49 protein-coding genes and 1 tRNA gene (2 of these 50 cut by a window edge) are annotated in these 57,318 nt (G+C 70.1%); 16 read left to right on the top strand and 34 right to left on the bottom strand.

The window, feature by feature from the left end:
- Both C5E07_RS15940 and C5E07_RS15935 read right to left on the bottom strand, forming a co-directional pair.
- Positions 1-1,346: the 5' portion of an FAD-binding oxidoreductase gene (locus C5E07_RS15940; protein ID WP_104300520.1), read on the bottom strand. The gene continues 52 nt to the left of window position 1, outside the view; 1,346 of the gene's 1,398 nt are visible here — the first part of the coding sequence; its start codon is at positions 1,344-1,346; the stop codon falls past the left edge of the window.
- 505 nt (positions 1,347-1,851) lie between these two features.
- Entirely contained in the window at positions 1,852-6,306 is a 4,455-nt protein-coding gene (locus C5E07_RS15935) for a proline dehydrogenase family protein (RefSeq protein WP_104300518.1), read from the bottom strand.
- A gap of 199 nt (positions 6,307-6,505) precedes the next feature.
- On the opposite strand from C5E07_RS15935, the gene C5E07_RS15930 reads away from it, so the two are divergent.
- From C5E07_RS15930 to C5E07_RS15920, 3 genes are all read left to right on the top strand, one after another.
- Complete coding sequence (locus C5E07_RS15930) at positions 6,506-7,459, top strand: L-lactate dehydrogenase (protein WP_104244226.1); 954 nt, start codon at positions 6,506-6,508, stop codon at positions 7,457-7,459.
- 120 nt (positions 7,460-7,579) lie between these two features.
- Entirely contained in the window at positions 7,580-8,272 is a 693-nt protein-coding gene (locus tag C5E07_RS15925) for a YitT family protein (protein WP_104244224.1), read from the top strand.
- 196 nt (positions 8,273-8,468) lie between these two features.
- Complete coding sequence (locus C5E07_RS15920; RefSeq protein ID WP_104300516.1) at positions 8,469-10,049, top strand: amino acid permease; 1,581 nt, start codon at positions 8,469-8,471, stop codon at positions 10,047-10,049.
- Positions 10,050-11,080: 1,031 nt separating this feature from the next.
- Here C5E07_RS15920 and C5E07_RS15915 read toward each other — a convergent pair.
- Positions 11,081-12,040, bottom strand: a complete 960-nt coding sequence (locus tag C5E07_RS15915) for a carbohydrate kinase family protein (RefSeq protein ID WP_181058088.1) — start codon at positions 12,038-12,040, stop codon at positions 11,081-11,083.
- A gap of 68 nt (positions 12,041-12,108) precedes the next feature.
- On the opposite strand from C5E07_RS15915, the gene C5E07_RS15910 reads away from it, so the two are divergent.
- The gene (locus C5E07_RS15910; RefSeq protein WP_146080119.1) at positions 12,109-12,468 is read left to right on the top strand and encodes a hypothetical protein; all 360 of its coding nucleotides are present in this window, start codon (positions 12,109-12,111) and stop codon (positions 12,466-12,468) included.
- Between the two features lie 196 nt (positions 12,469-12,664).
- A complete protein-coding gene (locus C5E07_RS15905) occupies positions 12,665-13,849 on the top strand; it encodes an SLC13 family permease (protein WP_104300514.1) in 1,185 nt (394 codons plus the stop codon).
- A gap of 3 nt (positions 13,850-13,852) precedes the next feature.
- On the opposite strand, the gene C5E07_RS15900 is transcribed toward C5E07_RS15905, so the two are convergent.
- Both C5E07_RS15900 and C5E07_RS15895 read right to left on the bottom strand, forming a co-directional pair.
- Positions 13,853-14,083 (bottom strand): hypothetical protein, encoded by a 231-nt coding sequence (locus C5E07_RS15900; RefSeq protein ID WP_104300512.1) that lies wholly within the window; start codon positions 14,081-14,083, stop codon positions 13,853-13,855.
- 82 nt (positions 14,084-14,165) lie between these two features.
- Entirely contained in the window at positions 14,166-15,449 is a 1,284-nt protein-coding gene (locus C5E07_RS15895; RefSeq protein ID WP_258063990.1) for an acyltransferase, read from the bottom strand.
- 135 nt (positions 15,450-15,584) lie between these two features.
- Between C5E07_RS15895 and C5E07_RS15890 the strand changes: the two genes are divergently transcribed.
- Positions 15,585-16,574 carry a Gfo/Idh/MocA family protein gene (locus tag C5E07_RS15890; RefSeq protein WP_104300510.1) on the top strand — a complete coding sequence of 330 codons (990 nt, stop codon included), beginning with the start codon at positions 15,585-15,587 and terminating at the stop codon, positions 16,572-16,574.
- An 18-nt stretch (positions 16,575-16,592) separates the two neighbouring features.
- On the opposite strand, the gene C5E07_RS15885 is transcribed toward C5E07_RS15890, so the two are convergent.
- Genes C5E07_RS15885 through C5E07_RS15860 form a run of 6 tightly spaced genes read right to left on the bottom strand, consistent with a single transcriptional unit; the run spans position 16,593 to position 23,788 of the window.
- Positions 16,593-17,573 carry an ornithine cyclodeaminase family protein gene (locus C5E07_RS15885; RefSeq protein WP_104300508.1) on the bottom strand — a complete coding sequence of 327 codons (981 nt, stop codon included), beginning with the start codon at positions 17,571-17,573 and terminating at the stop codon, positions 16,593-16,595.
- Complete coding sequence (locus C5E07_RS15880) at positions 17,570-18,784, bottom strand: amidohydrolase family protein (RefSeq protein WP_258063989.1); 1,215 nt, start codon at positions 18,782-18,784, stop codon at positions 17,570-17,572. The genes C5E07_RS15885 and C5E07_RS15880 overlap by 4 nt, the downstream gene beginning before the upstream one ends.
- Positions 18,781-20,319, bottom strand: coding sequence for an ABC transporter substrate-binding protein (locus C5E07_RS15875; RefSeq protein WP_104300506.1), 1,539 nt, complete (start codon positions 20,317-20,319; stop codon positions 18,781-18,783). Before C5E07_RS15875 ends, C5E07_RS15880 begins: the two co-directional genes overlap by 4 nt.
- 30 nt (positions 20,320-20,349) lie before the next feature.
- Positions 20,350-21,978, bottom strand: a complete 1,629-nt coding sequence (locus C5E07_RS15870) for an ABC transporter ATP-binding protein (protein WP_104300504.1) — start codon at positions 21,976-21,978, stop codon at positions 20,350-20,352.
- The gene (locus C5E07_RS15865) at positions 21,975-22,874 is read right to left on the bottom strand and encodes an ABC transporter permease (RefSeq protein WP_104300502.1); all 900 of its coding nucleotides are present in this window, start codon (positions 22,872-22,874) and stop codon (positions 21,975-21,977) included. The genes C5E07_RS15870 and C5E07_RS15865 overlap by 4 nt, the downstream gene beginning before the upstream one ends.
- A complete protein-coding gene (locus tag C5E07_RS15860) occupies positions 22,871-23,788 on the bottom strand; it encodes an ABC transporter permease (RefSeq protein ID WP_146080117.1) in 918 nt (305 codons plus the stop codon). The genes C5E07_RS15865 and C5E07_RS15860 overlap by 4 nt, the downstream gene beginning before the upstream one ends.
- A gap of 177 nt (positions 23,789-23,965) precedes the next feature.
- Between C5E07_RS15860 and C5E07_RS15855 the strand changes: the two genes are divergently transcribed.
- Entirely contained in the window at positions 23,966-24,688 is a 723-nt protein-coding gene (locus C5E07_RS15855) for a GntR family transcriptional regulator (RefSeq protein WP_181058087.1), read from the top strand.
- Positions 24,689-24,850: 162 nt separating this feature from the next.
- On the opposite strand, the gene C5E07_RS15850 is transcribed toward C5E07_RS15855, so the two are convergent.
- Positions 24,851-24,935: transfer RNA gene (locus C5E07_RS15850), tRNA-Tyr, on the bottom strand.
- Between the two features lie 124 nt (positions 24,936-25,059).
- On the opposite strand from C5E07_RS15850, the gene C5E07_RS15845 reads away from it, so the two are divergent.
- Both C5E07_RS15845 and cls read left to right on the top strand, forming a co-directional pair.
- Entirely contained in the window at positions 25,060-25,548 is a 489-nt protein-coding gene (locus C5E07_RS15845; protein WP_104300664.1) for a YajQ family cyclic di-GMP-binding protein, read from the top strand.
- 62 nt (positions 25,549-25,610) lie between these two features.
- Positions 25,611-27,125, top strand: a complete 1,515-nt coding sequence (cls, locus tag C5E07_RS15840) for a cardiolipin synthase (RefSeq protein ID WP_104300661.1) — start codon at positions 25,611-25,613, stop codon at positions 27,123-27,125.
- Positions 27,126-27,386: 261 nt separating this feature from the next.
- Here cls and C5E07_RS15835 read toward each other — a convergent pair whose 3' ends face one another.
- The 3 genes from C5E07_RS15835 to C5E07_RS15825 all read right to left on the bottom strand — a co-directional run bounded on the left by C5E07_RS15835 (position 27,387) and on the right by C5E07_RS15825 (position 30,732).
- Complete coding sequence (locus C5E07_RS15835) at positions 27,387-28,751, bottom strand: FAD-dependent oxidoreductase (protein ID WP_104300495.1); 1,365 nt, start codon at positions 28,749-28,751, stop codon at positions 27,387-27,389.
- Positions 28,752-28,802: 51 nt separating this feature from the next.
- Positions 28,803-29,900, bottom strand: coding sequence for a polyprenyl synthetase family protein (locus tag C5E07_RS15830; protein WP_104243415.1), 1,098 nt, complete (start codon positions 29,898-29,900; stop codon positions 28,803-28,805).
- A 103-nt stretch (positions 29,901-30,003) separates the two neighbouring features.
- Positions 30,004-30,732: a class I SAM-dependent methyltransferase gene (locus tag C5E07_RS15825; protein ID WP_104243417.1), complete on the bottom strand. Its 729-nt coding sequence runs from the start codon at positions 30,730-30,732 to the stop codon at positions 30,004-30,006.
- A gap of 75 nt (positions 30,733-30,807) precedes the next feature.
- Here C5E07_RS15825 and C5E07_RS15820 point away from each other — a divergent pair, with 75 nt between their 5' ends.
- Positions 30,808-32,109 carry an isochorismate synthase gene (locus C5E07_RS15820; RefSeq protein ID WP_308471376.1) on the top strand — a complete coding sequence of 434 codons (1,302 nt, stop codon included), beginning with the start codon at positions 30,808-30,810 and terminating at the stop codon, positions 32,107-32,109.
- On the top strand, positions 32,106-32,639 hold the full coding sequence (locus C5E07_RS15815) for an ASCH domain-containing protein (RefSeq protein ID WP_258063988.1): 534 nt from the start codon (positions 32,106-32,108) through the stop codon (positions 32,637-32,639). The genes C5E07_RS15820 and C5E07_RS15815 overlap by 4 nt, the downstream gene beginning before the upstream one ends.
- A gap of 1 nt (position 32,640) precedes the next feature.
- Here the strand turns inward: C5E07_RS15815 and C5E07_RS15810 are convergent, their stop codons facing one another.
- A complete protein-coding gene (locus tag C5E07_RS15810; RefSeq protein WP_104300493.1) occupies positions 32,641-33,492 on the bottom strand; it encodes a PPK2 family polyphosphate kinase in 852 nt (283 codons plus the stop codon).
- Between the two features lie 95 nt (positions 33,493-33,587).
- Here C5E07_RS15810 and C5E07_RS15805 point away from each other — a divergent pair, with 95 nt between their 5' ends.
- Positions 33,588-33,797, top strand: coding sequence for an Rv0909 family putative TA system antitoxin (locus C5E07_RS15805; protein ID WP_104243421.1), 210 nt, complete (start codon positions 33,588-33,590; stop codon positions 33,795-33,797).
- A gap of 39 nt (positions 33,798-33,836) precedes the next feature.
- Here C5E07_RS15805 and C5E07_RS15800 read toward each other — a convergent pair whose 3' ends face one another.
- The 3 genes from C5E07_RS15800 to C5E07_RS15790 are packed head-to-tail and all read right to left on the bottom strand — an operon-like array spanning position 33,837 to position 36,793.
- Positions 33,837-34,322, bottom strand: coding sequence for an acyl-CoA thioesterase (locus C5E07_RS15800; RefSeq protein ID WP_104243423.1), 486 nt, complete (start codon positions 34,320-34,322; stop codon positions 33,837-33,839).
- Between the two features lie 58 nt (positions 34,323-34,380).
- A complete protein-coding gene (gene menD, locus C5E07_RS15795; RefSeq protein ID WP_308471375.1) occupies positions 34,381-36,231 on the bottom strand; it encodes a 2-succinyl-5-enolpyruvyl-6-hydroxy-3-cyclohexene-1-carboxylic-acid synthase in 1,851 nt (616 codons plus the stop codon).
- The gene (locus C5E07_RS15790) at positions 36,224-36,793 is read right to left on the bottom strand and encodes a PLDc N-terminal domain-containing protein (RefSeq protein ID WP_104243427.1); all 570 of its coding nucleotides are present in this window, start codon (positions 36,791-36,793) and stop codon (positions 36,224-36,226) included. The genes menD and C5E07_RS15790 overlap by 8 nt, the downstream gene beginning before the upstream one ends.
- 147 nt (positions 36,794-36,940) lie before the next feature.
- Here C5E07_RS15790 and C5E07_RS15785 point away from each other — a divergent pair, with 147 nt between their 5' ends.
- Positions 36,941-37,381 (top strand): DUF4229 domain-containing protein, encoded by a 441-nt coding sequence (locus C5E07_RS15785; protein WP_104300489.1) that lies wholly within the window; start codon positions 36,941-36,943, stop codon positions 37,379-37,381.
- On the opposite strand, the gene C5E07_RS15780 is transcribed toward C5E07_RS15785, so the two are convergent.
- The gene (locus C5E07_RS15780; RefSeq protein ID WP_104300487.1) at positions 37,378-38,358 is read right to left on the bottom strand and encodes a 1,4-dihydroxy-2-naphthoate polyprenyltransferase; all 981 of its coding nucleotides are present in this window, start codon (positions 38,356-38,358) and stop codon (positions 37,378-37,380) included. The genes C5E07_RS15785 and C5E07_RS15780 overlap by 4 nt on opposite strands.
- A gap of 156 nt (positions 38,359-38,514) precedes the next feature.
- On the opposite strand from C5E07_RS15780, the gene C5E07_RS15775 reads away from it, so the two are divergent.
- A complete protein-coding gene (locus C5E07_RS15775; RefSeq protein ID WP_104300484.1) occupies positions 38,515-39,759 on the top strand; it encodes an SGNH/GDSL hydrolase family protein in 1,245 nt (414 codons plus the stop codon).
- A 33-nt stretch (positions 39,760-39,792) separates the two neighbouring features.
- Here the strand turns inward: C5E07_RS15775 and C5E07_RS15770 are convergent, their stop codons facing one another.
- The 3 genes from C5E07_RS15770 to C5E07_RS15760 form a co-directional block, all read right to left on the bottom strand.
- A complete protein-coding gene (locus tag C5E07_RS15770) occupies positions 39,793-41,103 on the bottom strand; it encodes an AMP-binding protein (RefSeq protein WP_258063987.1) in 1,311 nt (436 codons plus the stop codon).
- Between the two features lie 42 nt (positions 41,104-41,145).
- On the bottom strand, positions 41,146-42,057 hold the full coding sequence (locus C5E07_RS15765; protein WP_104243435.1) for a 1,4-dihydroxy-2-naphthoyl-CoA synthase: 912 nt from the start codon (positions 42,055-42,057) through the stop codon (positions 41,146-41,148).
- 79 nt (positions 42,058-42,136) lie between these two features.
- Positions 42,137-42,679 (bottom strand): hypothetical protein, encoded by a 543-nt coding sequence (locus C5E07_RS15760; RefSeq protein ID WP_104300482.1) that lies wholly within the window; start codon positions 42,677-42,679, stop codon positions 42,137-42,139.
- Positions 42,680-42,786: 107 nt separating this feature from the next.
- Here C5E07_RS15760 and C5E07_RS15755 point away from each other — a divergent pair, with 107 nt between their 5' ends.
- Positions 42,787-43,800 (top strand): o-succinylbenzoate synthase, encoded by a 1,014-nt coding sequence (locus C5E07_RS15755; RefSeq protein ID WP_104243439.1) that lies wholly within the window; start codon positions 42,787-42,789, stop codon positions 43,798-43,800.
- Here C5E07_RS15755 and ccsB read toward each other — a convergent pair.
- From ccsB to C5E07_RS15730, 5 genes are read right to left on the bottom strand one after another with little or no spacing between them, the layout of a single operon-like run.
- Positions 43,785-44,876 (bottom strand): c-type cytochrome biogenesis protein CcsB, encoded by a 1,092-nt coding sequence (ccsB, locus tag C5E07_RS15750; protein ID WP_104300480.1) that lies wholly within the window; start codon positions 44,874-44,876, stop codon positions 43,785-43,787. The two genes, C5E07_RS15755 and ccsB, sit on opposite strands and share 16 nt — an antisense overlap.
- Complete coding sequence (locus tag C5E07_RS15745) at positions 44,873-46,684, bottom strand: cytochrome c biogenesis protein ResB (RefSeq protein ID WP_104300478.1); 1,812 nt, start codon at positions 46,682-46,684, stop codon at positions 44,873-44,875. The genes ccsB and C5E07_RS15745 overlap by 4 nt, the downstream gene beginning before the upstream one ends.
- Positions 46,668-47,522, bottom strand: a complete 855-nt coding sequence (locus tag C5E07_RS15740) for a cytochrome c biogenesis CcdA family protein (RefSeq protein ID WP_104300653.1) — start codon at positions 47,520-47,522, stop codon at positions 46,668-46,670. Before C5E07_RS15740 ends, C5E07_RS15745 begins: the two co-directional genes overlap by 17 nt.
- 53 nt (positions 47,523-47,575) lie before the next feature.
- Positions 47,576-48,214, bottom strand: a complete 639-nt coding sequence (locus C5E07_RS15735; RefSeq protein WP_258063382.1) for a TlpA disulfide reductase family protein — start codon at positions 48,212-48,214, stop codon at positions 47,576-47,578.
- Positions 48,211-48,858: a histidine phosphatase family protein gene (locus C5E07_RS15730; RefSeq protein ID WP_104243445.1), complete on the bottom strand. Its 648-nt coding sequence runs from the start codon at positions 48,856-48,858 to the stop codon at positions 48,211-48,213. Before C5E07_RS15730 ends, C5E07_RS15735 begins: the two co-directional genes overlap by 4 nt.
- Positions 48,859-48,975: 117 nt before the next feature.
- Here C5E07_RS15730 and aspS point away from each other — a divergent pair, with 117 nt between their 5' ends.
- Positions 48,976-50,286: an aspartate--tRNA(Asn) ligase gene (gene aspS, locus C5E07_RS15725; protein ID WP_104243447.1), complete on the top strand. Its 1,311-nt coding sequence runs from the start codon at positions 48,976-48,978 to the stop codon at positions 50,284-50,286.
- A 104-nt stretch (positions 50,287-50,390) separates the two neighbouring features.
- Here the strand turns inward: aspS and C5E07_RS15720 are convergent, their stop codons facing one another.
- The 6 genes from C5E07_RS15720 to C5E07_RS15690 form a co-directional block, all read right to left on the bottom strand.
- Positions 50,391-50,786, bottom strand: coding sequence for a type II toxin-antitoxin system HicB family antitoxin (locus C5E07_RS15720; RefSeq protein WP_104300476.1), 396 nt, complete (start codon positions 50,784-50,786; stop codon positions 50,391-50,393).
- Positions 50,787-51,055: 269 nt separating this feature from the next.
- On the bottom strand, positions 51,056-51,457 hold the full coding sequence (locus C5E07_RS15710) for a DUF4913 domain-containing protein (RefSeq protein ID WP_104300474.1): 402 nt from the start codon (positions 51,455-51,457) through the stop codon (positions 51,056-51,058).
- Complete coding sequence (locus C5E07_RS15705) at positions 51,454-53,244, bottom strand: type IV secretory system conjugative DNA transfer family protein (RefSeq protein WP_104300472.1); 1,791 nt, start codon at positions 53,242-53,244, stop codon at positions 51,454-51,456. The genes C5E07_RS15710 and C5E07_RS15705 overlap by 4 nt, the downstream gene beginning before the upstream one ends.
- Positions 53,241-54,803, bottom strand: a complete 1,563-nt coding sequence (locus C5E07_RS15700) for an ATP/GTP-binding protein (protein WP_104300470.1) — start codon at positions 54,801-54,803, stop codon at positions 53,241-53,243. The genes C5E07_RS15705 and C5E07_RS15700 overlap by 4 nt, the downstream gene beginning before the upstream one ends.
- A complete protein-coding gene (locus tag C5E07_RS15695) occupies positions 54,800-56,293 on the bottom strand; it encodes an SCO6880 family protein (protein ID WP_104243457.1) in 1,494 nt (497 codons plus the stop codon). Before C5E07_RS15695 ends, C5E07_RS15700 begins: the two co-directional genes overlap by 4 nt.
- Positions 56,294-56,297: 4 nt before the next feature.
- Positions 56,298-57,318, bottom strand: the 3' portion of a protein-coding gene (locus tag C5E07_RS15690) for a hypothetical protein (protein WP_104243459.1). It continues 563 nt past the right edge of the window; 1,021 of the gene's 1,584 nt are visible here — the last part of the coding sequence; its start codon lies off the right edge, out of view — the gene reads right to left on this strand; the stop codon is at positions 56,298-56,300.

Below are 57,318 nucleotides of genomic sequence, written 5' to 3'. Positions count from 1 at the left end.
CCCTTGATGCCGCGCTGCAGCTCATACTGACGCTCGCCGAGCTCCGCACCGAGCCACTGCCGCTTGAGCACACCGACCCCATGCTCGCCCGTGAGGGTTCCGCCGATCGAGATGGCGTACGTGAACAGCTCGTCGGCCGCATCCCACACCGCCTGGGGGACGACAGGCTCCGCCCGGTCGTAGATGAACGTCGGATGCAGGTTCCCGTCGCCCGCATGCGCGACCGTGACGATCGTCGTCCCGGTGCGGGCAGCGACCTCGTCGATCTTCGCGAACATGTCGGGCAGCCGGTCTCTCGGCACGGAGACGTCCTCCACGAGCACCTGCCCGAGCGCCTCCTTCGCGGCGTACGCCTGCCGCCGAACATCCACGAGCGTGAGCGCCGACTGCGGGTCCGTCGTCATCTCCGCCGCCCCGCCGTTGGCGCGCAGCACCTCGACGATGCCCTCCGCCTCCGCCACCGCGTTCGCCCCATCCGTCTGGATGAGCAGATACGAGTCGCCGTGAGACGCGAGGTCGACACCCGTGTACGCCGAGACGGCGCGGAGCACGCCCCCGTCCATGAGCTCCATGATGGCCGGCTGGATGCCAGACGCGGTCACCGCCGCGGAGGCGCGGGCCGCGCTCCCCACGTCGGGGAAGTACGCGCCGATCGTCGGGACGACCCCATCGACCAGCGGACGCAGCTTGAGCGTGCACTCGACGATCACACCGAGCGTGCCCTCCGAGCCCACCATGAGCGCGCACAGGTCGAGGCCCGTGACCCCCTTGACCGTGCGGTGGCCGACGTCGATGACCGAGCCGTCGATGAGCACGACCTTGAGACCGAGCACCGCCTCGCGAGTCACCCCGTACTTCGCGCACAGCAGCCCGCCAGCGTTCGTCGCAATGTTGCCGCCGACCGACGAGATGTGCTTCGACGCCGGGTCCGGCGCCCACCAGAAGCCGTGCCCCTCGAGCTCCTCGTTGAGAGCGCCGTTGAGGATGCCCGGCTGCACGACGGCCAGCTGGTTCGCCGCCGAGATCTCCAGGACCCGGTTCATGCGCAGCGTCGACAGCACGATCTCGCCAGCGCCGCCCGCGCCCCCGCCAGCGAGGCCGGTTCCGGCCCCGCGCGTGACGATCGGCACCCCGAACTCGCTCGCGATGCGGCACACGGCCTGCACATCCGCGACGGACTCCGCCTCGACCAGCGCCACCGGCACGCCAGCGGCGACCACACCGGAACGATCGACGCGCAGCGGCTCGAGCGCCGCCGGGTCCGTCACCACCCGTCCCGGCAGCTCACGGTGCAGGGATTCGAGTGCGTGCAGGGTGTTTGGCGCTCCGGCGACATCGGCAGACATGCGCCCGATCGTAGGCGAAGCGGATGCGCTCTCGCGAGCCGCGCATCCCGCCGGCACGCGCAGCAGCTACCCCGCGCAGCGTCGCCTCCGCTGACCAACATCAGTGCAAAAGCAGCGTCCCAACCCCTCCAACTGGCCTCAAACGCCGAAATCGCACTCATGTTGGACAGCGGCGGCGCCGACAGCGTGCAGGACCAACAGCAGAGCCACGCGGATAGCGGCACGGCGAAGGCCGACTGTCGGCACATCTCCGGCTCCCTCGCCGGCGCCACTGACCAACATCAGTGCAAAAACAGCGCCCCAACCCCTCCAACTGGCCTCAAACACCGAAATTGCACTCATGTTGGACAGCGGTGGCGCCGACAGCGTGCAGGACCAACAGCGAAGCCCCGCGGACCGGAGCACCCACGCCCCGGAGTCCGCTGCGTCGCTGCGTCGCTGGGCAGCTGGGCAGCTGGGCAGCTGACAGCTGACCCCTGCGTCGCTGCCCGCTGCGTCAGCGCGCCTACCCGCGGGACTTCGTGGGGCCCTGCGTGATGGGCGCATCCGGATCGAACGTCTGCTCGTACGGGAAGAGCTGCTGCATGCGCGGGTCCGGATGCCCACCGCGGTGCGCCGTGATGGAGATCGCCTGCTCGCGGAGGAACGGGAGCGCCTCGATACGACCGGCCGGCGTGACCTCATCCGACCAGATCGAGATGTCCGGATCGCCTTCGAGCGCGTCGCAGAACTCACGCCGCTTGCCGCCGACGAGGCGCACGCGCAGCGTCTCGATGCCGCCGGCCCTCGCCCGCTCGGCGAACTCCGCGTCCGTCTCTCGCCGCACCGTCAGGTTCTGGGCCTGCAGTTCGGCGAGCACCGCATCTGGCACCTCGATGCCGGACGTGATGAGCGGCTTCGAACGCACGATGCGAGCCGCGACGACAATGCGGATGAGGTCGGCGAGCGTCGCGTCCTCGGCGGCGCGGATCGTCGCCTGCACCGGGATGTACCGCATGAGGTTGCGCTCGAACCCCAGATTCGAGACGTCGGAGACCTCCCCGAACTCCTCGTTGAACGCGATCTGGTCGCTCAGCGAGGCTCGACGCAGCCGGTCGAAGGTCTCGTAGTCCATGAAGGGAGCCGCCGACTCGATGAGGGCCGTCGCCTGCTCGTCGATGCCCCTCAGGTGCAGCGTCTGCGACTGCTCGCCGTGGTTCGGACGCCACGTGCCGAGGGAGAGCAGCGAGTTGGGGCCGCCGAACTTCGTCGCCGTGCCGACCATGGAGCGCAGCCAGCCGCCGAACGGCTGACGCTGGGGAGTGTTGCCGAGGATGTCGCGGTTCACGTAGAGGTTGCCGGCCTCCACTCGCCGCAGCCACTCGGCGATCTCCGTCCGGTCGAGCGAGTGGATGCCCGCCGTCAGCCCGTACTGGGTCGAGTTCTGCAGGCGGATCGCCTCGTCGAGCGTGAGCGTGTGCATGACGCTCAGGACAGGACCGAAGAACTCGGTGACGTGCTGGTAGCTCCCTGGCTTCACGCCGGCGCGGATGCCGGGCGACCACAGGCGCCCGGTGTCGTCGAGCTGCCTCGGCTCGACGAGCCACGACTCTCCTTCGCCGAGGGAGCTGAGCGCGAAGCGCAGCTGCGAGTCCGGCGGGGACACGAGGGGGCCGACGACGGCGCCGGGGTCGCTCGGGTAGCCGATGCGCAGGGAGGCGACGGCGTCGGCGAGCTGCTCGTGGAAGCGCTTCGAGCGGGCCACGGAGCCGACGAGGATGACGGTGCCCGCATGCCCCGGGCGCTGTCCCGCGCTCAGGAACGCGCTGCGTGCGACGTCGAGCGCGGCCCGGTCGAGGTCGGCGCTCGGCGTGATGATCATCGAGTTCTTGCCGCTCGTCGCGGCGATGAGCGGCAGGTCGGGACGCCAGCGCAGGAACGAGCGGGCCGTCTCCCAGTTGCCGCTGAGCAGCACCCGCTGCACGCGGTCGTCGGTGATGAGCATCTGCCCGAGCTGCTCGTCGGAGAGGAGGCTCTCGTCGCAGATCGCGAGCTGCACGAGGTCGCGCGGGATGTCCGCGTCCCACAGCACCTCCGCGAAGACCGCCGCCGTGCGGCGCGTTCGAGGCGACGGCTTCAGCACGACCGCGCTGCCGGCGGCGAGCGCCTGCGCCGTGTGGCCTGCGCTGCCTGCGACTGCCGGGACCCAGGAGGGCGTGACGACGGTCACCGCGACGGGTTCGAAGTCGGCCCCCTGCATGCGGTCGAGCTGGCGTGCGAGGTGCGCGTAGTAGTTCGCGAGGTCGACGCAGCGGCTCACGTCGGCGTCGACGTCGGGCAGCGGGGTCCCCGTCTCGGAGACGGCCACCTCGATGAGGCGCGCCCGGTTCGCTTCGAGGGCCTTCGCCACCTTCTCGAGCACCGCTGCCCGCTCCCAGCCCGGCTTCTGTGCCCACGGCTCGGCCGCACGCTCTGCCCGCGAGAGCAGCGCATCCACGTCGCCCGGCTCGTGCAGCAGGTGCCGTTCGACCTCGTCGATGCCGAGTTCGCTGCGCGGCACGCGGCGCTGGATGGAGAGGAGCCACTCGCGGTTGCTGGCGAGCGAAGGGTCGGTGCCTGGCGCGTTCCTGAACGTGTTGCGCAGCAGCCTGCCGCGCTTCAGGCCGAGCACCACCTCGGTGAGGCGGGGGCTCGGCCCGGTGTCGGCAGGGTTCTCGGTGACTTCCTCCTCGTCGTCGATGACGGGCTTCGAGGCTGGCTTCAGCTTCTTCACTCGCGCGGGCCGTTCGGCCGCTGGCTCCTCGTCCTCGAAGAGGCCCTCGGGGAAGAGCTCGAGCTGGATGCTGGCCGTGACGGTCGCGGCGTCGTCCGCGAGCACGCGGTCCTGCTCGCGGTTGGGCCCGGAATCGATCTGCCGCATGCGCGCCGTCGCGCTGAGGAGGCGCTCGTCGTCGGGATGCACGGCATCGGCCGGGAGGCCGGCAGTGGCAGCGGGTGCGCCCTCGGCTGGGTCCGCCCCGAGCTGCCTGGCCCGCACGTCCACCCGGTGCTGCAGATAGCTGGCCGCGTGGCGCTGCGTGCTGCCCGTGATGACGGGCGTTCGCTCGACGACCTCCACCCCTGCCGAGCGGATGCGACCGAGCGTCGCCTCGTCGCTCGAGCGCGGCACGACGACGCGCACCGGCCTCGGCAGGCCTCGCGCCTTCGCGATGGCCGCGGCGAGCGCGACGTCGCGGCGTGCATCCGCCTCGACCTCGACCCTGAACGCCGCGGCGTGGTCGATGGCGAGAGCCTCGTCGAGGAGGCGCGCGAAGTTGGCGTCGACGTCGGCCTCGGACGCATAGGTCGCGAGGCGCCAGCCGTTGATCACAGCGTCGGCGCGTTCGAGCTCGTGGTTCGCGTCTCTGGTGATGGCGACCGTGATGTCGGAGCCGAGGTCCTCGCGTCGCATGTGCGCCCACCCGCCGATGCGGCGCAGCAGGCCGGTCGTCTCGGGGAACTGCGCCGGAAGGGAGATGCCGACGTGCAGGCCGCGCAGCTCCTCCTGCTCGAAGGCGCGCATGAACGCCTGCACGGTCAGCTCGAGGTCGGCCGAGGACTGCGTGCGCAGCATGATCAGCGGCGGGGTCGGGGCAGTGAGCGCCGCGCGTCCGAGCGCGGCGAGCTTGAAGACGACCCGTTCGAGGGTGCCGTCGAAGTCCCAGAGGGCCGGCTGCGCCTCGATGTCCGGGACGCGCAGCTCGAGCTCGCGAACCTGACCAGCGGCGAGCAGCTGCGTGTAGGTCTCGAGGCTCGCGTTCGAGCCGCGCTCGCCGAGCACGGCGTCGCCGAGGAGGCGGATGCGCGGCACCGCTCCCCGGGAGGCTGCGCGCTCGGTGGCGGCGGAGATCTCGGCGGGCACGTTGCGGACGGTGTCGTCGCCGAAGAACGCGGACGTGGCGCGGCGCATGAGCGGGACTGCGAGCCACGGCACGCCGGGACCCGCGAAGGCGCCGAGCTGGAACGCGCGCTTCGTGCCAGGCGAGAGGCTCGCGGGGAGCTTCGGCGCGAGGTCGCCGAGGCCGTTGCCGGCTGCGATGGCGTCGTCGGGTCGGATGACGTCGTCGATGAGGGAGCGCAGGAAGTCTGCTCCGTCTGGTCCGCTGAGCACGCGGTCCAGCTCGGAGGTCGTGTCGGCGCGGCGTCTCGCCCTGGCACTCGAGGCGGCCTCGACTGCGGCCGCGCGCTGTGCGTCGGAGGCGGCGAGCTGGTCGCGCCAGCCGCGCAGCGTCGCGAGGGCCGCGGGCAGGGCCTCCGAGACGGGCACGTCGCGGAGCTGCGTCACGACGGGCATCGCCGCGGTGGGCGGGGCGGCGTCGACCGGAGCCTTGCGCGCTGGGGCGGCTGGTTCTGCCGAGGTGGGCGGGGTCCCCGGCGCTGCGGGGCCCGCTGTTCGCGCTGCGGCTCGGGACGCGTCGCTCGCGTCGCGGTCGCCCGTCGCCGTGCGCCCCTCGGCTCGCAGGGCTGCGACGATCGAGTCGTCGACGGCGACGGTGCGCTCTGCGACGGGACCAGCGGCATCGGCGGGCCCAGCGGTGCCGGCGGCACCCACGCCATCGGCACCGTCACTCGCGGCGTCCCGGTCGCTCGAGGCCGTCCGGCCCTCGGCCCGCAGTGCACGCACGATCGAGTCATCCACCGTCACGGTCTCGTCCGGCGAGAGCTGCCCGGCGGGCGAACCGGCCCCCGGGAGCGCCGACTCGCTCGAGGCAGACACGGACGACTCGGGGTCTGCATCCGCTCCGCCGTCGCGCTTCGCGAGCACCTGTTTGACGAAATCGGCGCGCTGCACCCGCCTGGCGTCGACCTCCTCCAGTCCGCGAGCGCGGCGGTCGCCATCGCCGCGGTCGTTCGCGCCGGTGCCGTACTCGTTCGCACCGGTATTCGGGGAAGTCGCGCCGTCGTGCCGTGATTCTTCACTGGGGTCCGACGGGATGCGCATGCGAACGAGCGTAACCAGCGCACCTTCAGGCCAACCCGAGCCGCGCCGCGACACGCCGCAGTGCGCCGGGCCGCGCCCATACGATCAGAGCGTTGCCGACCGAAGCGACGGTCGACGCCGCGTTGCTCAGCGTTCGTCTGCCCGTGACGGTCTCCTCAGTCAGCGTCTCCGTCGCGGAGGCTTCGTGGAAGGAAGCACCATGCCCGTGCAGAAGCAGTCCAAGGTCGCCATCGTCGGAGCCGGCAGCGTCGGCACCTCGCTCGCGTACGCCTGCCTCATCCGCGGTGTCGCGCGTGAGATCACGCTCTACGACATCGACACGAAGAAGGTCGAGGCGGAGGTGCTCGACCTCGCCCACGGCACCCAGTTCACGGGCTCGAGCGTCATGACCGGCTCGAGCGACATCACGACCGTGGCCGGCGCCGACGTCGTCATCATCACTGCCGGTGCCAAGCAGAAGCCGGGGCAGACGAGGCTCGACCTCGTCGGTGTGAACGTCGGCATCCTCGAGTCGCTCATGCCGCGACTCGTGGAGCTCGCCCCCGACGCCGTGTTCGTGCTCGTCACGAACCCCTGCGACGTGCTCACGGTCGTCGCCCAGCGCATCTCCGGCCTGCCGCCGGGGCGCGTCATCTCCTCCGGAACCGTGCTCGACACCTCCCGCCTCCGCTGGATCATCGCGAAGCTCGCCGGTGGCCTCGCCCCCACGAGCGTGCACGCCACCATCGTCGGCGAGCACGGCGACAGCGAGTTCGCCCTGTGGTCGCAGGCAACGATCGGGCCCGTGCCGATCCTCGACTGGGAGCGCGACGGCGAGCGCCCCTTCACCGAGGAGACGCTCGAGAGCATCACGAATGACGTGCGCACCGCCGCCTACAAGGTCATCGAGGGCAAGGGCGCCACGAACTACGCGATCGGCCTCTCCGGGGCGCGCATCGCCGAGGCGATCGTCAACGACGAGCACGCCATCATGCCCGTCTCCACGCTCCTGCAGGGGCAGTGGGGCATCGACGACGTCGCCATCTCCACCCCCGTCATCGTCAGCGCGCGGGGCGTTGAGCGCATCCTCGACACCCCCATGTCGCCGAGCGAGCTCGAGAAGTTCCTCGCCTCGGCTGAGGAGATCCGCTCGACGGTGCGCTCCGTCAGCTAGGTGCGCGCCGTCAGCTAGGTGCGCGCCGTCAGCTAGGCCGGACGCGGGCAGGAGCACCCACCCATCCACTCTTCCGGAGTGGACCGCGATACCCGCGCGCGCTGAGGCTTAGATACACGGATGCGCTCCATCGTCCGCCTGCCCCGCCGCGCCACGCAGCTCACCGTCGGCCTCTTCCTCTACGGCTTCGCGATCGCCATGATCGTGCGCGGCGAGCTGGGCGTCTCGCCCTGGGACGTGCTGACGCTCGGCGTCCAGGTGCAGTCCGGGCTGCCGTTCGGGCTCATCACGGTGCTCATCAGCGTCGTCGTGCTGTGCCTGTGGATCCCGCTCCGGCAGCGGCCCGGCTTCGGGACCCTCGCGAACGCGCTGCTCGTCGGCCCCTTCGCCGACCTGGGGCTGTGGATCATCCCACCCGGCCTCGACCTGTGGTGGCGCATCCTGCTGCTCGCCGGCGGCATCCTGACCCTGGGCCTCGCGACGGGCCTCTACATCGGCGCCCTCTTCGGGCCGGGGCCGCGCGACGGCCTCATGACGGGCCTGCACCGGGTGACCGGATGGCGCATCTGGATCGTGCGCACGAGCATCGAGGTCGTCGTGCTCGCCATCGGGTGGATGCTCGGCGGAGACGTGGGCATCGGCACCGTCGCGTTCGCGCTGCTCATCGGACCCATCTGCGGCGTCACGATCCGCTGGTTCACGGTCGACGTGGGAGACGCGGCCAAGTCGGAGACTCCACTGGAGCGTGACGTGCGCGGCAGCGTCGCGCCGAGCGACCCCGAGATGCTGCCGGGCGACTCGCCCGCGAGCTGACGCGCACCGCCATCCCGGACGGGCCCAGTCCCACCCCGCCGCGTCACTTATGAACACAAGGTGAACGGGACACCCGCAGGGCCCTACCCTTGCTCGGTACCGACCTCGAGGCGCCCGCCGCGCTCCTCCCCCACGTGCTGAGTCCTCAGCGAGCACGTGACGCCCGGGGCCCCCTTCACCAGGAGAAACGTGATCCATGACGTCCCCAAGCGCTGACGGCAAGATTCCCGAAGGCGCAGCAGCGCCTCACACCGAGGCCGTCTTCACCGAGAAGAGCCGCGATCTCAGCGAACGCGGCCACCAGCGCGGCAACGGCCGCCCCGTCGAGCAGGGCGAGGCCCTCGCGAACACGCTCAAACCGCGCCACCTGTCGATGATCGCGCTCGGCGGCGTCATCGGCGCAGGCCTGCTGGTCGCCTCCAGCACGGCGATCCTCGCCGCCGGACCCGCCGTGATCCTCGCCTACGCACTCGCCGGCGTCGTCGTCGTCCTCGTCATGCGGATGCTCGGCGAGATGGCATCCATCTCCCCCGAGACGGGCTCCTTCTCCGCCTACGCGACCCGATTCATCGGCCCGTGGGCCGGCCTCTCCATCGGCTGGCTCTACTGGTGGTTCTGGGTGGTCGTCGTCGGCATCGAGGCGACCGCGGCCGCCGTCATCATCAGCGGCTGGCTGCCCGAGGTCCCCCAGTGGATCCCAGCGCTCATCATCACGCTCGTGTTCCTCATCGCGAACCTCATCAGCGTGAAGTCGTTCGGCGAGTTCGAGTTCTGGTTCGCGTCGATCAAGATCGTCTCGATCATCATCTTCATCATCGTCGGCGCGCTCCTCATCGCGCACGTCATCCCCAACAACACGGCCACGTTCGGCAACCTCGCGCCAGCAGACGGCGGATTCGCGCCGTTCGGCGTCGCGGGCATCCTGGCTGCCCTCCTCCCCGTCATCTTCTCGATGTTCGGCGCCGAGGTCGCGACGATCGCCGCCGGCGAATCCGAGCAGCCGGCGCAGGCCGTCCGCAAGGCCGTCAACTCGGTCGTCTGGCGCATCCTGCTCTTCTACATCGGGTCGATCCTCGTGGTGCTCATCGTGCTGCCCTGGGACCAGATCACGGCAGGCGTGAGCCCCTTCGTGACCATGCTGAACGCGGCGGGCATCGGCTGGGCGGCCCTCGCGATGGACATCATCGTGCTCTCCGCGCTGCTCTCCACCCTCAACGCCTCCCTCTACACGGCATCCCGCATGGCGTTCTCTCTCTCCCGCCGCGGGGAAGCCCCAAAGGCGTTCCGGAAGGTCTCGAAGCGCGGCACCCCGTACGTCGCGATCCTCGCCTCCGCCGTCGTCGGCCTCCTCTCGGTCGTCCTCAACTACACGACCCCCGAGTACGTCTTCTCGTTCCTCGTGAACTCGACGGGCGCCGTCGCGATCTTCGTGTGGATCGTCATCGCCGTCTCCCAGCTCCGCTCGCGCCGGATCCTCGCGGATGACGCCGTCGCGGCCGGCGAGGACCCGAACGAAGCGGCGAAGGGCAGCATCCGCATGTGGGGCTTCCCGTGGCTCACCTGGGTGGTCATCATCGCCCTGTCCGCGCTGCTCATCTACATGTTCTTCGCGGGAGAGACGCGCCTCATCGAGGTGACCACGAGCTTCGTGATCGCCGGCATCTCGATCGTCGCGGGCGTCTACGTGCAGCGCAAGCAGAAGCGCGAGCGCGCGGCGGCGGCCGTGGCTTCGCGTTCCTCGGGCTCGGGCTCGGGCTCGGCGGGTTCTGCGGAGTAGCTCGTCCCCCGCAGCGAGCTCTCTCCAAGGTGCGCTCTCTCGGGGTCGAGCGATGCACCCGGGGCCTGGTTCCTGCGGCGCCCGGGTTCCTGCGGGGCCCGGGTTCCTGCCGGGGGGTAGCCCTCTCGGGGCCGGCTCTCTCGGGCGCGGACTCTCTCGGGATGGGTTCCACGCATGCGGATGGGTTGCAAGCCATCCGCAGGCGTGAAAGCCATCCCGAAAGCGGGGAGATCGGCAGAGAGATCGGCAGACGTCCCAACTCGGGAGAGTAAAAGCTCGAATCGGGATGCGACCCACGCGTCCGGATGCCTCACGCCGCGAGCTCTCTCGAGGGCCAGCTCTCTCGGGCGCGGACTCTCCCGAGGGCCAGCTCTCTCGGGATGGGTTCCACGCATGCGGATGGGTTGCAAGCCATCCGCGGGCGTGAAAGCCATCCCGAAGGCGGGGAGATCGACAGAGAGATCGACAGACGTCCCAACTCGGGAGAGTAAAAGCTCGAATCGGGATGCGCCCAACGCGTCCGGATGCCTCACGCCGCGGACTCTCTCGAGGGCCGGCTCTCGCGGGCGCGGACTCTCTCGAGGGCCAGCTCTCTCGGGATGGGTTCCACGCATGCGGATGGCTTGCAACCCATCCGCAGACGTGAAAGCCATCCCGAAAGCGGGGAGATCGGCAGAGAGATCGACAGACGTCCCAACTCGGGAGAGTAAAAAGCTCGAATCGGGATGCGACCCACGCGTCCGGATGCCTCACGCCGCGAGCTCTCTCGAAGGCCGGCTCTCGCGGGCGCGGACTCTCTCGAGGGCCAGCTCTCTCGGGATGGGTTCCACGCATGCGGATGGGTTGCAAGCCATCCGCAGGCGTGAAAGCCATCCTGAAACGGCGCGCGGTAGCAGCAGTGCGCGCAGCGGCAGCGCAGCAGCGGCGGCGGCAGCAGCGCAGCAGCGGCGGCGGCAGCAGCGCAGCAGCGGCAGCGGCAGCGGCAGCGGCAGCGGCAGCGGCAGCGGCAGCGGCAGCGCAGCGGCAGCGGCCTACGCGTCGGCGGCGGGCGGCAGGTCGTCGTCGGCCGCGAGGAAGCTGCCCGTGACGCGGACCGTCGCGGCGGCGACCGTCATGGCGCGCTGCAGGATGCGCCGCGCATCCGCCACATCTTTCGGGATGCCGCCCTGCGCGATCGACGCGACAGCGGTCGCGAACACCGCGTCGCCCGCGCCCATGGTGTCGACGATGTCACCGGGCAGGTCGACGATCGGCTCGGCGACGTCGATGCCGGCCCGGTTCACCCAGCGGCCGCCGCGCGTGCCCTCGGTCGCGAGGACGTGGGTCGCGCCGAGGTCGAGCATGTCGCTGGTCGCTTCGTCGAGGGGCGCGTCGAAGAGCAGGTCGGCGTCGTTGTCGGACAGGTGCGCGAAGAGAGCACTCGACACGTGCCGTTCGAAGTTGTCGAGGAACGCGCCCGCGTCCTCCACGAGCCCGAGCCGCGGGTTGGGGTCGAGAAGCAGCCGCTCCTGCGGTCGGATGACCGCCTCGAGCAGGCGCCGGTGCTGCTTCTTGTCGTCGAACGCGAAGCCGGAGATCGCGACGAACGGCGCGGCCCGGATGAGAGCGACCTGCTCGTCGTCGAAGCGGATGCGCCGCGCCCTCGCGGCGTCGTCGAACGTGTACAGGGGCTCCCCGTCGGCGGACTCGCCGACGGCTCGCCCGGTTCCGGCGAGCGAGACGGACGGCGCGAACTGGATGCCGCACCTGTGGAGGTGGTCGCGGATGCGCAGCCCGTCCGGGTCATCGCCGATGCTGGCGATGAGCGCGATGGGCACGCCGAGGCGGGCGAGCGCCATCGCCACGTTGAGCGCCGAGCCGCTCACGTAGCTGCGGCTCGTGAGCCCGCCGCGCGCCTCGGTCTCCCGCAGCTCGGTCACGATGGCATCGCCGACGACGACGACTGGCGCGTCCGAGGTCGGCCGGGTCTTCGCTGTGGGTTTGCTGCTCATGCCCCCGATTGTGCCTTGCATGGATGGACCCTGACTGTCTGCGCGAAGTGCACGCCTATCCTCGTTGCATGTCCACTCCAGCAACCAGTCGAGAAGCAGCGCATGTGCTGCTCGACGCCGTCTCCGTCACGGAGGTCTCTCCGGACGCGGCGGCGCTCGCGTACGAGCGCCTCGTCGAGGTCGGCGCGTTCGTCGTGAAGGTCGAGCAGGGGCAGGGACTCGACGCCGACACGGACCCGGATGCGGAGCAGCCCGTCGATGGCGGCCCCAACCAGGTCAAGGTCAACATCGAGCTCTCGAACCTGCTCCACGCGAACTACATGACCCTCGACTGGCTCATCGAGGAGCTCGCACATGCGCGCAACGCGACGCGCGACGACATCATCATCGCGCTGCGCGAGCACCTCGACAGCGTCGCCGCGAAGTAGCCGCGCTTCCCGCGTTCCCGGCGCATCCGCGAGCGAAAACGGGCGGGTCGGATAGGCCGGGCCGGGAACGGACGCGCAGCCCGCTCACGATGACGGCCGCTCTCCGCGCAGGAACATCCCCGTTCGAGGTCATGCTCTAATCCTACGAGCGGACTCCGACATCCCAAGCGCCTCGCGGGCCTATGCTTGCTCCGCCATGGCAGAGTCCCGCGTCGCCCGCGTCGCCCGCGTCGCCCCCATCATCGCCACCGCCGTGCTCGTCGTCGCGGCGGTCGTCGTCGCGGCCATCGGAGTGCTCCCGGCCCCTGAGCTGCTGGAGCTGGGCGAGCGTGTGGTCCCCGTCCTCGCGTTTGTCGTCGGCATCACGATCGTCGCGGAGCTCGCGAGCGACGCCGGGGTCTTCTCGGTGCTCGCCGATCGGCTCGCGAAGCTCGGGCGAGGGCGCCTGTGGCTGCTGTGGACGCTCGTCCTGCTGCTCGCCACCGTCAGCACCGCCTTCCTCTCGCTCGACACGACCGCCGTGCTCGTGACGCCCGTCGTCGTGCTGCTCGCCGTGCACGTCGGCGTCTCGCCGATCCCGTTCGCGCTCGCGACGGTGTGGCTCGCGAATACCGCCTCCCTCTTCCTCCCGGTCTCGAACCTCACGAGCCTGCTCGCTGCCCGCTCCTTCGAGGGTGGGCCCTTGCAGTTCCTTGCGATCACGTGGGCCCCTGCACTCGTGGGCGTGCTCGCGAGCGCAGCCATCCTGTCGTTCGTCTTCCGGAGGGAACTCGACCGCCGCTACCGGATGCCGACCCCGACGAGCATCCACGACCGCCCGCTTCTGATCTTCGCCGCCGTGGTCACCGCCCTGCTCCTCCCGGCGCTCGTCACCGGCGTCGAGGTGGCGATCCCGGCTGGAGTCGCCGCGCTGCTGCTCATCGTCGCCTTCGCCGTCCGCCGCCGCGGGGCGCTGCGCTTCGGGCTCGTGCCGTGGCAGGCGCTGGGCATCGCAGGCTCGCTGTTCGTGCTGGTGGAGGCGGCCCACGCGCACGGCCTGAGCGAGCTGCTCGCCGCGGTCTCGGGAAGCGGCGACGACCCGCTGAGTCTCCTGCAGCTCTCCGCGATCGGTGCCGCGAGCGCCAACGGCATCAACAACCTGCCCGCCTATCTGGCACTCGAGCCGGTGGCCGACAGCCCGGCTCGCCTCGTGGCGCTGCTCATCGGGGTCAACCTCGGCCCGCTCGTCACCCCGTGGGCGTCGCTCGCGACGCTGCTCTGGCACGAGCGTCTCGTGGCGCTCGGCGTGACGATCTCGTGGCTCCGCTTCGTGGCCCTCGGGCTGGCCGGCGTCGCGATCATCGTCCCGCTCGCGACGCTGGCCCTCGCGGCCACGATCTGACGCCTACTTCTTCTTGCGCGCCAGGTCGTCGAACGCGGCTTGCAGGGCGATCGCGAAGCCGACGCCGATCGCGACGCCCATGAAGAGGAACGCGATCGTGAACCCGGCGCTCATCGAGAGGATGACGGAGATCACGGCGCCGATCGCAACACCGATCGCGATGCCGAGGGCCCACGGCACGAGGCGGGGACGGTAGCTGCTGACGGGGTCTTCGCCTTGCTTCGGTGCGGTCACGGTCGCCTCCGGTCCTCGTCGAGAGCTGTGCGCCAAGTCTGGCGGGTCGATCGCCCTGCCCACGAGCGGTGGCGGCGAACCGTCAGGTTCCCCTCGGCCGTTGCACAGGCGCGCGTGACGGCCAGCGCCCGAGCAGGAGGATGGCGGCGCTCAGCAGCACCGTGCCGGTCGCGGCGAGGGGCAGGTCCATGAGGAACTGCAGCACGAGGAACGACGGCGTGAAGGCGCAGGCCACGGCCAGTGCGACCACCAACCCCGGCGGAGTGCACCCCACCTCCCGCGGCGTCTCCCACCGCCCCACGATGAACGACAGCCCGTAGACCGAGATGAGCACGACGAGGAAGTACGGGATGCGGCTCCACCACCACGCCGTGGAGCCAGGTTCGGGTGCCGCGCCCGGGATGAGGAGCGCGAGACCTGAGACGAGAAGGATCACGGGCAGGTGCCAGAGGTAGATCGTCATGAGCCGAGAGCCGACGAGGAACACGACCGCGCGCGCTCCCGACGTCTGCATGAGCCTCGCCAGCGCGGGCCTCAGGAGACGCAGGATGCACGCCTGTGCGACGGCGAGCACCACGAGCGGGAGCGTCGCCGGGTTGAGGTTGAAGAGCATGTCCGGCGAGTAGGGGCCGAGCGTCGTGAGCGGTGCGAGCGACGCGTACGCCAGGACGGCGATGGCCAGGAGCGTGAGCGGGTGCCGCCGGTCGAGCCACCCGTCGGCGAACCAGAATCCCAGCTGCTGCACGAGCACCCACACGAAGAACAGGTTGAGGAGGCCCACCTCGGCAACGCCAGTCGCGAAGCGGGCCGCGTCGACCGCGATCACGCCGGCGAGCAGGACGCCCAGGGTGCTCCGCGGGGCGCGGGCGTGCCAGCCAGCCATCCACGGCACGACTGCCTGGCACAGCGTGTACGCGGCGAGGAACCACAGGGGTGTGCCGGCACCGGATGCGGCCAGGTCGACGAGCGCCGGGTCGATGCCCGCGAGCGTGGCCGCGCCGATGCCGACGAGGAAGAAGGCGTACAGGGGCAGCGCCGGCTGGGCCAGCCTGAGCACCCGCGAGCGCACGTAGTCCGCCGGCGTCGAGCCGCGACGCACGGCACTGCGCCAGGCCGTGATCGACGCGAAGCCTCCGACGACGAAGAACAGCGGCATGATCTGCCCGGCCCAGGTGGCGAGCGCGAACCAGGGCTGGGCCTCGAGCGGACGGGACGCGACCAGCTGCCCGCTCGCATCCGCACCGATGCCGACCATGAGGAGGTGGATGAGGACCACGAGCAGCACGCAGAACACGCGTGCGAGGTCGAGCGTCAGGTCGCGCTTGGCGAGGTCGACGGCGACCACCTGCTGTCTCGGCTCGGCCACGTCGCCGCTCCTTCCCTGACTCCCATCGGGGCGCCTGCCCCTGCACCGCTGCGCTGCATCCAGAACCTACCGCCAAACACGGCGCTCGCGGTCGGGCTGTGGATGGGTGCGAGCCTGCTCCGGTAGTTTCGCGTCATGCAGAAGACCAGGTGGGCGATCCTCGGACCGGGTGCGATCGCGGAGTCGTTCGCGACGTGGCTGCCCAGCTCCGAGCACGGCGAGCTGCGGGCGGTCGCGAGCCGCGACCCGGATCGCGCGGCGGCCTTCGCTGCGCGCTACGACGCGGAGGTCTCCGGCAGCTACGCGGACATCCTGGCGCGCGACGATGTCGATGCCGTGTACGTCGCCACGGTGCACACGACCCACGCCGAGCTCGCGATCGCGGCGCTCGAGGCGGGCAAGGCCGTGCTCTGCGAGAAGCCGCTCGCGCCGAGCGCCGCCGAGACCGAGCGTGTCCTCGCCGCCGCCGAGCGCGCGGGCCTGCCCGTGGTCGAGGCGTACAAGCACCGCTTCAGTCCGCTCGCTCGCGCGATCGACCAGCATCTGCAACGGCGCCAGGTCGCCGCCCCGATGCAGGTGCGCGCAGAGTTCGGCTTCGCAGCGGGCGGCAGTGACGGCCGGCTCTTCGACCCCGCACTTGCCGGTGGGGCGATCTTCGACGTCGGCGGCTACCCCGTCTCCTTCGCGGTCGCGGCGGCCGCTGCAGCTGGCGTCGCGCTCGAGGGCCTAACCCTCGAGGCCGCGCACGGGCGAGTCGAGAGGGGCGTCGACGTGGACGCCTCCGCACGGCTGGCGGCGGTGGGCTTCACCGCCCACGTCGACTGCTCCATCGGCACCCAGCTGTCCAAGCGGGCCGACATCGTCGGGGATGGGGGCTGGATCACGCTCGAGAACGCGTTCGGCGACCGGAACCACTCGCCGAAGACCCTCGACCACTTCCACGACGGGCAGCGGGACACGATCGAGGTGGCGCAGGTCCACCCGTTCGCGGCCGAGGCTGACGCGGTCTCCCGCGCCCTCAGGGACGGGCGGCTCGAGTCGCGCGCCATGCCGTGGGAGCAGACCCGCACGGTCGCGCGCCTCCTGGATGCCTGGCACGCGACCGTGATGGCCGGGGCCAGATAGCCGAGCCCTGGCCGATCCTCAGCCGTTGAGATCGAGCTCGATCCCGACCCCCCGCACGCGGGCCTCACGCACGAGGAGGTCCGCGATGGCGAGGTCCTGAGCGCCGATGCCGACGGAGTCGAACAACGTGATCTCGTCGGCGCTCGTCCGCCCGGGCCGCAGCCCGGCCAGCACCTCGCCGAGGGTTCCGACGAGGTCGTCGAGGCTGAGCGCACCCTCCGCGACCGCGAGCATCAGATCGCCCGATTTCGTGCGCGCCGTCGCCAGGTCGTCGACCCACACGGACGATCGCGACATGGTCAGCGCATCCACCTCGCGCTCGTCGGCTCGCGGCCTGGCGCCGACGACGTTGAGATGCTGTCCGGGGCGCAGCCACTCGCCTCGCACGATCGGGCTGATTGATGGGGTGAGCGTGCACACCGTGTCCGCCACCCCGAAGACACGCTCGCACGAGTCGACGACCTCGATGGCCCCCGACCAGTCGAGCGACTCCGCGAGCGCGACCGCCCGCGCTCTGGTGCGCGACCAGATGACGAGGCGATCCCAGTCGCGCACGCCTCGCAGCGCCTCGACGTGCTCCCGCGCGAGCCCTCCAGCGCCGACCAGGCCGAGGACGCGGCTGTCGTCGCGGGCCAGGGCCCGCGTGGCGACGGCACTCGCGGCTGCCGTGCGCACCCGGGTCGGCACCCCGCCGTGCAGCAGGGCGACCGGGGCTCCCAGCTCGCGGTCGAGCACGGTGATCATGGAACGCTGCGTCGGCAGCCCCCGCGCCGCGTTGTCGGGGACGTCGGCGAGCAGCTTGACCGCGGCGGTGCCGGTGGCCTCCGAGAGTGCCGACATGAGCACGTAGCGGCCGGTGCCAGCCTCCGTCTTCATGGAGGTGGGCGGCGGCTGGTCGGCGCTGCCTCGCGCGATCTCGGAGAAGATCCTCGCCACGGCACGCTCGGTGGCCGGTCGGTCGACCAGCGGCTCCAGCTGCGAGGCGGTGAGCACGATCACGCGGTGCCCACGAGTTCGAGCGCGTCTGCCACGACCACGCCGCCGAAGAGCACGGTGCGATCGGGGAGGCGGTCCATGATCGCGCTGGTCACGGTCTCCCCCTCGATGAGCTGCAGGTCGGCGGGGTCGCCGACGTCCACACCCGGCCTGTCGAGCGCGCCCTGCAGCGCTGGCGCGGTGCCGAGCACGGAGCGGCCGCCGATGGTGGCGATGGCGATGCAGTGCTCGATGTCGGCGTCGCGGCGGAAGCCGTTCGTGAAGGCCAGCTGCCAGGTGCGGTCCAGCATGTCGGCGTTGCCGTACGGCGACCAGTAGTCCCGCTGCCCGTCCTGGCCGAGGCCGAGACGGATGCCGTGCTCCGCCAGCAGGAGCGTCGGCAGGGGCTTGGCCGGTGCGATGGTCGCCCAGGAGATGTCGAGCTCGGCGAACTGCTCGACGAGGGGGACGAGCTGCTCGCGCGGCAGCTCGCCGAGGCCGTAGCCGTGGGAGATGGTCACTCGTCCGGTCATGCCGAGCGCGCGGGTGCGCTCCACGATGAGCTCGGCGGAGAAGCGAGCCAGCTGATCGGGCTCGTGCAGGTGGATGTCGATGGGGGCGTCGTAGCGCTCGGCGAGTCCGAAGACCAGGTCGAGGTGCTTGGCGGGGTCGCGGTCGAGCTGGCACGGGTCGATGCCGCCGACCACGTCGGCCCCTGAGCGCATGGCCTCCTCGAGCAGCTCGAAGGAGCCTTCCTCGCGGAGCAGACCGGCCTGGGGGAAGGCGATCACCTCCACGGTGGCGCGGTCGCGGTGCTGCTGCTTGGCGGCGAGCACCGCCTCGAGCCGCTCGAGTCCCGCATCCACGTCGACCTGCGCGTAGCTGCGGGCGCTCGTCGTGCCGTGGGCGATCATGCGCGCCAGCGTTCCGCTCGTCCGCTCTTCCATGGATGCCTCGGCCTCGCGCCAGTTGACGCGGTCGTTGAGCATCATTCCCCAGACCCCGGGGCTGCCTGTGTGCGGGCGGAACGGCAGGCCGATGCGCGTGGAGTCCAGGTGCACGTGCACGTCGGCGAAGGAGGGCAGCAGGATGCGGCCGCGACCCTCGATCACCGTCTCGCCCGGCTCCGGTGGCGTTCCGGGCGGCAGGATGGCGGCGATCCTGCCGTCCTGCAGCCGGACGTCGGCCGGCTCGCCGCCCCAGGGGCGGGCGTCGCGGATCAGCGCGGCGCTCAACGGAAGCTCGTCTGGGTGAAGTCGAACAGGCCGTCCGCGCGGGGCGTCCAGTCGAGGTCGGGGTCTGCTGCGTAGTTGTTCATGGGCACGTAGAGCGGCACGAAGTATCCCTGTTCGTTGCTGTAGTTGAGGAGCTCGGCGAAGACGTCGAGGCGTTCCTCGCCGGTGACGGCCCGCTGTTCTGCCGCGAGCTCGGCGGTGCGCGGGTCCTGCGCGTAGTTGTTGTTGCCTGCGGTCTCGTAGAAGTCGGTCAGCGGGAGGTCGCCGTCGACCGTCGAGGGCGCCCAGGTGTTGAGGTAGATGCCCTGCATCTCCTTGCTGCGGACCTTCAGCGTGTGGGCCTGCTGGTCTGCGCCGCGGAGCTCGACGGTGATGCCGACCTCGGCGAGCGACGCCTGGATGGTCTGCGCGACCTCCGAGGAGAGGGGGATGCGTCCGTCGGTCGCGTAGTCGAAGGGAATCGACTCACCCGCGTAGCCGGCTTCCGCGAGGAGCTCGCGAGCCCGCTCCTGGTTGTAGCCGGGGTCAGTCACGTCGTCACTGTAGCCTTCGACGGCTGGCGCGAGCATGGCGCTGGCGGGTTCGGCGAGGCCGCCGAGCAGCCCGCCGGTGATGGCTTCCTTGTCGATGGCCAGGGCGATGGCCTCGCGGATGCGCACGTCGGTGAGCACTCCGCTGGTGGAGTTGACGCCGAGGAAGACGACGCCGTTCGACAGGGCGGAGAACACTTGCGCGGAGCCCTGCCCGTCGACCGAGGAGACCTGCGTGGGTCCGATCGGCGCGACATCGAGGCTGCCGGAGAGCACCCCGTTGACGCGCGACTCGTCGGAGGAGACGGGCTGCAGCGAGATCTGCTCGATGGCGGGGGCCTCGCCCCAGTAGTCGTCGTTGCGAGCGAGGTCGTAGGAGACACCGGTCTGGATGCTGTCGAAGACGTAGGGGCCGGATCCGATGGGGTCCTGGGCGAAGGCGTCGGCGCCCGCCTCCTGGTAGGTGTCGGCGGGCACGATCGAGATGAGCGAGGTGTTGCGCGGGAACGCCGAGAACGGCGAGTTGAGGGTGAAGCGCACGGTGAGCTCGTCGACGGCCTCGACCGACGCGACGGAGCTGAGGTAGGCGAAGTTCTCGCCGGTCGGGTCGTCGAGGATCGTCTGGTACGAGAAGGCGACGTCTTCGGCGGTGATGGCCTCGCCGTTGCTGGCGGTGACGCCCTCGCGCAGCGTGAAGTCCCACTGCGTGAGGTCGTCGTTGGAGGTCCACTCGGTGGCGAGCTTCGGTGCGAGCTCGCCCTCGGCAGTGATCGCGACGAGCTGGTCGAAGGTGTGGAAGAACACCGACAGCACGACGAGAGCTCCCGAGCGGATCGGGTCCATGGAGCTCGGGTCGGTGGGGATGGCGGCGACGATCTTGGTGGGCGTCTCGCCTTCGGCGCTGGTGGGTTCGAAGCCACCTGCGCAGCTGGTGAGCAGGAGGGTGCCGGTGGCGGCGAATGCACCGGTCGCGAGGAGGCGACGTCGGAGGGCGTGCTTGGGCATGGAGTTCCTCAGTTCGGGGGGGTCGGTGGGTCAGGAGACGGGAAGCGGATGCGCTCCGCGGCGCGCCCCGTCGAGGCGGGGCACGGCGTCGAGGAGCTGTCGGGTGAACGGGTGCTTCGGGGAGGTGAAGATCTCAGCAGTCGGGGCCTCCTCGACGATTCGCCCCTCCTGCATCACGACGACGCGGTCGGCGATGCTTCGCACGACGCCGAGGTCGTGTGAGATGAAGAGGTAGCCGAGCCCGTGCTCGCGCTGGAGTGCGTCGAGCAGCTCGAGCACCTGCGCCTGGATCGACACGTCGAGGGCCGAGACGGGCTCGTCGAGCACGAGCAGCCGTGGGCGAAGCGCCAGGGCGCGTGCGATGCCCACACGCTGGCGCTGACCCCCGGAGAGCTGAGCTGGGAGGCGGGCGCCGTGCTGCTCGTCGAGGCCGACATCGGCGAGCAGGCGGGTCACGGTCCCTCGGTCGTAGGCGTGCCGGATGCGCAGGGGCTCGGCCACGAGGTCGTGCACGGTCAGTCGCGGGTCGAGCGCCGAGTACGGGTCCTGGAAGACGATCTGCGCGCGTTCCCGCTCCGCCGCGCTGCGCGCCGCGAGCTCGTTGTGCACTGCGACTCCGCCGAGCTCGATGCTGCCTGCGGCGGCGGGTTGCACGCCGAGCACGGCCTTGGCCAGCGACGACTTGCCGCATCCCGATTCCCCGACGACGGCGACCGTCTCACCTGCCGCGATCCGCAGCGAGACGCCGTCCACAGCCCGCACCGGCTGCCGGCGGCCGTGCACTCGGTACTCGACCACGACGCCGTCGGCGACCAGCGCGTCCGGCTCTCCGGGGCGCACGGCGCTCGCGGAGCGCTCGCTCTCGGCGGGGATGGCCGCCATGAGGCGCTTGGTGTAGTCCTCGGCGGGGTTGTCGAGCACGGCTCGTGTCACGCCGGTCTCCACGACCCGGCCGTGGTGCATGACGGCGAGCCGGTCGCTGTTCTCGGCGACCAGGCCGAGGTCGTGGGTGATGAGCACGAGCGCCGAACCGGTGCGCTCGCGCACTTCGGCGAGCAGGTCCATGACCTGCGCCTGCACTGTCACGTCGAGGGCGGTGGTGGGCTCGTCGGCGATGAGCAGGAGCGGGTCGTGGGCGATCGCCATCGCGATCATGGCTCGCTGGCGCATGCCGCCGGACCACTGGTGGGGTCGGGCGGCGGCACGCTCGGCAGCATCCCGCACGCCGACCGCGGTCAGCAGCTCAACGGCGCGCTCGCGCGCCGCGCGTCGGCTCATGGGCTGGTGCACCCGCACCGCGGCGGCGACCTGCGCGCCGACCGCGCGGAGCGGGTCGAGCGAGGACATCGGGTCCTGGAACACCATCGCGGCGGTGCGTCCGCGCAGACCGCGCAGCTCGCGCTCGCGCATCCAGATGTCGGCCTCCGTGTCGACGAGCACCGCGTCGTCGAGCAGGATGCGGCCGGCGGCGATGCGGGTGCCGGCGGGCAGCAGGCCGAGCGCGGCGAGCACGGTCAGGCTCTTGCCCGAACCGGACTCCCCGACCACTCCGAGCGATTCGCCGCGGTCGACCTGGAGCGTGACGCCGTCGACGAGCGTGCGTGGCGCCTCGCCTGTCGTCTCGATACGCAGGTCCTCGATGCGCAGTACCGGATTCATCGCATGCCTCCCTTCCGCAGCAGCGAGCCGCGGGTCTCTGCTGTGAACTGCTGGCTCAGGAACTGCACTCCGCCGACGGCGAGGAGCATGACGATTCCTGGGAGGAGCGACAGCCAGGGGTCGCTGCCGAGGTGGCGCTGGCCGTCGAAGATCATGCCGCCCCAGCTCGGCACCGGGGGCTGCACGCCGAGGCCGAGGTACTCGAGCGAGGAGGTGATGAGCACGATCGTGGCGAGGTCGGTGGCGGCGATGATGAGCGTGTGCGGCCAGATGTTGGGCACGATGTGGCGGGTGAGCACCCAGATGGTGTCGCCGCCCTGGGTCAGTGGCGAGACGACGAAGTCCTGGCGTCGCAGCGAGGCAGCGACGTTGCGCGTGACCCGTGCGTAGCCGACCCACCAGGTGCAGCCGAGCACCAGGATCGTGAGCCCAGCGCTCGGACGCAGGACGGCGCAGATGGCGATGAGCAGCAGGACGACGGGCATGGCCAGCGTCACGTTGCTGAGCAGCGTCACGAGCGCTTCGAGTCGCCCGCCGAAGTAGCCGGCGAGGATGCCGACGGTGCTGCCGATGAGGGCGTTCATCACCACGATGAGCACGGTCATGCCGAGCGTGACCGCCGAGGCGAGCGCGATGCGGTCGAGGAGGTCTCGGCCGAGAGCGTCGGTGCCGAGCGGATGCGCCGGATCGGTGAACGGGGGCAGCATCGCGGCGCGCAGGTCCTGCCCCATCGGGTCGAAGCCGGGCAGCATCGGCACGATGGCCGTGAGGAGCAGCACGGCGCCGATCATGATCGCGCCGACGACGGCGCCTGGGCGCAGGCGCAGGCGACGCGGCACGGGTGTGACCGGCGTGGCCGCGCTGACGGGGGTGACGGGGGTGATCTGAGCGGTCATGCTGCGGCCGTTCTCGTGTCGATTCGGCGGACGAGCACGTCCACCGCGGTGTTGACGATGACAAAGGCAAGCGCGACGAAGACGAGACCGGCTTGGACGATCGGGAAGTCACGCTGGCTCACTGCCGTGGTGAGGAGCTGGCCGAGTCCCGGCCAGGCGAACACGACCTCGACCACCACGGTGCCGCCGAGCAGTCCACCGAGGTTGAGACCCGCCATGCCGAGCACGGGCAGCGCCGCGTTCGGCAGCATGCGGGTGAACAGCACCGTCGAGCGCCGCTGTCCCTGCGCGATGGCGGTGCGCACGTAGTCCTGACCGGCCTGCTCGCTGAGGGACGAGTCGAGCAGGCGCAGGTACATGACGAACTGGCCAGTGGCGAGCGTGAGCACGGGCAGCACGAGGCTGGCGTAGCTGTTCCGCCCGAGCGAGGGCAGCGCGCCGAGCAGCACCGAGAAGACGAGCACCAGGAGCAGCGCGAAGAAGAAGTCCGGCACCGACTGGCGCACGGCGCCGGCCCACCCCACCACGGCGCGAAGGGTCCGGCTGCCGGTGAGCTGGATGGCAAGCGCTGCGGCGACGGCGAGCACGAGTCCGATGACGAAGGCCCAGAAGGCCAGCTCGAGCGTCGCGGGGACCCGCTCGAGGACAAGTCCGAGCGCTGACTCGTGCAGCCGGTACGAGCTGCCGAAGTCGCCGGTGACAAGACCGGCGAGGGTGTCGAGGTATTGCACGATGAGGGGGCGGTCGAAGCCGAGCGCGGTGTTGAGCGCATCGACCTCGGCCTGCGTCGCGTTGTCGGGCAGGAGCAGCGCACCGGGCTCACCGGTGGCGCGGCCGAGCGCGAAAGCGATGGTCACCACGGCGAGCACGGTGGCGACGGCGAGGGCCAGTCGGCGGGCGATAAACGGGAGCACGTCGGCGACGCTATGCGACCACCTGCGTGCTTCGGCACGAAGTAACACGCTCGTCACACAGTTCTTACCCTGGCGTCACGTTTGCATACCAAAACGTCAATTCAGCGCTGCCAGGGTCGCTTTAAGGGGGAATTGGCATTCCAAAATCGACATCGCGACCGTGCCAGAATGGTCCCCATGAGCCTCGAGCCGACCCCAGCACGCATCGCGCACGCCCTCCGCGAGCAGATCATCACGGGCGAGCTCGCGATGGGGTCGAAGCTCAACGAGCGCGAGATCGCGGAGCGACTCGAGGTATCGCGCATCCCCGTGCGGGAGGCGCTGCCGATCCTCGAGTCCGAGGGGTTCATCACCTCGCAGCCGCGTCGCGGCGCCGTCGTGCACATCCTCACCGTCACCGACGCGATGGAGGTGTTCGACCTACGCCGACAGCTCGAGCCGATGGCCTCCGCCTTCGCCGCCAGGCGGGCGCAGGCCGGTGCCGACGTGGGCCCGATGCTGGCGGCCCTGCAGTCGGCACACGGCGGGTCGATCTCCGACGCCCAGTCGGACGCACCGCCTTCGACGCGCAACTCCGACCTGCACGAGGAGATCATCGCGCTCGCCGACCACGCGCTCCTGCGCCGGGTCACGAAGCTGATGAGCGGACGCGTGCGCTGGCTCTTCCGCCTCACACCGCAGCGCGACACCGCGGCGATGTGGGTCGAGCACCGCGAGATCGTCGACGCGATCGTGGCGGGCCAAGCCGACGTGGCAGAGCTGCTGACGGCCGCTCATGTCGAACGCGGCCGCATCGAGTCCATGCCGCTCCTCGAGGCGCGGCTGCCGAGCGAGGCCCCGGCGACGAAGGTGCGCCGTCGACGCGCTACCCCCGCCCCCGCCCCTGCCGCCGAAAGCTGAGTTGTGGTCGTCAACACCGCCCGGAAGCGACCACAAGTCAGCCCTCGGCGGCAGGGGCGGGGGCGGGGGTGGGGGATGGGGATGGGGGAGGGGATGGGAGGGGGATGATCCCGGAGACGCAAATGACGCGAGACATCTCGAAGATGTCTCGCGTCATGGTGTTGGTGGCGAGTGAGGGATTCGAACCCCCGAATGCTGAGCAGTCTGATTTACAGTCAGATCCCTTTGGCCGCTTGGGTAACTCGCCAGTGCACAGCGCGAAGCGCAAACGTGCAGGCTAGAGACTACCGACTTCCACCCGGTTTGTCGAAACGACCCGACGAACCGCCACGCTCGCGAGATTGTCGGCGGGCCTCGCTACCATGGACGGCATGGCAGATTCCTCGTTTGACGTCGTTAACAAGGTCGACAAGATGGAGGCGGACAACGCCGTCAACCAAGCGCAGAAGGAGCTCGAGACGCGCTACGACTTCAAGGGCGTCGACGCCTCGGTCGATTGGTCTGGCGAGAAGCTCCTCCTCAAGGCCTCCAGTGAAGAGCGCGTGAAGGCGGTGCTCGATGTCCTGCAGACCAAGTTCATCAAGCGCGGCTTCTCGCTGAAGACGCTCGATGTCGGTGAGCCCTACGCCTCCGGCAAGGAGTACCGCATCGAGGCCTCCCTCAAGGAGGGCATCGACCAGCCGAGCGCGAAGAAGCTCACCAAGCTCATCCGCGACGAGGGCCCCAAGGGCGTCAAGGCGCAGATCCAGGGCGACGAGCTCCGCGTCTCCTCGAAGAGCCGCGACGACCTGCAGGCCACCATGGCACTGCTCAAGGCCGCCGACGTCGAGGTCGATCTCCAGTTCGTCAACCGCCGCTAGTGCCACCCGGGGTCGCAGGCGGCCGCGCCGGCTACGACCCGAGCACGGCCGTCGGGGCGCTCATGCCGTGGTACCCGGAACTCGGTCTGACCGGGTTCTGGCTCGGGCTCGTCGCCACCATCTACGTGCTCATCATCGTCACGGCAGTGGTGGTCATCCCCCGCAACCGACGGCCCACGACGGCGCTCGCCTGGATCATCACGATCGTCCTCATCCCCTACGCCGGGGTGATCCTGTTCTTCCTGTTCGGCACCAACCAGCTGCCGACGAGGCGGCGGCGAATGCAGGCGCAGGTCGACGGCATCATCCGCGATGCCACCGACCAGATCGCCCCGGCGGAGCGCGCCATCACGCACCCCTCCTGGTTCGAGCAGGTCACGAAGCTCGGTGAGCACCTCACCGCGATCCCCCTCGCCGACGGCAACCGCCTCGAGCTCCACGGCAGCTACAACCGCTCCATCAGGCGCATGGCCCGGGAGATCGACCAGGCGGAGAGCTACGTCAACGTGCTCTTCTACGCCATGAGCCACGACGACGCCACGGCCCCGTTCTTCGATGCCCTCGAACGCGCCGTGCAACGCGGCGTGAAGGTGCGGGTGCTCTTCGACCACATCGGCTCCATGCGGTACCGGGGCTACAAGAAGATGAAGCAGCGCCTCACCGAGATCGGCGCCGACTGGCACCGCATGCTCTCGCTGTACCCGTGGGAGGGCGGCATGCAGCGCGTCGACCTGCGCAACCACCGCAAGCTCCTCGTCGTCGACGGACGCACCGCGTACCTCGGCTCGCAGAACCTCATCTCCCGCGACTACCACCGTGGCCCCAAGCCCGGCACCGACGCCCTCAGATGGAAAGACCTCATGCTCCGCATGGAGGGCCCCATGGTGACGGGGGTCAACGCCGTCTTCATCTCCGACTGGTACGCCGAGACGGAGGAGCTGCTGACCGACGTCTTCGAGAACGACCCCGTCACTCCCGAGCCCGACGAGGCGGAAGCAGAGATCGAAGCGGGCGACCAGGAGGACGTCTTCCCCTGCCAGCTCGTACCGAGCGGTCCAGGCTACGAGAACGAGAACAACCTCCGCCTCTTCAACCAGCTGCTCTACGCGGCCCGAGAGCGCATCGTCATCGTCAGCCCCTACTTCGTGCCGGACGACTCGCTCATGTACGCCATCACGACGGCCGTGCAGCGAGGGGTGAGCGTCGAGCTCTTCGTCGGCGAGATCGCCGACCAGTTCTTCGTCTTCCACGCGCAGCGCTCCTACTACGAGGCGCTCCTGAGGGCCGGAGTGAAGATCATGCTGTACCGGCGCCCGTACATCCTCCACTCGAAGCACATCACCTTCGACGACTCCGTCACGCTCATCGGCTCCAGCAACATGGACATGCGCTCCTTCACCCTCAACGCCGAGCTCATGCTCATGGTGCACGGCGAGGAGTTCGTGAACCGGATGCGCGAGGTCGAGAACGGGTACCGGCAGCGCAGCTACGAGCTGACCCTCGAGGAGTGGCGGCAGCGACCGATCCTGACGCGCGCGCTCGACAACGTCGCCCGCCTGACGAGCGTCATCCAATAGGAACCCGCTCGAAGTCGCGCTTCTCGATCAAGGCCACCCGGACGATCGAAAGTACCTTCAGCCGACGGCGAGCTCCCCCAGTTTCGCGCCGCGGTCAGAACGACCGATGCGACGCGGCTCAACCGCCGGCTGAAGTCTGTGCCCCGGACTGTTCTCGCCCGGGAATTTCTTCCGCTCTCTGCGTGTACTCCGAGCGTACGAGGTGAACCGTCATTCCGCGATGGGGAGAACTCCCCTCCTCCTCAGATGGGAGTGGAACCCCTATTCACCGCGGGAAATGCGCGTCATCTCCTCGCGGTCCACGACCTTGATCCGCTCGCGACCAGCCGCTTCGCCGAGCGCGAGCTCGTGTGCATCCAGACGACGCCAGCCCTCGAGGTCAGTGAACCGCACATCACGTGACTCGAGGAGCTCGACGACGGAGGCTTCGCTCGGGTCGGTCGGAGTCCACCAGTTGCCCTGGTCGGCGACGAGGTGCGTGACGGTCTCGAGCGCATCCGACTTGGTGTGCCCGATGAGGCCGATGGGGCCGCGCTTGATCCACCCGGTCGCGTACATGCCGTTGACCTGCTGGTTGTCGTCGTCCCACACCTGACCCTCATGGTTCGGGATGACGCCGTGGTGCTCGTCGAAGGGAACCCCGGGAAGCGGCGAGCCGAAGTACCCGATGGCCCGGTAGACGGCCTGCACCGGGTGCTCGATGAACTCCCCAGTGCCCCGCACGCCACCCTCGGCGTCGGGCTCCGTGCGCTCGATGCGGATCGCGCGCACACGCTCGCCATCTGGCCCATCCTCGGTGAGCACCGCATCCGGCTTCGAGTAGAAGTGAAGGTGCAGGCGCCGCGATGCGGTGAGCTCGCGCTCGCCCCGCCACTTGCCCATGATCCGGCCGATCACCATGAGCTGCTTGTTGGTCTTGGCGAGCTCGGCCGCGGCTGGGTCGCGATCGAAGTCGTCCTCGTCGACGATGATGTCGACGTCAGGGATCTCCCCGAGCTCGCGCAGCTCCAGGGGCGTGAACTTCACCTGGGCGGGCCCTCGACGCCCGAACACGTGCACATCGGTCACGGGGCTCGCCTCCAGCCCGTCGACGACGTTCTGCGGCACCTCGGTGGACAGGAGGTCCTTGGGGTGCTTCGCGAGCATGCGGGCCACGTCGAGCGCGACGTTGCCGTTCCCGATGACGGCGACCTCCCGCGCCGCGAGCGGCCAGGTGCGCGGCACGTCGGGGTGCCCGTCGTACCAGTTCACGAAGTCGGCTGCCCCGAAGCTGCCGTGGGCGTCGATGCCGGGAATGTCGAGGGAGGCGTCGCGGATGGCCCCGGTCGAGAAGATCACCGCGTGGTAGTGCTGCTTGAGGTCGTCGAGTGTGATGTCCTTGCCGAACTCGACCCCACCGAAGACCCGCATGACACCCGACTCGAGCACCTCGCGGAGGGCGTTGATGATCCCCTTGATGCGGGGGTGGTCAGGGGCCACGCCGTACCGGACGAGTCCGTACGGCGCCGGCAGCTTGTCGAACAGGTCGATCGAGAGATCGAACTGCCGCTCCATCTTCTGCAGGATGTCTGCCGCGTAGATCCCGGCTGGTCCTGCGCCGACGATGGCAAGGCGGAGCGTGGTCACATGTCCTCCAGAGAAGGGGTCAGGGGGTGAGCTGTCTCGCGAACAGCTCGGTCAGCGGTCGCGGCTGACGACCTCCGCGGCGAAGCGCTCGAGGGCGTTCTTCGCGGGGCCGGCCTTGACCGGCCGCAGCGCCTCGACGGCGAGCGTCACCCAGTTCTGGGCCTCGTCGACCGTCAGCTGCGTCACGCGGTGCTCGCGGAGCTCGCGGATGATGCCCGAGATCTCCTCCTCGCTCGCGCGAGTCTCCTCGGGCTGCTCGTTGACGCCGGCGACCCTGGACCGGATGCGTTCCAGCAGGTCGCGGCTCGCCTCGTCGGTCGCGGCCTGGCGCTCGAGCAGCAGCACAGGCAGCGTCTCGACGCCGGCTCGCAGATCCGTGCCGGCCAGCTTCCCCGTCGCGTCCGGGTTCTGCTGCAGGTCGATGACGTCGTCGGCGAGCTGGAAGGCGACGCCGACGCGCTCACCGTACTCGGCGAGCGCCGAGACGACGGATTCCGGTGCGCCGGACACGATCGCGCCGAACTGGGCTGCAGCGGAGATGAGGGAGCCGGTCTTGTCCGCGAGGACCCCGACGTAGTGGTCGATACGGTCCACATCCGCGGCCGGCCCTGTCGTCTCGCGCATCTGGCCGAGCACGAGCCGCTCGAAGATCGTCGCCTGCAGGCGAACGGCGCGCAGGCCGAGCTCCGAGAAGAGGAGGCTCGAGCGGGCGAACAGCAGGTCACCGGCGAGGATCGCGATGGAGTTGCCCCACTGCAGGTGCGCGGCAGCGACGCCTCGACGCAGCTCCGCCTCGTCCATGACGTCGTCGTGGTACAGCGAGGCGAGGTGGGTGAGCTCGACCGCGGCAGCCGCGGTGATGACCTCGTCCGAACCGGGGGTGTCGCCGAACTGCGAGGCGAGCACGGTGAGCATGGGACGCAGGCGCTTGCCGCCGGCGTTGAGGAGGTATCGGGCGGTGACGTCGGCGATTTCGTCGGCGTACTGGACTTCGTCGCGGAGGCGGGTCTCGACCGCGGCCAATCCGGCGTCGAGGCGCTCGCGCAGCACGTCGGAGTTCGGACCGTCGAAGAGGTCGTCGGTTCCGCCCGGCACCACAGTGCTTCGCGCCTTCCGGCGCTGTTCGGTCTTGGGGAGCTCCACGCTCATGTCTCCTGGTGGTTCAGGTTCTCCGCTCGAGGGGGTGCCCTCGGGCGGACTTGGTTGGGGGTTCAGGCCGGCGCCCTGCCGGTGCCTGCTGGCTTGCTGCTCCCTAGCTCGGGACGCTGCCGGAGTCGGCGAGCGGGACGAATCCCTTGTGCAGGGCGACCACACCGGCGGTGAGGTTGCGGTACTTGACCCGCTCGAAGCCCGCCTCGCGCAGCCAGGACGCCAGCTCACGCTGTGCGGGCCAGGCGATGATCGACTCGTTCAGGTAGGTGTACGCCTCGGGGTCGCTGCTCACGAGCTTCACGATGGTCGGCATCGCGATCTGCATGTACGCGCGGTATCCCGTGCGGATGAGGGCCTGCGGCGGCGTGGAGAACTCGGCGATGACGAGGCGCCCGCCCGGCTTCGTGACGCGCAGCATCTCCTGGAGCGCGACCTTCGGCTGCTGCACGTTGCGCAGGCCGAAGCTCACCGTCGACGCGTCGAAGGTGTTGTCGTCGAAGGGAAGCTTGGTGGCGTCGCCCTGCACGAAGTCGATGTTCGGGTTCGCGCCGTGGATGCGCTTGCCCTCCTCGATCATGCCCGCGGAGAAGTCGAGGGCGGTGACCTTGGCGCCCGCGTCGGCGAGGACCTTGCTGACCGTGCCCGTCCCCGCTGCGACGTCGAGGATCTTCTCGCCGGGCTGCGGGGCGATGGCGTGCCGCGTCTGCACGCGCCAACGCGCTGCGTTGCCCATGCTCAAGATGTCGTTCGTCTCGTCGTATTTCTTGGAAACACGGTCGAACATCGACGACACTTGCTCGGGTCGCTTGTTCAGGTCGGCTTTTGTCACCAGATCATCCTACGTTGCGGCGCACGTCTCGCCCTGGCCGTGTTCCAGTGGATTGCTGGGGATAGTCTTGCCGTCGTGCCAGCTGTGATCCTTCCCCGCCTGCGCGCACGGACGATCGAGGTCCCCGATCCGGGCGATCTCCTCCGTTTCGCGTCGTCGACCTCCCCCCTCGTGTGGCTTCGTCAGGGCGATGGAGTCGTCGCGACGGGGAGCGCGTGGCGCGGCGAGTTCACAGGTGCGACGCGAATCCCGGACTCCGCCGCCGCCTGGCGGGATGTCGTCGGGGCGGCCGAGATCGACGATGTCGCCCAGGTGACGGGCTCTGGCCTCATCGCGTTCGGCGCGTTCGCGTTCGCCGCCGAGTCGGGGGCGCGCAGCGTCCTCGAGGTTCCCGAGCTCGTCGTGGGGCGTCGAGGTGCGCGGTGCTTCGTGACGGCGATCACCGCCGACGGCTCGACTCCGGAGCCGCGCCTCCCCGACGCTGCACCTCTCGGCGACATCGACGCCGCGGCGACGCTCACGGACGGCCTGATGTCCGGCGACGAGCACCGGCGCGCCATCGACCGAGCCCTCGACCTCATCCACACCGGTCACCTCTCGAAGGTCGTGCTGGCGCGCGAGCAGCGCGGCTCCCTCCCGGAGGGCGCCGACCGCCGCCGCCTGCTCGCGAGGCTCGCCTCCGCGTATCCGGAGTGCTGGACCTACGCCGTCGACGGACTCACGGGCACGAGCCCGGAGACGCTCGTGCGTGTGCTCGAGCGGCAGGTCTCGGCGCGGGTGCTCGCCGGTACGGCACCCCGCGGCAGCGACGAGGAAGCAGACGCGCGGGCCGAGGCGAGGCTGCGGCACAGCGAGAAGAACCTGGCAGAGCACCGCTTCGCCGTCGAGAGCGCGCTCACCTCGCTCGCGACCCTCGACACGCACGACGACCCGGGCACGGGCCTGACGAGCAGCCGCGTCCCCTTCACCCTCAAGCTCCCGAACCTGTGGCATCTCGCGAGCGATATCCGCGGCACCCTGCCTGCGGGAGTGACGGTGCTCGATCTCGTGGATGCGCTCCACCCGACGGCGGCCGTCGGCGGCACCCCGACACCCACGGCCCTTGACGCGATCCTCGCCCTCGAGCCGTTCGACCGACAGCGCTATGCCGGCCCAGTGGGCTGGGTGGGCGCTGGCGGGGACGGCGAGTGGGCCGTCGCCCTGCGCGGAGCCGAGATCGACGCGAACGGGTCGATCACGGCGTACGCGGGCGGCGGCATCGTGGCGTCCTCGGACGCCTCGGACGAGTACCGGGAGACGCAGCTGAAGTTCCGCCCCATCGTGGAAGCGCTCCGCGGCGACAGCACCGGCGGGCCGAACGAGGAGGACTCGCGATGACAGAGGCACCCAACAGCAACGCGGCCCTCGGCCGCACGGAGCTCCCTGAACTCGACCGCGCCGCGGCCGCCGCGATGTGGGACGCCTACCGCGCCGCCAACCCCGGTGCCGCCGCCGCCGCGCCCGAGTACTCGGTCGAGAACTTCGGCGACAGCGTCGAGCTCGCCGATGAGCTGCTTGCGCTGGTGACGCACGGACCGAAGCGCGCTACCGCCGCGCTCGTCGAGGAGTTCGCCGAGGAGGGCGAGATGCTGCCCCGCATCGGATCGCACTGGATCGCGTGCGATGGCCGAGGCAGGCCCGTCGTCGTCATCCGCAGCACGGAGCTGCGCGTCGGCCCCTTCGACAGCGTCGACGAGGCCTTCGCCTACGACGAGGGCGAAGACGACCGGAGCCTCGAGAGCTGGCGCCGGGAGCACCAGCGCTACTGGGAACGCACCCGGGCCGCGGTCGGTCGCGAGTTCACGCCGCAGCACGAGGTCGTCTTCGAGCGGTTCGGCGTCGTCTGGCCGCCCGAGCTCGCAGACTGAGCTACGCGCTCTCGGCGAGACGCCGCTTCTCGGCCTCGACGTCGAAATCGGCGGCGGGCCACTGCAGGTCGAAGCCACGCAGCGCATCGAGCAGCAGGCCCTTCACCACGAGGCGGGAGAACCACTTGCGATCGGCGGGCACGCAGTACCAGGGCGAGGTCTCCGTCGATGTGCGCTGCAGCGCGATCTCGTAGGCCTCCTGGTACTGGTCCCAGAGCAGGCGCTCGTCGATGTCTCCCGGGTTGAACTTCCAGTGCTTGTCCGGGCGCTCGAGCCGTTCCGCGAGGCGCGCGCCCTGCTCCCCCTTCGAGATGTGCAGCATGACCTTGATGAGCTTCGTTCCGGATGCGGCGAGCTCGTTCTCGAAGTCGACGATGGCGCCGTAGCGGCGCTCGATCTCCTCCGGCGGCGCGAAGGAGCGGACCCGCTGGATGAGCACGTCCTCGTAGTGGGAGCGGTCGAAGACGCCGATCTTGCCGGCGGCGGGCAGCTGCTTGCGGACGCGCACGAGGAAGTCCTGCTCGCGTTCCTCGGCGGTGGGCGCCTTGAATGAGGCGATCTGCACGCCCTGCGGGTCGACGCCACCGATGACGTGACGCACGATTCCGCCCTTGCCGGACGTGTCCATGCCCTGCAGGAGCAGCAGCACGGACGGCGCCTCGAGACCCGCTCGCGAGTTCGCGAACATGCGCTCCTGCAGCTCCGCGATCTCGTCGTCGTGCTCGGTGAACAGGGTGGCGGCGTCGGCTTTCCTGCCGGTGAATCCAGGCGTCGAGCGGGGGTCGAGCGCACCCAGATCGAAGTTCTCATCGACGCGCAGCACTGCAGCGTCTTCGGTGGTGAAGTGAGGCATGAGGACAGGCTAACGCCACCCGCCGACGCTATGCTCTGCTCGCGCGAACAGCTTTCGCGACGGAGCGGAAGCGGCGCCCAGCAGAGGAGAAGCACATGGGCATCGAGAACATCACCGGCAAGGCGCAGGAGTTCCTCAAGGACCCGCGAGTCACCGAGGCGCTCAAGAGCGAGAAGGCCGAGGACATCAGCGACAAGATCCTCGACGGCGTCGCGAACGCCGCCCAGAAGGCGACCGGCGACAAGTTCACCGATCAGATCAAGGGCGCACGCGACGCGGCGGACAAGCAGGTCGGCAACCAGTAGCCCGATGCCGCAGCGCCGCCGCCGCTCGGAGCGGCGGCGCTACTCCCCGACGCGGGGAACGGCGATCGTGCCGGTCTGCGGATGCGTGGTCGGCATCCGGTCGCGCGCGTACGTGATGCTCGAGTACCCGTGCGGCACGGGGTGCCCGTCATCGCCGAGGCTCACGAACACGATCTTCTCGATCGAGAGGATCGTGCGCCGTGTGATCATGTTGCGCACGACGGCGCGCATCGTCATCGACGTGCGACCGAAGTGCGTCGCCACGAGCCCCATCTCGATGAGGTCGCCCTGCTGCGCGGACGCCTCGAAGTTGATCTCCGAGATGTACTTGGTGACGCAGCGGTAGTTGCCGAGCTGGATGATCGCGTAGATCGCGGCCTCTTCGTCGATCCACCGCAGCAGGCTCCCGCCGAAGAGGGTGCCGTTCGCGTTCAGGTCCTCCGGTCGCACCCACTTGCGGGTGTGGAAGTTCATGTCTCCCTCGGCGGCGGCGCGCGTCTCGGGGTTGGGGGATGTAGGGGCCATCGTTCCTCCGCTGCTCAGGCCGGACAGTGCACGGCAAGCATATGTCCTGACATTTGACTCAGCCTCGCTGCAGAGGCACCTCGATGAGGACGCGCTCGTGCTCCCGAGAGACGAGCGCGCGCTCCAGCTCGGCACGTGTCTCGACGCGCAGGTAGCTCCAGCCGTAGGCCCTCGCGAGCGACTCGAGGTCGACCGCGGTCGGCGTGTACAGCACCCGTGCGTGCGCGGCGGAGGCGGCCGTGCGAGCCACCTCGAGATCGTCGAAGATCGTGCCCCCGCCGTCGTTGCCGACGATGAGCTGCACGCGGGGCGACCACTCGCCACCCTGTCCGATGAGCAGCGAAGAGGCGTCGTGGAGGAAGGTGAGGTCGCCGATGAGCGCACGTGTCACGCCACCCTGGGCTGAGACGGGGCCAGCGAGCTGGCTTCCAACGGCGACGCCGAGCGTCGTCGCGACGGTGCCGTCAATGCCGGCGAGTCCCCGATTCGAGTGCACTCGCACGGGCTTGCCCGGCACGTGGACATCGAGCACCCTGATGAGGGTGGATGCGCCGAGCACAAGCCGGTCGTGAGGCCAGGTGGCGCTCCAGACGGCCTCGACCAGCATCCGCCTGTCGACCTTCATACGCGCGACGGCGAGTTCCTGCCTGGCGAATCGGCTCCGCACGGCCTTGTCGCTCGATCTCGACGCCTCGAAGTCGGGCGCTGGCGGCTGCTCCGCTGAGGCCGTGACGATCTCCCGACTCGCGAGCACCCACTCGCGCAGCCAGGAGCGCGACTCGGCCCGGGACTCGGCGTCGCCCGCGGAGACGGGATGCACGCGCACGGCCTCGACGTGCGCAGCGACGGCGCGGCCGGGGTTGTATGGCTCGCCGCCCGTCGAGCCGACGACGACGGCGTGCACTCCCTCGCGGGCGATGAGCTGGGGAATCTCGCGGCTGAGCGTCGGATGCCCGAACACGAGGACCCGCGTGACAGCATCCCGGAGATCCGGCCGAGGGGAGCTCGCGCCGAGGAGCTGTCGGTACGCGAGCACGAGGTTGCGGCCGTAGCGCGAGCCGCTCGACGCCTCGGCGATGAGCGGCCAGCCGCCGGCGTGGGCGACCTCCTCGGCCACCGGGCCGGCGCCAGCCCCGGCGATGACCAGCGTGCGCTGCCACTCGGCCGCGTCGACGTCGAGGACGTCATCCGCATCGCTGGCCTGGCTGACCTCGGCGACGCGGTCGCCGCCGGGAGCTTCGCCCGGGTCGACGCCCTCGGCCCAGGCTTCGAGCGATGGGACGGCGACGCTCAGCGGGTCGCGGAAGGCGAGGTTCAGCTGCAGCGGTCCGGTCGTGGATGCGGCGCGCAGCGCGAGGCGCTCGGCCTCCGCCGACTCCGCGGGTGCACCCGTCGGCGCATCCACCGCCTCGTGCACGATGTTGGGCCCGAAGATCCCGGGCTGCGTCGTGGCCTGGTTCGCCCCGATGCCGAGCAGCTCCTCCGGCCGGTCTGCGGTGACCGCGACCAGGGGGACCCCGGCGTGGAACGCCTCGAGCATTGCGGGGAGCAGGTTGGCGACGGCGGTCCCCGAGGTGGTGATGACGGGCACCGTGCGGGCGGTCTCAGCGGCCAGACCGAGGGCGAAGAAGCCGGCCGAGCGCTCGTCGATGCGCACGTGCAGGCGAACGGCGCCGATTCGCTCGAGCTCGGCCGCCACGAGGGCGAGGGCCTGCGAGCGCGAGCCGGGGCAGACCACCAGATCGGTGACGCCGAAGCGGACGAGGGAGCCCAGGAATTCCAGGCTGAAGTCGACCGCCGGGTTGCCGGTGCGCGGCATGCTCGCCCCGGGTGCAGGCGCACGCGACTCAGCGCCCACTGTGGGGCGCTGGGAGTTGGAGGCTTCGGTGTGGGCGTGCCGCTCAGGCACGGGGCGACCCGTCGCCCTGAGTCCAGTCGTCTTTATGCTCGATGGGCTCTTCGTGCTCGCCAGGCTCGTCGTCGTTGGCTGCCGGCTTCTCGTGGCCCTTGCGGGACTTCTTGCCGCCAGACTCTGGCTTCGTGGACTTGTCCGACTTCTCGCCGGAGGACGCCTCGTCGTTCGCGTCTTCGAGGGCCGTCGCGACGCCACCCTCCGAGACCGGGCCAGTGGGGGCCGCGGCCGGGAAGTCGACGTCGTCGAGAGCCTGCAGCTCCTCCTCGAGCTTGCGGATGCGCTCATCGCTGTCGGACTCGATGCCGATCGAGCGCAGGAACGTCTCGTCGTCGTCCGGGGTGGTCTGCACCGGCTTCGCGGCTGCCGCGTTGCCGCGGACCTTGCCGAAGAAGAGCCAGAGGAGCGGACCGACGACGGGGACCAACAGCACGACGACGACCCAGACGGGCTTCGGGAGTGCGCGCGTGCGCTTTGCGTCCGTCATCGCGCAATCGACCACGGCGAAGATCGTCACCGCGACGACGATGACTGCGGCAGTAATGAGGAGGCGAGACATGGTCCCCCGAGGATACGCGACTTGCCTCCGCCCGAGCTGGTGATGCCTTCGCCCTCCGCGAACCGCGCTCGGCGCGAGTACTGGGCGGACACCGGGCGTTCAGGGAGTCGGTGAGGCGCGCATCCGCCTCGCTCGTAGAATTGCGGGATGAACTCGAAGCGCGCCTGGCTCGTCTACTCCGTCATCAGACTGCTCGCGTTCGCGATTCCGTTCGCGGTTGTCATGCTGGCCCTGCCTGCCTGGCAGTGGAGCTGGCTCGCGGGAGCTCTTGTCGGTGCCATCATCAGCGCCTGCATCTCGGTGATCTTCCTGCGCGGCACCCGCCAGAAGATGGGCGACGACCTGCAGCGCCTCAGCGAGCGCAAGGACGCGCGCACCGCTGACGACAAGCTCGAGGACGCGGCCCTCGACGGCGAAGCGGGCCCCACTTCGACCGCCGCTGCCAAGCCAGAAGTCGACGCAGCTCCAGACGCAGACGCAGACGCAGACGCAGACGCAGACGAGCTCACCGCACCCGAGCAGGCGGACGCCTCAGCTCACGCCGACGAGCCGGACGCTCCCGAGAGCACCCGACCGAGCGTCGGCTAGCGCACGTACCCGCTGAAGACGATGCCGAGGCCGAGCAGCAGGGCGTAGGCCAGCGTCGCGAAGCTCGTCAGCATCAGGGCGAGGATGAGCTCGCGCGGCTTGCGGGCCGTAGACGCGATGAGCACGGCCGGGGCCGCCAGCAGCAGGGCGAAGAAGGTGAAGACCGCGTTGCGGTACGCGATGGCGAAGAAGATCGCGAGGACAAACGGTGCAAGCGTGAAGACGCCGAACAGCCACCGCGACACGACCGGACCGACGAGCACGGCAAGCGTGCGCTTGCTCGCGAGACGGTCCTGCTCGATATCGCGGATGTTGTTGACCATGAGCACCGCGCACGCGAAGAGGCCGATCGCCGTCGCCATGATCCACACGTTCGTGGAGACGCTCCCGATCTGCACGAACGTCGTGCCCGCGGTCGCCACGAGACCGAAGAAGACGAACACGAACACCTCGCCGAGGCCCGCGTAGCCGTACGGACGCTTGCCGCCCGTGTAGTACCAGGCGGCGACGATCGCGGCGGCGCCGACGGCGAGCAGCCACCAGTGCCCCGAGGTCACCACCAGGAAGAGGCCGGCGAGGGCGCCGAGGCCGAAGAAGATGAACGCGACGAGCCTCACGCGCTTCGGCTCGACCAGGCCGGAGCCGGTGAGCCTGGCGGGGCCGACCCGGAACGCGTCGGTGCCGCGGATGCCGTCGGAGTAGTCGTTGGCGTAGTTCACGCCGATCTGCAGGCACAGCGCAACCGCAAGGCAGGCGAGGGCGCGGACCCAGTGGTACTGGCCGGGCTCGCCGTCGACGATGGCACCGGCCGTGCCGAGCAGCACCGGGGCGATCGCCAACGGGAGCGTCCGCAGACGTGCACCCGCGATCCAGGCGCGCGCATCCAGCTTGCGCACCTCCCTCGCCTTCGGCCGTGGCCGCTGCGTGGGGTTCGCCTGCTGCTGCTTCCGCTGTCTGTTCTTCTGTTTCTGCGCCACGGAGCGATTCTAGAGGGCGGTGCAGACCCGCATCCCTGCGACGACGGCTGGCGCACCCCAGAAGCGAGCTCCTCAGCCCGTTCCCCGGTCAGCATCACGGTGGCACTATGAGACCACCACCCCCGTCCCGATCGACATCCGCTCGACAGGAGAACCATGACTGCCCGATCACGCGTGCGCGCGGCCGCCATCAGCGCTGCGGCCGCAGGCATCGTGCTGCTCGCCGCTCCCGGCGCCCTCGCGACGCCCCTCGGCGATCCGGCGGTGAACGGAGGCACCCCGGCGCGCGCGTACGTTGCGCTGGGCGACTCGTACTCCTCGGGCTTCGGGCTCGTGCCGTTCAGCGAGGAGCCCGCCCCTGGCTGCTTCCAGGCACTCGCGAACTACCCGCACCGCATCGCCGACTCGCTCGGCCTGGCCCTCGACGACCGCACGTGCAGCGGCGCCGTCACCGCCGACATCCGCGATGCCGAGCAGGTCACCGCGTCCGGCGCGAGCGCACCGGTGCAGTCGGCGAGCCTCTCCGCAACGACCGAGATCGTCACCCTGTCGATCGGCGGCAACGACCTCGAGTTCTCGGATATCGCCGCTTCCTGCGTCGCCGCGAGCTCCCTCGGCCCCCTCGTCGCCGACCAGACCGTCCCCAACTGCCGATCGCAGTACGTCGTCGACGGAGGGGGTGTCGAGGTCGACGCCCTGAAGGACCGCATCGACTCGCTCATCGCCCCCGCGCTGGCCTCGACGTTCGCTCTCATCGCCGAGAAGGCTCCAAACGCCGACATCGTCGTCGTCGGATACCCCGCCATCACACCCGACCCCACGAACACTCCGGTCGGTGGATGCTTCTCCCCCGCCTTCACCTCGGCGGGCTACCCGGAGAACTCCTTCCCGTTCACCGACGTCGACACCGCGTACCTGCACGAGACGGAAGTCCACCTCGACGAGGCCATACAGACGGCGGCCGAGGCGAGCGGCGCCACCTTCATCTCCACATTGAAGGCGACTTCCGCGCACTCCGCATGCTCGACCACGGAGCCCTACATGAGCGGTATCACGCTGGAACCCGGTGAGGGAGGATCGACCACGCCAGGCGCATCTCTCAAGCTCGGCGCGCTCCACCCCAACGAGGCGGGCGTCGCCTACCTCGCCGAGACCGTCGGGGCGGAGCTGCAGGCGCTCCTCGAGCCGGGCACGCCCGAGACGACGACGCCCACGCCGACGCCGACAGCGACCGCCACCGAGCAGCCGACGGCCACAGCCGCGACCACGGCCACACCCGCAGCACCACTCGTCGTCGCCGGTGTGCTGGTCCTCGTCGGAGCCGGCATCGCCACGACGATCATCCTCCGCCGCCGCTCGGCCGCAGCCAGACGCCCACCGGAGCACGACCCCGAGGCCTGACACTGCCCGCAGGGTTGATCGGCAGCCCGGCGCTCAGCCCTCGCCGACTCCGCGGGCGAGCCCCGCGACCAGGCGCTCCAGCGATCGGCGGTCGGGCTTCCCGCTGGGCAGGTACGGGATGCGCCGTGCAAGCACGAGCAGCGCCGGGCGAGCCGCGCGGCCAGCGGCCGCCGTCGCCTCGCGAACAGAGCGCCAGCGCTCGTCGCCCGCGAGGGCACGTGCGTCCAGCAACGTCGCCTCGGCACCGGGCGGGGGGCCGTCAGGTGCCCAGCCGGAAGCCTCCACGACAAGCGCGGGCACCTGCCCCCACTCCTCGGACGGCGCGGGGACGACAACCGCGTCGGTGAGGCCGTGCAGCTGGCGCACGATGCCCTCGACCCGGTCGAGGAGCACCTTCTCACCCCCGGAGACGATGACGTTGTCGAGGCGTCCGGTTACCACGAGCCGCTCTCGGCCCGTGGTCTCATCGCGCTCGAGGCGTCCGCCGTCGCTCGTTCGATACCAGCGCTCGCCGCCATCCTCGATGAAGGCCTCCGCCGTGCGGCGCGGGTCGCCAAGGTAGCCGGCCGCGAGCACGGGACCGGCCAGCTGCACCTCACCGTCGCGGATGCGGATCCGCACCCCGTCGAGCGGCTCACCGTTGTAGAGACTCCCGCCGCTCGTCTCGCTCGACCCGTAGCTCGTCGCGACGTTCCAGCCGAGCGCCTCGGCCCGCGAGCGAAGCACGGGCGGCAGCGACTGCCCGCCAACGAGAATGGCATCGAAGCGAGCAACCACGTCCGCGATCGCAGAAGACGCATCGAGCAGGCGCGCCAGCTGAGCGGGCACCAGCGAGACGTAGCGCCGGTCGGCGGTGAGCTCCGCGGCGGCGCGCGCGAACCCGTCAGCCGTGAAGTGGTCATCGCCCAGCACGACGGGCTCCGTGCCGGCCAGGATCGACCGCATGAGCACCTGCGCGCCCGCCACGTAGGAGGCCGGCAGGGTCAGCAGCCACTGGCGAGTGGGCTCAGCTGCGCGCGCCCTCCCGAACAGCAGGTCGAAGCGCGCGTACGTCGCCGCGGCGGATGCGCGCAGCGCGTCTGCGGTGAGCATCACGCGCTTGGGCTCCGCCGTCGACCCGCTCGTCTCGATCACCAGCACGACGCCCTCCGGCACGGCGCCGAGCGCCTCGCCGGCCAGGCCGAACTCGCCTGACGCCAGCGCGCCTGCGGGCGGCTGCGTGGGCAGCACGGCAGGACCTGCACCGCTCAGCGCGCTCCGGAGCGCGGACGTGACCGCGGACGTGTCACTCGCATCCACGCGGACCAGCGGACGCGCGCCGCCGCTCCCGGGCTCAGCACCCACGTCGAAGCCCCCGCCCCAACGAGGCGCCAGGGATCCGCGACGTCAGAACTGCCACGGGAACGGCGACCAGTCGGGTTCGCGCTTCTCGAGGAACGAATCCCGCCCCTCGACGGCCTCATCCGTGCCGTAGGCCAGGCGGGTCGCCTCGCCGGCGAACACCTGCTGCCCGACAAGCCCGTCGTCGACCGCGTTGAAGGCGAACTTCAGCATGCGGATGGCCGTGGGCGACTTCGTCAGGATCGTCTCCGCCATGCGAACAGCCTCGACCTCGAGCTCCGCGTGCGGCACGACCCGGTTGACGGTGCCCATCTCCATGGCGCGCTCCGCCGAGTACTCCTCGGCGAGGAAGAACACCTCGCGCGCGAACTTCTGCCCGACCTGCTTCGCGAAGTACGCGGAGCCGTAGCCGGCGTCGAACGACCCGACGTCCGCGTCCGTCTGCTTGAACTTCGCGTGCTCGCGCGACGCGATCGACAGGTCGCACACCACGTGCAGCGAATGCCCGCCCCCAGCGGCCCACCCGGGAACGACCGCGATGACCACCTTCGGCATGAAGCGGATGAGCCGCTGCACCTCGAGGATGTGCAGCCGACCGTTGCGGGCCGAGTCGATGGTGTCGCGCGTCTCCCCGTCGGCGTACTTGTAGCCGTCGCGACCCCGGATGCGCTGGTCGCCGCCCGAGCAGAACGCCCACCCGCCGTCCTTCGGGCTCGGGCCGTTGCCCGTGAGCAGCACCACGCCGATGCGCGGGTTCATGCGCGCATCGTCGAGGGCGCGCGCGAGCTCATCGACCGTCTGCGGGCGGAACGCGTTGCGCACCTCTGGCCGGTTGAAGGCGACGCGGGCGATGCGGCCCGTCAGATCCTGGTGGTAGGTGAGGTCGGTGAGCTCCTCGAAGCCCGGGACGGTGCGCCAGCGCTCGGCGTCGAAGAGTTCGGAGACGAAGGCAGTCATGCCATAACGCTATCCGACGAGCGGGCAGGGTCCTGCGGGGCGTGCACCCGCCGAGTCCGGGCCTCCGAGCGTGGCGCCGCTACCAGAGGGGCGGCGCGACGGGGAGGGTGCCGCCGTTCGCCATCAGCTGGATGATCGTGTTGCCGACCAGCCACGCGGGGGGTGCCCCGAACGGCAGTCCGAGGATGATCGCGAAGATCGCCGCACCCCTGGCGCTGTTGAAGATGATTCCCCAGAGGGCCATCGCGATCGTCAGGAAGCCCGCGATGCCGGCCGTGAGCAGCCACATCTCGATCTCGAACTTGCGGTCGATGCCGAACAGGTTCGAGGCGTAGAAGAAGACGAAGACGTCGGCGAGCACCGTGATGAGCACCCCGAGGAGCGCCCAGTGGCCGGCCGACCAGCGGCGCGGGTTGAAGGCGATCTCGTACCAGGTGCGCTGCACGAGCGAGCCGTGCCGATACTGCGGCTTCCCGTACCCGAGCCTGCCACTGCCGCCCGTCGAGGCGACCCGTTGGGGGCGGTGCCCTCCAGAGCCGGAGCTGACGAGGGCGTCACCGAAGTCCTCGTCGGCCGGCGGAGGGCTGAAGCGAGGTGCGGGGCTGGAGAGGTTCGTAGACATAGGAGTTTGCGTCCGGCATGACCGATCGATGCCTCAGCCTAGCGCGATCCGCGCCGAACGTCCCCAGCCGGTGAGACCTTCCCGGGACCGCGCGAGACAATGGCGGCATGCAGCTGCCCGAGATCGACGAGCTCCTCGACCGCACGCACATCGTGACGCTTCCCCTCGTGACCCGGTTCCGAGGGGTGGATGCACGCGAGGTGGCGATCATCCGCGGCACCGTCGCGTGGAGCGAGTTCTCGCCGTTCCTCGAGTACGGCGATGCGGAAGCCGCGAACTGGCTGCGCGCCGCGATCGAGTTCGGCTTCGATGAGACCCTCGAGCGTCACGCGGAGGGCGAGATCTGGGTCAACGCGACCGTGCCCGCCGTCGGGGAAGCCGCGCTCGACGGCGTGCTCGCGCGCTTCGACGGCTGCCGAACGGCCAAGGTCAAGGTCGCCGAGCGAGGGCAGACGCTCGCCGACGACATCACCCGGGTGGCCGGCGTGCGCGAGCGCCTCGGCGCAGATGCGCGGCTGCGCGTCGACGCGAACGGCGGCTGGTCGGTCGATGACGCCGTCACCGCTCTCCGGGCACTGGCCCGCTTCGGCCTGGAGTACGCGGAGCAGCCCTGCGCGACGACCGCCGAGCTCGGCGAGCTCAGGGGCCGCCTGCGGGACGCGGGCATCGAGGTGCCCATCGCCGCCGACGAGTCCATCAGGAAGGCCGATGACCCCCTGGAGGTCGCGCGCCTCGGCGCGGCTGACGTGGTCGTCGTGAAGATGCAGCCCCTCGGCGGGATCCGCCGCGCGGTCGACATCGTCGCGTCGGCGGGGCTTCCCGCGACCGTGTCGAGCGCCCTCGACTCCTCGGTCGGCATCGCGATGGGAGCACAGCTCGCCGCAGCCCTGCCAGCGCCTCGCCACGACGCGGGCCTCGGAACGGCGTCGCTGCTCGCGGAGGATGTCGTGATCGAGCCGCTCCGCCCGCGCGCCGGGCGCATCCCGCTCGCCCCCGTCACGGTCGACGAAGCCGCGCTCAAGCGGCTCGCCTCCCCTGCCGAACGGCAGGAATGGTGGAGGGAACGGCTCCGCCGCTGCCATGCCCTCCTCGCCGGAGGGTCTGCTCAGATCCCCGAGTAGGCGTGCAGTCCCTTGAAGAACACGTTGACGACGCCGAAGTTGAACATGACCGTCGCGAAGCCCGCGATGGCAAGCCACGCCGACGGCGTTCCGCGCCAGCCACGCGTGGCACGAGCGTGGATGTAGCCCGCGTAGACCACCCAGATGATGAAGGTCCACACTTCCTTGGTGTCCCAGCCCCAGTAGCGGCCCCAGGCGCGCTCAGCCCAGACGGCCCCCGCCATGAGGGTGAAGGTCCAGAGGATGAAGCCGATGATGTTGATGCGGTAGGCGAGGTTCTCGAGGCGCACCGCGTCTGGCAGCGCCGAGAGGAGCTTGAGCTTCGTGGGCAGACCGGCACGCACGCGCGCAACTCGACGAGTCTGCAGGAGCTGCGCGGCGCTGAGGCCCGCGCCGATCGCGAGGCAGCCGGTCGCGAGCGACGCGACGAACACGTGGATGACGAGCCACACCGACTGCAGGGCGGGAGCAAGCGGCACGACATCGACGTAGAAGCCGAGCGTGGCGATGCCAAGCGTGATGACGGTGAAGCCGGTGATGAAGGTGCCGAGGAAGCGCACGTCGGCCCAGAAGCGGGCGAGGAGGAAGACGAGCACGATGAGGAGCGTCGAGGTCATGGAGAACTCGAACATGTTCGACCACGGCACCCGGTCAGCGGCGATGCCGCGGAGGGTGGTCGCCGCGAGGTGCACGACGAACGCGGCGATGGTCAGCCACATCGCGATGCGCAGCGACGGCGTCGCGCGGGTGTCGCGCCAGGCGTCGCCCGACTCGGTGCGCGTGGACGCGAGAGACACCGAGCTCGCGGGGTCCTCCGTCGTGTAGCTGGCCGGCTCGGACACGTCGCGGTCTGCCGCGACGCCGTCATGCGCGGCTGCTCCTGCCGGGGCTGCCGCGCCGACGAGCGCATTGCGGCGCGCGGCGGTCGCTCCGACCGCCGACTGCCGTTCGGAGCGTTCGGCTGCGCGTGCGCTGCGACCGGCCAGGTCCATGGCGAAGGCGATGAACGCGATCGAGTACACCGCCATCGCGACGTAGAGGAGCAGGTTCGACCAGCTGGACAGCGTTTCGATCATGGAGCTTCCTGAGTGGGAGAAGAGGCGAGCGCCGCGCCTTGGCTGCCGGCGCCAGATGGTGAGCTTTGGGTGGCCTCGGGGCCTTGAGGTGCCCCGGCGGCGCGGGCCGGCGACGCAGGTTCCGCTAAGCCTACGATTTTTCTCGTGTGGGCGTCGAGGAGATCATTGACCGAGGCAGCCAGCTGCGGGTCGTCTCCACGTGCGAGGCCTGCGTACTCGACGAGCACGGTGCCGTCGGAGCGGGTCGTGGCTTTCACCCAGAGGCGGCGCCTCGGCACGAGCAGTGACGTGAAGAGGCCGCCGATGATGAGGATCGCGAAGATGAGCACCGGTATCTGCGTCGGGTCCTCGTGCACGTCGAAGGACGCGTAGCGAGGAACCTCGCCGAGCTCGATCGTGCCGAGGCCGTTCGGCAGCTCGGCGGTCTCACCCGGCCGGAGCTCGATGGGCTTGAAGTCGAGGTCGCGAGCCGCGATGGGCGTGAGCGTATCCGTGTCGAGCGTGTACACGGACCTCGGGACCCCGTCGTCGAGACCCAGGTCACCCGAGTAGACGTTCAGGGTCAGCATCGGGTCGCGGAGGTCGGGATGGTTCGAGGTGAGCGCACCCGACTCGAGTTCGACCGCTGAGGGGTAGAAGAAGCCGAGCATGCCGATCTGCTCGTCGAGCCCATCCGGGACCTTCACGACGCCCATGGAGGTCAGGAAGGCGTCCTGCGGAAGGAACGGGACGAAGTCGGAGAAGACCTCGTTGCCGTCCGGGTCGCGCACCGTGATCTCGGGGGCGTAGCCGTTGCCGAGGAGGTAGCTGTCGGTACCGGCGAAGCGAAGCGGGTCGTTGACGCGCACCGTCTCGGTCTTCGGCTCGCCGCCCGGAGTGTTGACGGTGACGTTCGCCGCGTAGTCGGTGGCCTGCCCGATGGCGTTCTGGTTCTCCTCCTCGTACGTGATGTCGAAGGAGTCGAGACGCATCGAGAACGGCGCGAGCACGTCTGGCGTGAAGAATCGTCCCGGGTTGAACGACGAGTAGCTGACGAGGCCGTTCACGAACGTCTGGCCCTCGACGAGCACACGCTGCCCGGACCAGGTGAAGCCGCCGCCGATACCGACGGCCACGATGATGCCGACCATGGCCGAGTGGAAGACCAGGTTGCCCGTCTCCCGCAGGTAGCCGCGCTCCGCGGACACGGAGATGCCGCGCTTGCCCTCATCGAAGATGACGGTGCGGTACTTCTTGTCGCGCAGCAGCTTGGCGGCCTCGTCGATGACGGCGCCGCGCTTCGGGTCGAGCGACGAGTCGAGGACCTGCGTGGAGTAGGCGTCGAGCCGCGAGAGGCGCGCGGGAGTCTTCGGCGGCTTGGAGCGCAGCGCATCCCAGTGGTGCTTGATGCGCGGGATGATGCAGCCGATGAGCGAGACGAAGAGCAGCAGGTAGATCGCCGTGAACCACGGGGAGCTGTACACGTCGAACATGCCGATGTCGTCGAGGAACGGGGCGATGTCCGGGTACGTGTCCTGGTAGACGATGACCCCGTTGGGGTCGCTCGAGCGCTGCGGCACCAGCGAGCCGGGCACGGCGGCGATGGCGAGCAGCAGCAGGAGGAGCAGCGCGGTGCGCATGCTCGTGAGCTGACGCCAGGCAGTGCGGAGCCAGGCGACGAGCGCGGATGCGCGGCCGGGCTTCTTGATGTCGCCCGGCTTGTTCGGCATGCTCGCGCGCGCGGCGCCCGATGCGGTCTTCTTCGGTTCGCGGTCGCGGGCTTCGAAGCCGTCTTTTCCCGCGTCGAAGTGGTCAGAGGGCCGGGACATAGCCGCCGATCGTCGCCGCGAACGTGGACATGAAGTGCTGCCAGACGCCGATCACCATGAGGAATCCGATGAGGATGAGGATGCCGCCGCCGACGAGGTTGATGGTGCGGATGTGCTTGCGCACCCAGTTGATGCCCGTCGTCACGCGGCCGATGCCGAGCGCCACGAGGACAAACGGGAGGCCGAGGCCGATGCAGTAGAAGAACGCGAGGAGCGCTCCGCGGCCGGGGGAGGCGAACTGGTAGCTGAGGGAGTTGATCGCGATGAGCGTCGGCCCGAGGCACGGAGCCCATCCGACGCCGAAGACGATGCCGAGAAGGGGCGCTCCGAGCAGGCCGGACGGCGCGAACTTCATGCGCGCGGTGCGCTGCATGAACGACACCTGGCCGATGAACACGACGCCCATGACGATGACGACGACGCCGAGCACCCGCATGATGACGCGCTGGTACTCCATGAGCCAGAATCCGAGCAGCCCGGAGGCCGCGCCGGAGAGGACGTAGACGACGGTGAAGCCGAGCACGAACAGCGTCGCGCCGAACGCGACTCGGCCGCGTCCGGTCGTGAGTCGAGCGAGCAGGCCCCGCTTCGCTTCGGGCTGGTCGGCGGGTCGCGATGCGCGTGAGGAGGACTCGGCTGCGGCTGCGGGACCCGAGTCCGCTCCGACGCTCTGGCGAGCGGGGACCTTGGCCGGCGCATCCTGTGCCACTGCGCCGACGAGCCCGAGGTAGCCGGGCACGACCGGCAGCACGCACGGGGAGGCGAAGGAGATGAGGCCGGCCAGGACGGCGAGCGGGATCGCGAGGAAGAGCTGGCCGCTCACGATCGTCTCGCCCACCGCGCTGCCGGGGGCGATCGCCGTCAGCGCGGAGGAGGCGAGCAGGGGGGTCGTCACTTGCTGCTCTCTGCGAGCGTGTCGGTGATCATCGAGTTCAGGATCGAGGGGTCGATCGGCCCGCGGATGACGGAAGCGACCCGACCCTCGGCGTCGAGCACGAGCGTGGACGGGATGGCCTGGGGAGGCACGTTGTCGGCGAAGGCGAGTCGCACACTCGCGTCGTCGACGTCGAGGATCGACGGGTACGTGATGCCCTGCGTCTCGGCGAAGGTCTTGGCGGTCGCCGCCTGGTCGTAGATGTTGACGCCGACGAACTTCACGCCGTCGTCTTCGTGCTCTTCCCAAGCTGCCTGCAGGTCGGGGGCCTCGAGGCGGCAGGGCGGGCAGGAGGCGTACCAGAAGTTGACGACGGTGACGGAGCCCGCGAGATCCTCACTGGAGAGCTCGTCTCCGAACTCGGTGACGCCACCGAACTGGATCGGGTCCTGTCGTTCGCCCGCCGGGAAGATCTCGTAGCTGCCGTCTCCCGCGACGTAGCCCTGATCTCCCCCGGCGGCGTAGTCCTGGGCGAGCGGCTCGTCTCCGGAGCAGGCGGCGAGCGCCAGCATGGTGGCGACGCCCGCCGTCGCGAGGGCTGCACGGAGGGTTCGGGGAAAGCGCGACGTCTTCACGCTCTCTGAGCGGATGGTCACACGGCTCCCTCATCGGTGGCGGCGCCGAGTTCGTGCGCCGCCGGTTCGCGGTAGTCGGCTTCCACGAAGCCGGTTGCGGGGTGGTACTCCAGCGTCGTGATGCTCGAGAGCGAGCACCGCCGGTGCTTCGGGTTGTGCGCGAGCGGCTCCTTCGAGAGCGCGCGGTGCACCATCCAGATCGGCAGCTGGTGAGAGACCACGATAACATCGCCGCCATCTGCGAGCTCGGCCCCGTCGAGCACCGCCTCTCGCATGCGGGCGACGATGGACTTGTACGCCTCACCCCAGCTGGGGCGCAGGGGGTTCACGAGCTTCGGCCACGAGCCAGGGCGACGCAGGGCTCCGTATCTGCCCGTCATCCGTCGCCCCTCGAAGGCGTTCGTCGGCTCGATGACGCGCTCGTCGATGACGGGCTCGAGGCCGAACAGCTCGGCGATGGGTGCCGCCGACTCGCGGGTGCGCTGCAGCGGGGAGACGACGAGGCGGGTGGCGGGCACGGCCCTGGCGTGCAGGTCCTCGGCTGTGACGCGCGCCATGCGCGCGCCGAGCTCGGAGAGGCCGAAGCCGGGGAGGCGCCCGTAGAGGAGCCCGTTGGGGTTTTCGACCTCGCCGTGGCGGACGAGGTGGATTCGCTGTGCCGCCATGCGCTCCAGTCTACGAACCGCCACCGACACTGCGGCACAGGATGCGCATCCGCACCCCAAGCTGTGCCTTGTTGTCTTCCCGCTCGCACGCGTCTGCGCCTCGGGTACCCTTGCGAGGTGACTGATCGCGCCCTCATCTCCTCCCTTTCCACGCTCGAAGACGGCCCCGTGCTTGTGCAGGGGTGGGTCGATACGGTTCGAGACCAGAAGAAGGTGCAGTTCGTCGTCCTCCGCGACGAGAGCGGCGCCGTCCAGCTCGTGAACCCGCGCGCCGAGGGCCGCGAGGCGATCTCCGACACGATCTCCGCGCTCGCCCAGGGCAGCTTCATCTCCGTGCGCGGCCAGAAGAAGGCCGACGAGCGCGTGAAGCTCGGCGGCCTCGAGGTCAAGGTCGACGAGATCGTCGTCGAGACCGCGGCGCTCCCCGAGACGCCCATCGCCGAGGACACGTCGATCGACAAGCGCCTCGACTGGCGTTTCCTGGACCTGCGCATCCCGCGCAACGCCCTCATCTTCCGCATCCAGACGACGTTCGCGCACGCGTTCCGCACCTACTGGGTGGAGAACGGCTACGTCGAGCTGTTCACCCCGAAGCTCATGGCCTCGGCGTCCGAGTCGAAGGCCGAGCTGTTCAAGGTCGACTACTTCGACACGAGCGCGTATCTCGCGCAGAGCCCGCAGTTCTTCAAGCAGATGGCGATGAGCTCGGGCCTCGGCAAGATCTTCGAGATCGGGCCGGTGTTCCGCGCTGACCCCTCCTTCACTTCGCGCCACGCGACCGAGTTCACGGGCATCGACGCCGAGGTGAGCTGGATCGAGTCGCACGAGGACGTCATGCAGATGCAGGAGCAGCTCATGGTTGCCGGCCTGCAGGCGGTCAAGGATGCCCACGGCGAAGAGATCAAGGCTCTCTTCGACGTCGACATCGTCGTTCCGTCGCTGCCGTTCCCGCGCATCCCGCTGCTGGAGGCTCGAGAGATCGTCGAGGCCCGCGGCCACAAGCTCGAGCGCAACGACCTGGACCTCGACCCTGAGGGCGAGCGTCAGATCGCGGCGCACGTGCAGGAGACGTTCGGCCACGAGTTCGTGTTCCTGACGGACTACCCGGCTTCGATCCGGCCGTTCTACCACATGCGCCACGAGGGCGACGAGTCGCTCACGAAGAGCTACGACCTGATCTGGAACGGCGTCGAGATCTCGACGGGGGCTCAGCGCGAGCACCGTGTCGACGTGCTCGAGGAGCAGGCGAAGCAGAAGGGCATGGAGGTCGACGAGCTCGGCTTCTACCTCGACTTCTTCCGCTACGGCGCACCGCCCCACGGTGGGTTCGGCATGGGCTTCGCGCGCATCCTGATGCTGATGCTGCACCAGACGACGCTGCGCGAGGTCACGTACCTGTTCCGCGGCCCGAACCGCCTGCAGCCGTAAGCCACCCGGCCGCCTGACCTGCCGAGTCTCCCCAGAGCCGTCCGCGCGTGATCGCGGGCGGCTCTGCTGCGTCCGGGGCGCGCAGCACCACGGTCGACTGAGCGCTAGCCCGCTTCGCGGACGCCGGCGTCCTGCGCCAGTTGCGACACGCGCTGGTGGCTGATGCCGAGGACTTCCGCGATGTCTCGCATCGTGAGCTGCTCGTCGCGAAGGCGGGCCACGGCCGACCGCATGCTGCGTGAGGCGACAGATTGGGCAGCAGCTGCTGCCGCCGCCGCGTCCTGCGCGCCGTGAACAACGCCATCCGTCGCAGTATCAAACACTGGTAGGAGCGCGATCTGCACGTCTGCCGCTGGCACACCTTCGAGGAGCTCGACCGCGTCCGCGACCTGCTGTCTGACGTGCTCGAGGCGCTTCACCTGCGTGAAGAGTCCTGGCACCTCTGGCACCTCGACGGCCCACCAGGAACCGGAACGGGTCGCCCGCGCCGTTACCTTCATCGTTCGATTCCCATCTGTCTCAGGATGGCTCTTGCCGTCCGCTCGTTGATCTCACTGTGACGCGGCACGACGGTCCTCGCTCCCCCGATCACGACCTTGGTGTGGCTGGCGCCTTCGGTGAGCACCATCTCGAGTCGCTGTTCGGCTGCATGTCGACGCAGTCGCCGGAGGAGGTCCAAGCGTTTCACATGTTTGTCCAGACGCAGAGACGAATATAGGCAATAGCTCTTGACAAGTCGCGGGCGGCTCTGCTGCGTTCGGGGCACGGGTCAGCGTCGTCGGGACACCTCGTGGCCGGGCGGTGGTGGCGCGCAGGGAAGGTCGTCGCCGCGGCGGCTGGTGCTCTCGCGGAGGTCGGGGCTCGCCTCGAAGGGTCCGTCTGGGCTGAAGAGCACGCCGAGGTGGTAGTCGGCGTGGTCTCGGAACCAGAGGGACGCACCTCCGGGCACCCCTTTCAGCTCCTCCCACGCCTGCCAGAGCCCACCAAGGCGGAGCACCGCTTCCGGGGAGTCCCACCAGCGCGCCGACCAGACGCGCGTCCGGCCGTCGACTCTGCGCGCGCAGCTCCGAGCGACGAACTCGCGCACGAAGTCGGCGAGGCACGCGAACTGCGGTCCCGGAGCCCGCGCGAGTTCGCTCGAGGTGCCACCCTGGCTCTGCTCCTGATTCACGGCAGTGTCTCCTCTCCGCGTTCTGCCTCGTCGCGGTCAGCCTCGTCGCGTTCCGCCCCGTCTCCTCCTGTGGCGTCGCCTCCTGGTTGGTGCGCGGTGATCGACGCGCGGATGCGCGCGGCGTGCGGGCCCTGCATCCACGACCTGGTCCTGATGAGGGTGGGGCGGCTGCCGGATGCGAGCACGAGCGCGCGCCCGCGCGGGAGCGCGCTGAGTTCGGCGACGTCGAGGATGCGCTCTCGATGCAGCTGCTTCGAGACGGTGCGGTGGCCTCGTCCATAGCTCAGCGAGGAGAGCTCGCGGTCGTGGTCGCCGACGAGCTTGGAGAGCTCGTCGAGGAAGGCCGCCTCGCTGACGCCTCCCCCGTAGATCTTGATGTTGGCCGCCGACCAGAGCTTGCGCATGCCGCCTTCGCCCCAGACCTCGGCGCCCTGCGACCAGGATTGGAGGATGGTGATGAGCACGATGCCCCGCGACCCGTAGTGGCTGTACAGGTCGGGGAGGCTTCGCCAGCGGCAGACGTTCGCTGCCTCGTCGAGGACGCCGAGCAGGGGCCGAGCGAGCCGCCCGGACAGTGAGGCGGCGGCGAGTTCCTCCGCCGCCTCGGCCACGGCGACGGTGAGGGCGGTGACCAGCGGGCCTGTGGTCCCCTGTCCTTCGCGGGACAGCGAGTAGAGCGTGTCGGTTCCGCGGACGAACTCGTGCGGGTCGAACCGCGGCCTCGTGTCGAGCTCCCCGGTCACGGTGATCCACGGGGCGAGGGCGCCATTGGTGAGGCAGGACGCCATCTGCTGCGCGGTGCCGTAGATGCCGCCGCGTTGGCGGTCGGGCGCGCTGATCACCCCCTCGAGCTGGTCGGCGATGAGGCGGTACCCCGCATCCCGCAGGATGCCGACCGCATCGTCGTCACCTGGCCGCGTCACCCACCGGTACACCTCGGTGATGCGGGTGCCTGCGAGGGCCCCTGCCAGGAGGAGCGCGGCGAGGAGATCCTTCGCAGCTGGGTCGAAGAACGCGTCTGCCCTCGAGCCCTGCTCCCGGGATCCGCTCGCGAAGTGCTCGGCGAGCTTCCCCGCCTGCACCTCGTCGGTGACGTAGCTGAGCGGGTCCCACCACCACTCTGCGGCGTCGCCTGCAACGCCCTGCGGGTCGAACACCCAGACTCGCCCGGCCTCGGCGCGCACGCCCCGGGTGGCGTCGACGACATCCCGCTTGTTGGACGTGACGATGACGGCTCCCGGCGCCTCGACGATTGCGGGGATGGCGAAGGCCGTCGACTTCCCGGTTCGCGGGCCGCTGATGTTGATCTGCATGTCCTCCCAGCTGCCGAAGACGGGTGAGCCGCCCGGCAGGCTCGTGCCGAGCCGCACGCCGATGGGGCCCGCGACGCCGAGGCGCTGGCTGCTCGCACGCGCCCCGCGGGCGCTGATGCCTGCGATCTCCCGGCCCCGCCCGAGGAGTGCCGCAGAGCGGTCGAGGCGTCGACTGCCGGTGCGATGCCCGCGAGCGAGGAGCAGCGTCGCCGAGACCGCGAGCGCCAGACCGAGCGCGAGCGCCATCGCGACCCCGGTCGCGGTGGCACTCCAGCGGACGCTCCCCCGCAGCACCCCGAAGAACAGCGCGAACACGTCGTCGGGCAGCGGCTCGCTCGGGCGTTCGACGTTCGCGGCGACCCGCACGGAGAGGTTGGTCCCGCCGATGGCGACCACGGCGGCGGTGAGTCCGATCCACAGCAGCACGGCCTCGGCAGCCATGCCGCCCGGGCCCCGCTTTCGCGGCGCGCTCATCGCCGTATCCGCTCCGGGTCGAGACCAGCTGACGGTTCCGGGCCCAGCCCGGCCACACGGCTCGGCTCGTGCCAGAGCTTGTTGGTGTCGTTGATGCTCGCCTCTGCGGCGGTGAGCTGCACGTCGACCGGGATGCCAGGCCTGCCGCCGACCTTGACGAGGAACTTGCCTCGCCCCGGTGGCTCGGCCTCTCTGCCGCTGGTCGCGTCCCAGGCTGGCGGGTCCTGCCATCCGATGAGAAGTTCCTGCTCTGCGAGCGACAGGGGCACCGCGGAGGTGAGGCGCGGCATCTCGGCACCCGGCAGTCCGCCGCAGATGACCATGCCGGCGCGTTCCACGAAGCCCTTCGCCTTCATCCGCTCTGACTCGGTGGGCAGCGCGAGCAGGTCGCTCATGGTGTGCGAGATCATTGCCATACCGACTCCGCGCTGGCGGTTGAGGCGAGTGAGGGCGTCGACTCTGTCGACCATTCCCTTGCCTGCTCGCAGCGCGCGCCAGAGCTCGTCGAGGATGACGAAGTAGTGCCGGCGGGGCTCGAGTCCCGCATCCGCGAGCACGTTCGCGACGTTGACGGTGCCGAACCCGGCCGACCAGCAGGCGAGGAGCGCCGCCGCCTGCAGGTCGACGTCGGAGTCGTCGATGGAGGAGACGTCGTACACGACGGGCGCGTCGCGTCGCATGGGGTTGGTGGTCTGGCGGGAGAACGTCTCGCCGAGCCTGCCCCCTCCGACGAGCCCGATGAGGGAGGCCTCGAGGTCCTCCGTGATGGCCTTGTACCTGCTGTCGTCTCCCCGGTCGAGCGCAACCGCGCGCACCTCCGGGGGGCCTGCACGCACGACCTCGAGGAGGTCGCCGAGAACGGGCACGCCGTCGTGGTGCTGGTCGAGCCATTTGAGTGCCCGGTCGAGGATCGTCTCCTCGCGATCGCTCGGTGGCTGAAGCCGCATGATCGTGAGGAGGGCCGACACCATCGTGTGCCTGCGGCCATGCGCATCGGCGAGCACTTGGCCAGCCTCGGCGTCGAAGCCGCTCGCCCTGAGCCGCCGCGCGGCGGCCGTCGCCTCTCCGGGGTCGAGCACGTTGAGGTAGCCGCGTCCGCGCCCGAGCGAGATGACCTGCCCGCCGAGGGCGGTGATCATGTCGACATGGTCGGGTTTGAGGTCGCCGAGCACGAGGGGCATGACGCCGTAGCCGGCGAGGCCTGTCGCCATGCGGCGCACGAGCGACGACTTCCCGAGTCCGGGCTTGCCGAGGATGAACGCGGAGGGGTTGCTGATGAGCTTCGCCCGCTGGAACCACGAGATGGGGTCGCAGCAGAGGGTCGCGCCGGTCTGCGTGTGCCGCCCGAGGGGCACCCCGATCATGGGAGTTCCCGTGCCGACGGCGAAGGGCCAGAGCCCGCACACCTGGACGGTGGTGCCGCGCCATTCGTCGGGTGCCTGGACGTAGGTGGATGCGCCCCGGCCGCTCCCGCTCCAGCCCCTGGGTCCCGGCCGCTCGGGTGGGCGCACCCGTTCCTGGGTCGCCTGCTTGCGTGACCTGGCGTGTGCTCGTCTCATAGCTTCTCTCTCAGTTCGCTCGGCACTCGCAGGTGCTTGCTGAGGACCAGGCCGAGCGGGAGCGCCGCGGCGAAGGCCGAGTCCTGGGATCCGTAGACGGGGCGCAGGCGGAGGCGTGCTGTCGCGGCGAGGTTGTCGACGGCCGCTCGTGCGTCGAGCTCGTGGGCGGCGTCGAGCACTGTCGCCGTGACGAGCACTCCGAAGTTGATGAGGCCAGCGCCGGATGCCTCCTCGCTTGCCGTCGCGGCGGCGGCGCGGACGGCGAGCGTGTCGCGCGCGGCGGGTTTCGAGGTGGAGGTCTGCCTGAACTGGGCCGCGCTGAGGTCAGCTTCGACGAGTGCCGCTGCTCTGGCTGCGTCGATGGGGCGGTAGAGCAGCGTCACCCGCTTGCGCGCGATGTCACGATGGGGCGCGAGGAGCCGCGCGAGGACGCTCGACTGCACGCTGCCCCTGGGTGCGACGGTCATCGCCCAGGTCGTCGAGTAGGCGGAGTCGTGACGGTAGCCTGCCCAGCTGGCGCGGGCCGCCGCCGGGCCGACGTCACTCCAGCTGAGCTCCGGGATCTCCCCTCCGGCGTGCGCCTCGTCGATCAGCACCGCGGCTGCCGGGTCGTAGGCGACTCGGACGATCTCGCAGAGCTCCTGCCCGGTGAGCGGTTGCGCCGCGCCCGCGCCGGTTGCCTGGAGCCCCGCGCTGAGACCGGGGAGCCGCGCCGCGAGCTCGCGCGCCATCTCGTCCGGCGCCCTCCTTCTGGCACCGACTCGGAGGGCCCCCTGGAAGGTGAGCGCGACGAAGGCCTTCACCGTGGAGGAGCCCTCCGGGTACCCCGCGACGGTCTCCTCGAGCACCGCCCGCGCGAAGGCTGGCGCGTTGGGGTCGATGTTCATGGCGACCTCTCGCCTGAGGCGAGAGCCGGAGTCGGGGGCCGTCTCGATCGTCACCGACGCCGCCTCGATGCCCGGTTCGTCGCCGAGGCTGGAGAGCCAGTGGCCCCACTCGGCGACCCAGGAGTCGATCTGCTCCTGGTCGACGAGCGCCGCGCCATCCGGGTCCGTGCCGAACACGACGGTGTAGCTGCCGACCGCGGGCGTCAGGAGCAGCGCGAATGGCCGGCCGTGCGAGTCGACGTGCTCGCTCAGCCTGGTCGGCGCTGCGATGCCCGGCAGCTGGAACGTCGCCCACGGCACTCGACCGACCGGACCGGACCGGTACGCGGATTCGCCCCTCGCCCGCGAGAGGCCCCAGCCTGAGTGGGCTCCGAGCCGCGACAGCGCGTTCTTGCCGTGCGCGTCGCGCACCACGAGCATCAGGAGCGCGACGCCGATCCCCGAGGCGACGATGAGCGCAGCGATGAGGCCCGAGATCATGACGGCCACGACGACGAGCACCAGTCCGCCCAGCAGGAGCGCCGTCCCCACCGAGCCGAGACCGAGCAGTCCCGCTGACGTCGGCTTCCGCCAGTTCCCGTAGGTTCGCGTCTGTCGTGTCATCGAGCTATCGACCACCGCTCGGGTCCTCTCCTGTTGTCCGTTCTGCGACCGCGATCGCGGCGTCAGTGCCGTACTGGACGGCTTTCTTCAACGGCTGAACGCCTGCGATCGCTGCCGCGACGTAGGGCCCAGCGAGGGCCTTGCCTGCTCCCGCTGCGGCTGCCGCACCGCCGGAGGCAGTACCCGTCGACGCGGCTGCGCGTGTGCTCCCCGGCGATGCCGCAGATGTTCCCGCCGCAGCGGGCACCGCCCGCGGGCTCGGTCCTGAGCCGCGCGACGCAGGGCCGCCGCCTGTCGAGGCACGCCCTCCGCCGCGCGGGACGCTGCTCCCCTGGGGTGCTGAGGCCGGCCTCGGTCGTGCGCCCTCTGGCACCCGATCCGCGACCGAGGTGGCGATCGCGGCACCGCCCCCACTCGAGGCGATCGCGCCCACCATGGGAGTGACGAATCGCATGAGCGCGGGGAGCGCGACGATGGCGAGCACGAGGATCACGATCCCCGTGTAGGTGGTCAGCACGGCGCCGCTCTCGGCGCTCGGGGCCGCCCCGGTCATGCGAAATCCGGCGGCGTAGACGATCGCCGCCGCTGGCTTGTAGAGGATGAAGGCGGTGAGCCAGGCGAGGCAGCGCTGGAACCAGCCCCGGCCGAGCTCGGTGTTCGTCGCCGAGGCCGCCAGCGGGAGGATTCCGGCGAGGATCACGAGCATCCCCCCTCGCACGATCATGAGGAGCACCTGGACGACGGAGACGAGGCCGACGATGACCCCGATGAAGAGGCCGTTCACGACCCCGGAGAACGCGGCGGGCCCGGCAGTCCCGCCTGCTGCGCCGGCGACACCGGCGATCGAGGTGCCGAGCATCACGCCGACGTTGTCCTTGAAGCAGTTCGGTGTTCCGTCGAGGTCGCATTCGAGCGACTCGTCGATGATCCAGGTCGAGAACGAATCGCCGGCACGGACGAGCAGCCACACGATCGTGAGACCGACGCTGGCGACGACCACCAGTGTGAGGAGGCTCTTCAGCAGC

This window comes from Pseudoclavibacter sp. RFBJ3 (assembly GCF_002931375.1).
Taxonomy (GTDB): domain Bacteria; phylum Actinomycetota; class Actinomycetes; order Actinomycetales; family Microbacteriaceae; genus Pseudoclavibacter.
Note: the sequence above shows the minus strand (reverse complement) of the source record. Positions and strands in the feature narration are given on the sequence as shown.

Coding starts and splice junctions, on each gene's coding strand:
- C5E07_RS15935 (WP_104300518.1), bottom strand. CDS start 6,306: ATGCGCATCCCGTCGGACCCCAGTGAAGAATCACGGCACGACGGCGCG.
- C5E07_RS15930 (WP_104244226.1), top strand. CDS start 6,506: ATGCCCGTGCAGAAGCAGTCCAAGGTCGCCATCGTCGGAGCCGGCAGC.
- C5E07_RS15925 (WP_104244224.1), top strand. CDS start 7,580: ATGCGCTCCATCGTCCGCCTGCCCCGCCGCGCCACGCAGCTCACCGTC.
- C5E07_RS15920 (WP_104300516.1), top strand. CDS start 8,469: ATGACGTCCCCAAGCGCTGACGGCAAGATTCCCGAAGGCGCAGCAGCG.
- C5E07_RS15915 (WP_181058088.1), bottom strand. CDS start 12,040: ATGAGCAGCAAACCCACAGCGAAGACCCGGCCGACCTCGGACGCGCCA.
- C5E07_RS15910 (WP_146080119.1), top strand. CDS start 12,109: ATGTCCACTCCAGCAACCAGTCGAGAAGCAGCGCATGTGCTGCTCGAC.
- C5E07_RS15905 (WP_104300514.1), top strand. CDS start 12,665: ATGGCAGAGTCCCGCGTCGCCCGCGTCGCCCGCGTCGCCCCCATCATC.
- C5E07_RS15890 (WP_104300510.1), top strand. CDS start 15,585: ATGCAGAAGACCAGGTGGGCGATCCTCGGACCGGGTGCGATCGCGGAG.
- C5E07_RS15875 (WP_104300506.1), bottom strand. CDS start 20,319: ATGCCCAAGCACGCCCTCCGACGTCGCCTCCTCGCGACCGGTGCATTC.
- C5E07_RS15870 (WP_104300504.1), bottom strand. CDS start 21,978: ATGAATCCGGTACTGCGCATCGAGGACCTGCGTATCGAGACGACAGGC.
- C5E07_RS15865 (WP_104300502.1), bottom strand. CDS start 22,874: ATGACCGCTCAGATCACCCCCGTCACCCCCGTCAGCGCGGCCACGCCG.
- C5E07_RS15855 (WP_181058087.1), top strand. CDS start 23,966: ATGAGCCTCGAGCCGACCCCAGCACGCATCGCGCACGCCCTCCGCGAG.
- C5E07_RS15845 (WP_104300664.1), top strand. CDS start 25,060: ATGGCAGATTCCTCGTTTGACGTCGTTAACAAGGTCGACAAGATGGAG.
- cls (WP_104300661.1), top strand. CDS start 25,611: ATGCCGTGGTACCCGGAACTCGGTCTGACCGGGTTCTGGCTCGGGCTC.
- C5E07_RS15830 (WP_104243415.1), bottom strand. CDS start 29,900: ATGAGCGTGGAGCTCCCCAAGACCGAACAGCGCCGGAAGGCGCGAAGC.
- C5E07_RS15815 (WP_258063988.1), top strand. CDS start 32,106: ATGACAGAGGCACCCAACAGCAACGCGGCCCTCGGCCGCACGGAGCTC.
- C5E07_RS15810 (WP_104300493.1), bottom strand. CDS start 33,492: ATGCCTCACTTCACCACCGAAGACGCTGCAGTGCTGCGCGTCGATGAG.
- C5E07_RS15805 (WP_104243421.1), top strand. CDS start 33,588: ATGGGCATCGAGAACATCACCGGCAAGGCGCAGGAGTTCCTCAAGGAC.
- C5E07_RS15800 (WP_104243423.1), bottom strand. CDS start 34,322: ATGGCCCCTACATCCCCCAACCCCGAGACGCGCGCCGCCGCCGAGGGA.
- C5E07_RS15790 (WP_104243427.1), bottom strand. CDS start 36,793: ATGTCTCGCCTCCTCATTACTGCCGCAGTCATCGTCGTCGCGGTGACG.
- C5E07_RS15785 (WP_104300489.1), top strand. CDS start 36,941: ATGAACTCGAAGCGCGCCTGGCTCGTCTACTCCGTCATCAGACTGCTC.
- C5E07_RS15775 (WP_104300484.1), top strand. CDS start 38,515: ATGACTGCCCGATCACGCGTGCGCGCGGCCGCCATCAGCGCTGCGGCC.
- C5E07_RS15765 (WP_104243435.1), bottom strand. CDS start 42,057: ATGACTGCCTTCGTCTCCGAACTCTTCGACGCCGAGCGCTGGCGCACC.
- C5E07_RS15760 (WP_104300482.1), bottom strand. CDS start 42,679: ATGTCTACGAACCTCTCCAGCCCCGCACCTCGCTTCAGCCCTCCGCCG.
- C5E07_RS15755 (WP_104243439.1), top strand. CDS start 42,787: ATGCAGCTGCCCGAGATCGACGAGCTCCTCGACCGCACGCACATCGTG.
- ccsB (WP_104300480.1), bottom strand. CDS start 44,876: ATGATCGAAACGCTGTCCAGCTGGTCGAACCTGCTCCTCTACGTCGCG.
- C5E07_RS15745 (WP_104300478.1), bottom strand. CDS start 46,684: ATGTCCCGGCCCTCTGACCACTTCGACGCGGGAAAAGACGGCTTCGAA.
- C5E07_RS15730 (WP_104243445.1), bottom strand. CDS start 48,858: ATGGCGGCACAGCGAATCCACCTCGTCCGCCACGGCGAGGTCGAAAAC.
- C5E07_RS15720 (WP_104300476.1), bottom strand. CDS start 50,786: ATGAAGGTAACGGCGCGGGCGACCCGTTCCGGTTCCTGGTGGGCCGTC.
- C5E07_RS15705 (WP_104300472.1), bottom strand. CDS start 53,244: ATGAGCGCGCCGCGAAAGCGGGGCCCGGGCGGCATGGCTGCCGAGGCC.
- C5E07_RS15700 (WP_104300470.1), bottom strand. CDS start 54,803: ATGAGACGAGCACACGCCAGGTCACGCAAGCAGGCGACCCAGGAACGG.
- C5E07_RS15695 (WP_104243457.1), bottom strand. CDS start 56,293: ATGACACGACAGACGCGAACCTACGGGAACTGGCGGAAGCCGACGTCA.